We start from the raw sequence: 56728 nt of genomic DNA, 5'->3' as shown, positions 1-56728 counted from the left end.
TTATTTTTTTATTAGGGAGAGTTCCGAGCAGCACCCGGAGCCGAGATGACCGATCTTCTTTTCACGATTTACCCGTGGGTGAAGTCCCTTCACATCATGGCGGTAATTTCGTGGATGGCAGGACTGTTCTACCTTCCCCGTCTGTTCGTCTATCACGTAGAAAAAGCGCAAGCGGTTAACGGGGCTGAGACCATCTTCTTCGAAATGGAAGAGAAGCTGCTGCGTGTGATCATGCGCCCTGCGATGATCGTGGCATGGGTTTGTGGTCTGATCATGGTGTTCACACCGGGCATCGTCGGCTGGGATTTTGCATGGCCCTGGCTCAAGGGTGCGGCCGTGATTGGTATGACCTGGTTTCATCATTGGCTGTTGGCCCGCCGCAAGGATTTCGCTGAGGGGCGAAATAAGCTCACTGGGCGGCAGTATCGCATGATGAACGAGGTTCCGACCGTTCTGATGGTTGTCATCGTTCTAGCGGTCATTCTGAAGTTCTGAGGGCCGTTCCAGCAAGGGCCTGTTTGACTCCGCAGATTGACACAACTATGTAGGGGTCAACACGCCCGTCCGGGCGGCGTCTTTTCCGTACTGAAATTCAACTTCGAACCGCAGTCCGCGGTGAAGGTATGCATCATGTCCAATGAATCCCTGAATCTGGCCGACCTGAAAGCCAAAAGCCCCAAAGACCTTCTGGCAATGGCCGAAGAGCTGGAGATCGAAAACGCCTCGACCATGCGTAAAGGCGAGATGATGTTCCAGATTCTGCGCGAACGCGCGGATGAGGGCTGGACTGTTGGCGGTGACGGTGTGCTTGAGGTCCTGCAAGACGGCTTCGGCTTCCTGCGCTCGCCTGAGGCGAACTATCTGCCGGGTCCGGACGACATCTATGTCTCGCCTGACATGATCCGTCAGCACTCGCTGCGCACTGGTGACACCGTTGAAGGCGAAATCAAAGCGCCCGACGATAGCGAGCGGTATTTTGCGCTGACCAAGGTCACCAAGATCAACTTTGAAGATCCTGAGAAGGCCAAGCACAAAATCCTCTTCGACAACCTGACGCCGCTCTACCCGGATGAGCGTCTGAAAATGGAGATAGAGGACCCGACCATCAAGGACAAGTCGGCCCGTGTGATCGACCTGGTCTCACCCATCGGTAAAGGCCAGCGGTCGCTGATCGTGGCACCTCCGCGGACCGGTAAGACGGTGATCCTGCAGAATATCGCGCACTCGATCGAACAGAACCACCCGGAGTGTTACCTGATCGTTCTGCTGATCGATGAACGGCCCGAAGAGGTGACCGACATGCAGCGCTCGGTGAAGGGTGAGGTTGTGTCCTCGACCTTTGATGAACCTGCAACGCGCCACGTCGCCGTGTCCGAGATGGTGATCGAAAAAGCCAAGCGTTTGGTCGAACATAAACGAGATGTTGTTATTCTTCTCGATTCGATCACAAGACTTGGTAGGGCGTTTAACACCGTGGTCCCATCCTCGGGTAAGGTTCTGACCGGTGGTGTGGATGCGAATGCTCTGCAACGGCCCAAGCGGTTCTTTGGTGCTGCGCGGAACATTGAAGAGGGTGGCTCGCTGACCATTATCGCCACCGCGCTTATCGATACCGGTAGCCGGATGGATGAGGTCATCTTCGAAGAATTCAAGGGCACGGGTAACTCGGAAATCGTTCTGGATCGTAAGATCGCAGACAAGCGTGTATTCCCGGCCATCGACATCCTCAAATCTGGTACCCGGAAAGAGGACCTGCTGGTCGACAAGGGCGATCTGGCCAAAACCTTCGTTCTGCGCCGTATCCTCAACCCGATGGGGACCACGGACGCTATCGAGTTCCTGCTGTCCAAGCTGAAACAGACGAAGACAAACGGCGAGTTCTTCGATTCGATGAACACCTGACACAGGTCTTAACTGACGCGAGGCCTTCGAATGGATACTATATTCGCCTTGGCCAGCGCTCAAGGCAAAGCAGGGGTGGCGGTCATCCGCCTCTCTGGTCCTGACGCGCATCGTGCTGCGGCCGGGATGACTGGCGGCGCGCTTCCGGCGCGTGGGATGTCTCTGCGAGCTCTTAGGGATGCTGACGGGGCTCGTCTGGATGATGGGCTGGTTTTGACGTTCAAGGCTCCAGCCAGCTTCACCGGTGAAGATGTGGCTGAGCTGCAGATTCACGGAAGTACGGCCTCGGTCAATGCTGTCATGCGCTGTTTGTCAGAAACGGACGGTCTGCGCCTTGCCGAACCCGGAGAGTTCACCCGCCGCGCATTGGAAAACGGCAAGATGGATTTGGCCCAGGTCGAAGGCCTTGCCGATTTGATCGACGCCGAAACGGAAGCCCAACGGAAACAGGCGCAAACGATCCTCGCTGGCGAGTTGGGAAACCTGGCCGAGCGATGGAGGAGGGACCTGATCCGTGCTGCCTCTCTGTTGGAGGCCGTGATCGACTTTGCCGATGAGGAGGTTCCGACAGATGTCACCCCCGAGGTGCGCGAGCTGATCTCGGGCGTCATGGCCGACTTGAAGCGCGAAGCAGATGGCGTTCAGATCGCGGAACGCATCCGAACCGGCTTTGAAGTTGCAATCGTCGGCCTTCCCAACGCGGGCAAGTCTACCTTGCTGAATGCTTTGGCGGGGCGAGACGCTGCAATTACATCAGAATATGCGGGGACAACGCGGGACGTCATCGAAGTCCGAATGGATCTGGCAGGACTCCCAGTGACACTACTGGACACCGCCGGGCTGCGTGATACGGAGGACCACGTAGAAAGTCTTGGTATCGCATTGGCTAAGAAACGCGCTGAAGCTGCCGATCTGCGTGTGTTCCTGTCTGACGAACCGTTGCATCTTGGTGTTGATATTCAGCCAGATGATATTCAGGTGGCACCGAAAGCGGACCTTCGAAACCCAGAAGACGGTGGGGTTTCCGGGAAAACGGGTCAGGGGATTGATCAGCTGATATCCAACATATCGCGTGTACTGAGTGATCGTACCACTAGCCATGGTATTGCAACACGAGAACGCCATCGTACTGCTTTGATTAAAGCTTTGGACGCTCTGACTGCGGCAATGTCGGTTCTGGAATCGGGTCCAGACTTGTATGATATAGCAGCAGAAGAGATGCGCACTGCGATCCGTGCACTTGAATCTTTGGTGGGCAGAATAGGCGTTGAGGATCTGTTAGATGAAATATTCTCGAGCTTCTGTCTGGGAAAATAGGGAGTGTTTCACGTGAAACATTCAGACTTCGATGTAGTCGTCATTGGCGCGGGGCACGCGGGCACCGAGGCTGCGCATGCTGCAGCCCGAATGGGTGTTTCGACAGCATTGGTCACGCTATCTGCCGCAGATATCGGTGTGATGTCCTGCAATCCTGCAATCGGAGGATTGGGTAAAGGCCACTTGGTTCGCGAGATAGATGCCCTGGACGGCGTCATGGGACGTGTTGCAGACCAAGCAGGGATACAGTTCCGGCTGCTAAACCGCCGAAAAGGGCCAGCAGTTCAGGGTCCAAGGACGCAAGCGGATAGGGCGCTTTACCGAGCAGCGATGCAAAAGGAAACGGATAGGCAAGAAAACCTGTCTGTTATTGTTGGCGAAGTCGTAGACTTTCTGATGACACAGGATCGTGTTGCCGGCGTTAGGTTGGACGACGGGTCAGAAATCTCAGCAAAGTCAGTCATTCTTACGTCCGGCACGTTCCTTCGAGGGGTCATTCACATCGGAGATGTCTCGCGACCCGGAGGTCGCATGGGAGATCGCCCTTCCGTCAGATTGACGGAACGTTTGGATGCATATGACCTTCCAACTGGACGGTTGAAGACGGGAACCCCACCGAGGCTGGATGGACGCACAATTGATTGGTCAGGGTTGGAGCGTCAGGACGGCGACGACGAGCCAACCTTGTTCTCGTTCCTATCGACTTCGGTTGTCGCGCCTCAGATTTCGTGTGGAATCACCCATACGAACGCTCAGACACATGAAATAATTGAAAAGAATCTAAGCAAGTCAGCGATGTATGGCGGGCATATCGATGGTGTTGGTCCAAGATATTGCCCGTCGATCGAAGACAAGATTGTTCGGTTTGCAGAGAAAGACTCGCATCAGATCTTCCTTGAGCCCGAAGGGGTGAATGACCATACGATATACCCCAATGGTATTTCAACGTCTCTGCCGCAGGATGTGCAGCTACAATATGTTCGTTCGATCAAAGGGCTAGAGAATGCTGATATCCTGCAACCCGGTTATGCCATCGAGTACGACTATATAGACCCCCGTGTCTTATCAGCTTCTTTGGCCTTGCCCGAGATTCCAGGCCTATATCTAGCGGGTCAGATCAACGGAACCACAGGATATGAGGAGGCTGCCGCTCAGGGTATGGTTGCTGGCCTCAATGCTGCTTTGGCTGTTCAGGGTCGGGAACCGATCCATTTCACTCGCGCCGATAGCTATATCGGTGTCATGATAGATGATCTTACCACCCGAGGCGTTGCAGAACCGTATCGGATGTTCACCTCTCGTGCAGAGTTCAGATTGTCACTTCGAGCAGATAATGCAGATCAGCGTTTGACGCCTATTGGATTGCAGTTGGGTTGCGTTGGAAGCGGACGTCGACAAGCTTTCACAAAAAAGATGGACAAGTTGAACGACGCGAAATCGCTTCTGAGCGATAGAACCTATACGCCGAAAGAGGTTTTGGCTGCTGGTATCAATGTTAATCAGGACGGGAATAGGCGTGATGGAATGGCGATTTTGGCTTTTCCGGATGTGGCTTTTGAGGACCTGCTGCCCTTGATACCTGAACTGGACACGGTGACGCCAGAAATCCGGCTTCAGGTCGCTAGGGATGCGCTATACGCAAACTACATCGCACGGCAGCAGCGGGATGTCGAAGCGATGAAGAGGGATGAATCCTATCAGATTCCCAGGGATTTCGACTATTTTGCTTTAGATGGCCTTTCATCTGAAATGAAGCAAAAGCTGTCTCAGGCAAAACCCGGAAATATTGCCCAGGCCAGTAGGGTAGAAGGCGTTACTCCCGCGGCCTTGACCTTGGTTTTGGCAAAACTTCGGCGCGATCAAAAAGTTAAGCAAGCATGAAGCCTGAATTTTCCAAGTTTGATGTTTCACGTGAAACATTCGACAGAATGGATGTGTATGTGGAGCTGGTGAAACGCTGGAATCCCAAAATTAACCTGGTCTCAAAGAACAGTCTGGAGGATATCTGGGATCGACATATTCTGGATTCCGTCCAGGTATTCCGGTGTGCAACGGCTGCAGATACCTGGGTTGATATCGGAACCGGAGGCGGATTTCCGGGGATGGTGTGTGCGATTATGGCATTGGAAGAGTCACCCAATACCCGTTTCCAATTTGTTGAAAGCGATCAGAGGAAATCGGCTTTTCTAAGGAACGTTGCCCGCGAATGTGGTGTGACGTGCCAGGTCATTTCAAAACGAATCGAATCTGTTGATCCACTAGCAGCTGATATTCTATCGGCTCGCGCTTTGGCAGATCTGCGTACATTATTGTCCTTTTGTGACAGGCATTTAAGCGAAAAAGGCACTGCTTTGTTGCCGAAAGGCGCGAACTGGAAAAAAGAACTGTCAGAGGCTCAGGAAGAATGGAATTTCGATGTTGAGCCGATTACAAGTTTAACAGAGCCCCAAGCCGTAATCCTTAAAATCAAAGGAGTATCTCGTGGTTGATCTTTCTCGTCCTTCAGGGCCCCGGATAATTGCGGTTGCCAATCAGAAGGGCGGAGTTGGGAAAACCACGACAGCGATAAATCTGGCTGCTGGTCTGGCCGAAGCTGGCTGCCGGGTTCTGGTTGTTGATCTCGATCCGCAGGGCAACGCGTCGACTGGATTAGGTGTCGAAGATCGAGATTGGACCACTTATGATCTTATTTTGGACGACGCACCGCTAGAGGCGGTCATACAAGAGACTGAGATAGGTGGCCTTTTCGTCATTCCCGCCACTGTCGATCTGAGCTCGGCGGATATCGAACTCATCTCAAATGAAAAACGCAGCTACTTGTTGCATGACGCATTGCGACAAACCTCAATAGATGGATTCGAGCTGGATTTTGTTTTGATTGATTGCCCACCGTCCTTGAACCTGCTGACGGTGAACGCGATGGTAGCCTCGCATTCGGTTCTCGTTCCATTGCAGAGTGAATTCTTTGCTCTGGAGGGTTTGTCTCAGCTGATGCTGACGATTCGAGAGGTTCGTCAAACGGCGAATCCAGATCTGAGAATCGAAGGTATTGTGTTGACCATGTATGACAACCGCAACAACTTGTCCCGTCAGGTCGAGAAAGACGCACGTGACAATTTGGGTGAGATGGTTTTTAAGACCAAGATACCCAGAAATGTGCGGGTCAGTGAGGCACCGTCTTACGCGTTGCCAGTTTTGCAATATGACTCGGGCTCGCTTGGGGCGATGGCATATCGTCATCTGGCCCGCGAAGTCATGCACAAGAACAACAAAGTCGCCGCTTAAGCGACAATGAGGAGGGCGACATGAGCGCCAAAAAAGCGAAACCCAGGGGTCTTGGCCGCGGTCTTTCGGCCCTTATGGCGGACGTAACGCAGGAAACCGATGGACGCTCACCGGCTGAGCCGCGCCGGCCGGATATGACGGTTCCTATCGAAAAGCTGAAGGCAAACCCGAACCAGCCGCGCCGAACTTTCCAGCCAGAGCAATTGGATGAGTTGGCATCCTCGGTCAAGGAAAAGGGAATCATCCAGCCGTTGATCGTGCGCTCGATCGGTGCTGGAGAGTATGAAATCGTTGCGGGGGAACGCCGTTGGCGCGCAGCGCAGATGGCGCAACTACATGATATTCCAGTCATTATTCGCGACTTTGATGATACTGAAGTTTTGGAAGTCGCGATTATTGAGAATATCCAGCGGGCGGACCTGAATTCCGTCGAAGAAGCAGCTGGTTACAAGCAGCTCATGGATCGTTTCGGCCACACGCAGGAAAAACTGGCGGAGGCTTTGGGCAAAAGTCGCAGCCATATCGCTAACCTCTTGCGGCTTTTGTCTCTACCGATGGATGTGCAAGCCCTTGTGGTCGAAGGGAAATTATCCGCTGGCCATGCAAGGGCTTTGATCACGGCCGAGAATCCTTCGGAACTGGCCAAACAGGTTGTGAAAGAGGGGCTTTCGGTACGGGCGACGGAAGCCTTGGTGAAGAAGCAACAGCAAGGCACAGAAGACCGTCCCGCACCAAGGTCTCGGGATCTGAATGCAGGCAAAGATGCAGATACCCGTGCGTTGGAGAAAGACCTTTCGGCCATCTTGGCGATGAAGGTTTCGATCAATCACAAGGCGGGGACAGAATCGGGCCAAGTTGTACTGACCTATGAGAACCTGGACCAATTGGACGATCTTTGCGCCAAGCTCAGCCGTTAGGGCGGGTCCAGATAAAGATCATGACCCCGCTCAGAACGACGGCCTGAATGATCAGGACGTAGGACGGTAAAGACAGCAGAACCGAGATGCCAAAAACGGCGGCGACCGAGACGGTGGCCGCCTTTTTTGCGCTCGGACGGATTGCCCCGGAGCTTTGCCAATCAATAATCATCGGGCCAAAGACCTGATGGGTCAAAAGCCAATTGTGTAATCGGGAGGATGAGCGGGCAAAGAAAAACGCGGCCAACAGCAGAAAGGGAACGGTTGGGAGAAGCGGCAAGACCACTCCGACCATGGCGAGCGCGACGCAGAGCAAACCAAGACCGGCCCAAAGGTACTGCATCGCTTACTCCAACAACTCGCGGATCACCGCGTTCAGAACGGCACGCCCGTCTTTGGTTGCCCTTAGGCGCGTGTTTGACAGCTCGATCATGCCAAGGTCAGACAGAGAGGCGAGTTTGTCATTGGGAAGAGGGTGCCCGGAGAGAGCGCTAAACCTCTCCATATCTAGGCCTTCAGTCAATCGCAGACACATCATAAGGTATTCAGCTGCCTGTTCCACCTTAAGAACCTCAGCTCGATCACTTTCTCCGGATCCGGTGGAAACCGCATTTAGCCAGGTATTTGGCGACAAATGGGTCTCCGTCGCGAATTTACGTCCGTTCAAAGTGACACGACCATGCGCGCCGGGTCCGATGCCAACATAGTCGCCGTAGCGCCAATAGATCTGGTTGTGCTGAGACTCGGACCCGGGGCGGGCATGGTTGGAGATTTCATAGGCTGGCAGGCCGTGCGCCTCGCAGATCTCTTGCGTGGCCAGATACATATCGGCGGCGCGGTCATCCTCGGGCAAACCGCGCAATTTACCGACCGCATAGCGATCCCCAAAGGCGGTGCCCTCCTCGATCGTCAGCTGATAGAGCGACAGGTGATCGACGGCCATAGAGAGGGCCTCGGTCAACTCGGCCTGCCAAGAAGCAAGCGTCTGGTGCTGGCGCGCATAGATGAGGTCAAAACTGACGCGGTCAAAACAGGTGCGAGCGATGTCGAAGGCGGCGCGTGCTTCGGCGACCGTATGGATGCGACCCAAGCGGCGGAGGTCTTCGTCGTTCAGCGCCTGCACACCCATCGAAATCCGATTGACGCCAGCGTCACGATAGGCGGCAAAGCGCCCGGCCTCGACCGAACCAGGGTTAGCCTCGAGCGATATTTCCATGTCGTTGGCAGGTCGCCAGAGGCTGCGGGCTTCGTCAATGACGGCTGAAACGGTGTCGGGGTTCATCAGTGACGGGGTGCCACCGCCAAAGAAGATCGTATTGAGAACCCTGTCGGGCGTTTCACTGGCTGATCGGTGCAGTTCGGCTAGATAAGAATCAAGCCATTGTTTTTGATCAATATTTTTCGAAACATGGCTGTTGAAATCGCAATAGGGGCACTTGGCCTCGCAAAAGGGCCAATGCACATACAGGCCAAAGCCCCCATTACGCCAATCATCCGCCAAAGCAGCCCTTCACGAACATCTCCACCGCGCGGCCGCGATGGCTGATCTTGTTCTTTTCCCAACGATCCATCTCGGCAAAGGTAATGTCGTGACCTTCGGGGACAAACATAGGGTCATACCCGAAGCCGTCCTTACCTCGGATTGGCCAGACGAGATGACCGGGTGCGATGCCTTCGAACACTTCGTCATGACCGTCGGGCCAGGCCAGAACCAGCGTGCAGCGAAATTGCGCGGTGCGCGGATGCGCTGCGTTCTTGGCCTCTAGTTCGTCATGTGCACGGGTCATGGCCATCATGAAATCGCGGCCATTGTCGTTTTCGGCCCAGTCGGCCGTATAGACACCCGGCGCACCGTCCAGCGCGTCGATGGTGATCCCGGAATCGTCCGACAGGGCAGGCAGGCCGGTGGCCTTGGCGGCAGCATGCGCTTTGATCCGGGCATTGCCGACAAAGGTATCTTCAGTCTCGTCCGGTTCGGGCAGGTTCATTTCTGCCGCGCCAACCACGGTCACGCCAAAGGGGTTGAGGAGATGTGCCATCTCCTCAAGCTTGCCTTTGTTATGTGTGGCGACCAACAGCCTGTCGCCGTCGAACTTGCGGGTCATGCGGTGGCTGCCTTTTGGGCGGCAGCCAGCTCACCCGCGCCTTTTTCGGCCAGATCCATCAGTTGATCCATCTGCGCGCGGCTGAAGACCGAGCCTTCGGCGCTCATCTGGACTTCGATCAGTTTGCCCGAGCCGGTCATGATGAAGTTGCCGTCCACGCCCGCCTCGCTGTCTTCGGGGTAGTCGAGGTCCAGCACTGGCTGACCGGCGTAAATTCCGCAAGAAACCGCCGCAACAGGGTCTACCAAGGGATCCGAGATCACATCGCCCGCTTTCATCAGCTTGTTCACGGCCAGACGCAGCGCCACCCAGCCGCCGGTGATCGAGGCGCAGCGGGTGCCGCCATCCGCTTGGATGACATCACAATCGACGGTGATCTGACGCTCACCCAAAGCAACCCGGTCGACACCGGCACGCAGGGCGCGGCCGATCAGGCGCTGGATTTCAACGGTACGACCACCTTGCTTGCCCGAAGCCGCCTCACGCCGCATCCGGGTGTTGGTTGCGCGGGGCAGCATGCCGTATTCGGCAGTCACCCAACCCAGACCCGAACCTTTAATGAAGGGCGGCACGCGATCCTCGATCGTGGCAGTACACAGCACGTGGGTGTCGCCCATCTTGATCAGGCAAGATCCTTCGGCATGTTTGGTGAAGCCCGTCTCGATTGAAACGGCGCGCATTTCGTTTAGATCACGTCCTGAGGGTCGCATGGGAATTCCTTTGTTTGCTGGGTTGGGGATAACGTCCTGCGGCATTACGATGCAACCCCGATTGACCTTTCATTTACCTGCGATTTAATGGCAGTCCAGCAGGGGACCGAGAATGAGCGAAGCCAGCAGAATTCTGTCAGAGATGAACGACCGGTCGCGTGAGGTGTTTCGGCTGATCGTCGAAAGCTATCTGGAAAGCGGTGAGCCAGTGGGAAGCCGCACCCTGACGCGGACATTGTCAGAAAAAGTCAGCGCAGCGACCGTGCGCAATGTGATGCAGGATCTTGAGTTTCTGGGTCTGCTGGACAGCCCTCACGTGTCTGCAGGGCGGATTCCGACGCAGCAGGGGCTGCGGATGTTTGTGGACGGTTTGCTTGAGGTCGGCGATCTTGGCGCCGACGATCGGCAGAAGCTGGATGAGACTTTAGGCTCTAACGCAGGTGATGTTGGCGGAATGCTGGATCGCGTGGGCTCGGCCTTGTCACACGTGACACATGGCGCGTCGCTGGTTCTGACGCCAAAACACGAGGCCGAGATCAAGCATATCGAGTTTGTCTCATTGGCGCATGACCGGGCGCTGGTGGTTCTGGTTTTCTCGGATGGACATGTTGAAAACCGGCTGTTCACGCCGCCACCGGGTCAGACGCCCAGTTCGATGCGAGAGGCCGCAAATTTCCTGAATGCGCTGATAGAGGGGCGAACGCTCAGCGAAGTGCGCCGTCAAATGCTGTCGCAGATTGATGCGCGTCGGCAAGAGATCGACGTTTTGGCCCGCGAGATGGTGGAAAGCGGGATTGCGGCCTGGGACGGGGATGGAAGCGACTCAGCCCGCCTAATCGTGCGCGGTCGGGCGAATCTTTTGGCGGATTCGGGTGAGGTCGAGGAGTTGGACCGCATTCGCACCCTGTTCGATGATCTTGAACGCAAGCGCGACATTGCCGAATTCCTTGAATTGACCGAGGAAGGCGAGGGTGTGCGCATTTTTATTGGCTCCGAGAACAAACTTTTCTCACTTTCGGGTTCCTCTTTGGTGGTGTCTCCTTATATGAACGCTGATCGTAAGATAATTGGTGCGGTTGGGGTCATCGGGCCCACACGTTTGAATTATGGACGGATCGTACCGATCGTGGATTATACGGCGCAACTGGTCGGCAAGCTGATATCCGACCGGAGCTAGAGGGTAAGAGATGGCAGAGCCCAAGAACGAAGAATTTCTGGACGACATCATGGCGGCCGAAGCGGAAGAACTGGCCGAAGAGTTCGCTGAGATCAGCGATGAGGCGCTGGAACTGGATGAGTTGCGCGCCGAGCGGGATGACTACAAAGACAAGTTCATGCGCGCTTTGGCTGACGCGGAAAACGCGCGCAAGCGTGGCGACAAGGCCCGCCGGGACGCGGAGCAATATGGTGGGTCGAAACTGGCCCGCGACATGTTGCCGGTTTATGACAACATGAAGCGCGCGCTTGAAGCAGCGACCGATGAGCAGAAAGAAGTGGCTGCTGGGTTGCTGGAAGGTGTTGAGCTGACCATGCGCGCGCTTAAGGACGTATTTCAGAAGCACGGGATCGAAGTGATCACGCCCGAGGTTGGGGATCGGTTCGACCCGAATGTGCATGAGGCGATGTTTGAAGCGCCAGTGCCTGGAACCCGCGCAGGGGACATCATTCAGGTCTCTGCAGAAGGGTTTATGTTGCACGACCGTTTGCTGCGCCCGGCGCAGGTCGGTGTGTCGTCGACACCTGCGAGCTGATTGGCCTCTGCAAGGCCAAGCCTCCGGCGGAGGTATTTTTGAACAGAAGAAGGGGCGGTCAGGATTTGGCCGCCTCTTTCAGTTTGTAGATCAAGTCGAGTGCTTCGCGGGGGGTCAGCTCGTCTGGCAGGATGTCGTTCAGCATGTCTGCGACTGGTGAGGCTTTCGGCGCAGGCGGCGGCGGTGGTGGAGCGGCGGAGAAGAGCGGAAGGTCGTCGATCAGGGATTTTTGTTTACCGCCCTCACGCTCGGTTTTTTCCAGTTGATCCAACACGATGCGGGCACGTTCAACGACTGAGGCGGGCAGACCCGCCAGTTGGGCGACCTGCACGCCATAGGATCGGTCGGCGGCGCCTTTGTGAACTTCATGAAGAAAGATGACCTCACCTTCCCATTCCTTCACGGCGACGGTGGCGTTTTCGACGCCTTTAAGCTTTCCGGCCAGCGCGGTGAGTTCGTGGTAGTGCGTGGCAAACAAGGCACGACATTGGTTGGCGGCGTGCAGATGCTCCAGCGTGGCCCAGGCGATGGAGAGGCCGTCATAGGTGGCGGTCCCGCGGCCGATTTCGTCCAGAATGACGAGTGCGCGGTCATCGGCCTGGTTCAGAATGGCGGCAGTTTCGACCATTTCGACCATGAAGGTCGAGCGGCCTCGGGCGAGATCGTCTGATGCTCCGACACGGCTGAAAAGCTGGCTGACAAGGCCGATATGGGCCTGTTCCGCAGGGACGTAGCTGCCCATTTGGGCCAGTAGGGCGATCAGAGCGTTCTGGCGGAGGAAGGTTGATTTACCGGCCATGTTGGGACCGGTCAACAACCAAATGGCGGCTCCGTCTTCGGCACTGAGATCGCAGTCATTTGCGACGAAGGCATCGCCGCTTTGCTGGCGCAGCGCGTGTTCGACCACCGGGTGGCGTCCTCCCTGAACCTCAAAGGCGCGCGAAGTGTCGACTTGTGGGCGGCACCAGTTCTCACCACGCGCAAGGTCGGCAAGGGCTGTGGTCAGATCCAGCTCGGCCAGCCCTCGGGCGGCTTGGTTCAGTCGGGCGGCAAGGGTCAGAGTTTCGTCAGAAAGCCTTTTATAGAGCCGCTTTTCGACCTCCAAAGCCAGATTTCCAGCATTCAGGATACGGGTTTCGATTTCCGAGAGTTCGACGGTGGTAAACCGCACCTGATTGGCGGTGGTTTGGCGATGGATATAGGTCTCGGAGAATGGCGGGTTCAACATCTTCTCGGCATGGGTGGCCGTTGTTTCGATGAAATAGCCCAGGACATTGTTGTGCTTGATCTTCAGCGAGGTGATGCCGGTGTGTTCCGCATATTTCTGCTGAAACCCGGCAATGACAGATCGGCCTTCGTCGCGCAGGGTGCGCGCTTCGTCCAGTTCGGGGTCAAAACTGGGAGCGATGAAACCTCCGTCGCGGGCCAGCAGGGGCGGTTCGGCCACCAAAGCCTCATCTAGCAGGTTCAGGAGGTCGTCGAAGCCAACAAGGTTTTGCAAGGCAGTTCCCAGCAGGACCGGAAGATTCTGCCCTTCGCAAATGCCCGCAATTGCAGCGGCTTGGGTCAGGCCGTTGCGGATGGCGGCCAGATCGCGAGGCCCGCCACGTTCAAGCGACAGGCGAGACAGGGCGCGGTCCAGATCGGGGGTTTTGCGCAGGGCCTCGCGCAGGTCCGAGACGATCAGGCTGTCTTCGGCGGCAAAGCTGACGGCGTCGAGACGGGAGTGGATCACATCCAGATTGCGAGACGGGCTTGAGAGGCGCTGTTCCAGCAATCGTGCCCCGCCGGGTGTGACGGTGCGGTCGACCACCGACAACAACGATCCGACACGACCGCCCGACAGAGACCGGGTCAGCTCCAGATTGCGGCGCGTGGCGGCGTCGATCTGTACCACGCGGTCTTCGGATTCCTTCAAGGGCGTTTGCAGGAGGGGCAGTTTGCCCTTCTGCGTGATCTCAAGATAGTCGATCAGGGCGCCCATGGCGGAAATCTCTGCCCGGCCAAAAGACCCGAACGCCTCCAGCGCGCCCACGTGAAACAGCCCGCAGATGCGTTTTTCCGCCGCGGTACTGTCGAAACTGGCTCGCCCGACAGGCGTCAGAGAAATCCCAAGGTCGCGGACGGTTTCGTTCAGCGACTGCTCCATCCCGTCGGCGACGATCAGCTCGGATGGGGCGAGCCGAGCTAGCTCGGGGCTGAGGCGAACGGAGGTCAAAGGCATCACGTGAAACGCCCCAGTCGAGATATCGGCCCAGGCGAGTGCGGCCTCATCCCGGACCTCGGCATAAGTGGCCAGAAAGTTGTGGCGGCGGGCTTCCAGCAGGACGTCTTCGGTCAGCGTGCCGGGCGTCACCAGTCGCACGACATCGCGCTTTACCACCGATTTAGAGCCTCTTTTCTTCGCTTCCGCCGGGCTTTCCATCTGTTCGCAAACGGCCACGCGGAACCCTTTGCGGATGAGGGTCAGCAAATAGCCCTCGGCCGCATGCACCGGGACACCACACATCGGGATATCGTTACCATTGTGTTTGCCGCGCTTGGTCAGGGCGATGTCCAGCGCTTCGGCGGCGTTGACGGCGTCCTCGAAGAACATCTCGTAGAAATCGCCCATACGGTAGAACAGCAGGGCGTCGGCATGGGCCTCTTTGATCTCGAGATACTGCGCCATCATCGGCGTGACTGTGGACAAAAGCGGCCCCCTTCTGGCGTGTTCCAGACGTGACCTTACAAATCCCCCATCTTCTGTAAAAGCCGAAAACTCATTCTCGTTGAGGCCTGCGCGTGGCTGCGCTATGACGCATCAGCCCCGAAGTCATGGAAACGACATTTAAGATGCCCAAAGCGAAGATCACCAAAGAAGAGGCACTGGCCTTTCATCTCGACCCGACCCCCGGCAAGTGGGAGGTGCAGGCCACCGTTCCCATGACCACGCAGCGCGATCTTTCGCTGGCCTATAGCCCCGGCGTCGCTGTTCCATGTGAAGCCATCGCCGAAGCGCCCGAGACGGCGTATGACTATACCAACAAGGGCAATCTGGTCGCTGTGATCTCGAACGGGACCGCCGTGCTGGGTCTTGGCAATCTTGGCGCGCTGGGGTCGAAACCGGTGATGGAGGGGAAGTCCGTCCTGTTTAAACGGTTCGCCGACGTGAACTCGATCGATATCGAGTTGGACACCGAAGACCCGGATGAGTTCTGCCGCGCGGTGCGTCTGATGGGGCCGACCTTTGGTGGCATCAACCTCGAAGACATCAAGGCGCCGGAATGTTTCATCATCGAACAGCGCCTCAAGGAAGAGATGGACATCCCCGTCTTCCATGACGATCAGCACGGCACGGCGGTGATCTGTGCAGCGGGTCTGCTGAACGCGCTGCATATTTCGGGCAAGAAAATTGAGGACGTTAAGATCGTTCTGAACGGAGCGGGTGCTGCGGGCATCGCCTGTATCGAATTGCTCAAGTCGATGGGCGCGCGGCATGAGAACTGCATCGTCTGTGACACAAAGGGCGTGATCTATCAGGGCCGGACCGAGGGTATGAACCAGTGGAAGTCGGCTCATGCGATCTCAACCGATTTGCGGTCGCTTGAAGACGCCATGAAAGGCGCAGACGTTTTCCTGGGCGTTTCGGTCAAGGGTGCCGTGACGCAGGATATGGTTGCCAGCATGGCCGATAATCCGGTGATCTTCGCGATGGCGAACCCGGATCCTGAGATCACGCCGGAAGAGGCGCATGAGGTCCGCGTTGACGCGATCGTTGCCACCGGGCGCAGCGACTATCCCAACCAGGTGAACAACGTTTTGGGCTTCCCATACCTGTTCCGCGGTGCGCTTGATATCCACGCGCGCGCCATCAATGACGAGATGAAGATCGCTTGTGCCCATGCTCTGGCCCGTCTGGCGCGTGAGGATGTGCCGGACGAGGTCGCCATGGCCTATGGCAAGTCGCTGACCTTTGGTCGCGATTATATCATCCCGACGCCGTTTGACCCGCGCCTGATCCACCGCATTCCACCGGCGGTAGCAAAGGCCGGGATGGATACCGGAGCGGCCCGCCGTCCGATCATCGACATGGAGGCTTATGAGCTGAGCCTCAAGTCCCGCATGGACCCGACCGCCAGCATCCTGCGCGGCCTGAACGCCCGTGCCCGCCAGGCACAAAGCCGCATGATCTTTGCAGAGGGCGACGATCCGCGCGTGTTGCGCGCGGCGGTGACCTATCAGCGCTCGGGCTTTGGCAAGGCGCTGGTTGTGGGGCGTCCTGATGATGTGAAAACCAAGCTGGAAGAAGCCGGTCTTGGCGATGCGGTGCGTGAGCTTGAGGTGGTGAACGCCGCCAACACCGCGCATCTCGAGACCTATTCGAATTTCCTGTATAACCGTTTGCAACGCAAAGGTTTTGACCCCAAAGATATCCACCGTCTGGCGGCCCGGGATCGTCATGTGTTCTCATCCCTGATGCTGGCGCATGGTCATGGCGATGGTCTGGTGACGGGGGCGACACGCAAATCGGCCCACGTGCTGGATCGGATCAACCATGTCTTCGACGCCGATGCCGCCCATGGCGCGGCGGGCGTGACGGCGTTGCTGCACAAGGGGCGCATTGTTCTGATTGGTGATACTCTGGTGCATGAATGGCCGGATGAAAACGACTTGGCCAATATCGCTGAACGCTCGGCCGACGTGGCCCGCCATATGGGACTTGAACCTCGCGTGGCTTTTGTCAGCTTCTCGACCTTTGGCTACCCGGTTTCAGAGCGGGCCGAAAAGATGCACCGTGCGCCAGCGGTTCTGGACCAGCGTGGCGTAGATTTCGAATACGAAGGCGAGATGACCGTCGATGTTGCCCTGAACGTGGATCAGCAGGCCGGATACCCGTTCCAGCGCCTGACCGGCCCGGCCAATATCCTGATCGTGCCCGCACGGCACTCGGCCTCGATCTCGACCAAACTGATGCAAGAAATGGGCGGAGCAACCGTGATCGGCCCGATCCTGTCTGGTGTCGACAAGCCGATTCAGATCTGCTCGACCGTGTCGACGGCCAATGATATCCTGAACATGGCCATTCTGGCCTCCTGCGATATTGGCAAATCATGACGATCTGGAACCTGGGCTCGATCAATGCCGACATGGTTTACGGCCTGCCGCATCTGCCTGCGGCGGGCGAGACTTTGGCGGCAGAGGGACTTGAGCGTTTTCTGGGCGGCAAAGGGGCCAATATGTCCGTTGCCGGATCGCGCGCGGGATCCCGGGTCAGCCATATCGGTGCTGTCGGTCCGGACGGGCGCTGGGCCAAGGATCGACTGACGGAATATGGCGTCGACACGCGGTTCATCGCTGAGGTGGATGTGCCGACCGGTCACGCGATCATTGCTGTGGACGCGCAGGGCGAGAACCTTATCATCCTCTACCCCGGCGCCAACCACGCGTTGGACAGCGCGCAGATCGGGCAGGCGCTGGCCTCGGCCAATACCGGGGATATTCTGGTTTTACAGAACGAAACCAACGCTCAGGTCGAAGCGGCCCGTCTAGGGCATGAGCTTGGGCTGACCGTCTGCTACGCCGCCGCGCCGTTTCAGGCGCAATCGGTGCAAGAGGTTCTGCCTTATCTGGATTTCCTGATCCTCAACGAAGTCGAGGCCGAGCAATTGCGGCAGGAAACTGGGCTGGATGCAGCGGAACTGCCGGTGCGCCATGTGATCGTTACGCTTGGGTCGAAAGGCGCGCGGTATCTGCAGCAAGGTTGTGACCCCGTGGATTTCGCGGCTCACAAGGTGCAGGCGGTGGATACGACAGGCGCAGGGGATACGTTCACCGGCTATGTTTTGGCTGGGATGGACCGTGGCATGCCGATGGAGCAGGCCATTCTACAAGCGAACCGCGCCGCGGCCCTGATGGTCACGCGGCACGGCACTGCGGATGTCATTCCGGATCTGAGGGAAGTCCGGGACGCGCAGCTGGATTAAGATCCGGCAAAGGGCGCGTCACTTCCCCAAAGCTGCTTCACCCGAGCATCCCGACCGCAAGCATTGCGGTAGGCTTTATAGGCGTTCTTCTGGCGTTTGGGGCCAAAGCGGGTAAAGACCAGCTTGTCGCCTTTGTAGTAGTCCTGATGGTATGCCTCGGCCGGATAAAACGCGCCCTCCTGCAGGATCGGGGTGACGACCGTTTGGCCAAGGGCTCGTTGCGCGTTGGTCTTTGCCTGTTGCGCAAGCGCTTTTTCCCCTGCGTTAGAGACGAAAATCGCCGTGCGGTAGCTCTCTCCCCGGTCGCAGAACTGACCGCCCGCATCTGTGGGATCGACCGAGCGGAAGAACATGTTCAGCAGCGTTTCACGTGAGACGCGCGCGGGATCAAACGTGATCTGAACGGCCTCGTAGTGGCCCGTGCCGCCTTTGGTCACCTGATCATAAGTCGGGTTCGAGACAGAGCCACCAGTGAATCCGGACACAGCGCCTATGACGCCGGGTACAGATTCGAAATCGGATTCAACACACCAGAAACATCCACCGGCAACCGTCAGAGTCTCAGTCCCTGCAGCCGGGGCCGGAACGGCGCGCAAGGTTGCGGCCAGTGCAATCAAGGTGAACAACAGGGCGGGTTTTAGGTAGTCGAGATATGCAGTCCGGGTCATAGTATGTCTCCTTCCGAGACTCAAGGTGACCGGTGTTCTAACAAGTTGCAATTGCCTGACATGAAATGTCACGCGCTGGTGACCTGAGTTTATTGACCGACCTGTTTACCCAAGGGGAGGGCAAGAAAACGCCCGGCTGTTAGACCGGGCGTTGGCGGGATCACAGACCCCATTTCTTCTGGTTTTCCTCAAAGAAACCCTGGGCTTTCTTCACCTCAATCCAGTTGTTCACATAGTTGATCCAGACCTGATCATCCTGCGGCAGGATCATCGCGATTGGTGAAGGCGAGCGTGGACCGGCGTTTTTCACACGCTCGATCGGGAACTTCTCTTCCAGGGTGGAGCCTTCGATGTTCGATGTGATGAACACATCTGCCCGTCCGGCGATCACCTCTTGAAATCCACGTGCGGGGGCTTCGACCACTTTGATTTCGGCATTCGGGAACCACTCGCGGACACGCTTCTCAAAGGTGGTGCCCAGTGTTGTCGCGACTGTCACACCCGACTGGTTGATAGATTCATAGCCGTCGAATTTATCGGCCTTGTCCTTGGTCGTGTAGGGAAACAGCTCAACCGAGATATAGCTGTCCGAGAATCCGGCAACCTTCATGCGCGGCGGCGAGATCGAGGCCGAGCCGGTCAGGTGATATTTCTTGGCCACGACACCATTCACCAGTGTTTTCCAATCGGTCGGGACGTATTCGACCTCAACCCCCAGATCGGCGGCGAGTTCGTTCATGATGTCGATGTCATAGCCTTTGTAGCTGTTCGTGGCCGGATCCCGCAGGGACATTGGGTTCCAGTCACCAGTCGTGCCGACTTTCAACACACCGGAATCCAGGATTTCGTTCAGTGCCGATTGCGCGTGGGCTGCGCCTGACAAGACCAGACCAAACGCAGCGGCTGCGGCTGCTCTCCAGATTGTGTTCATTTAATTCTCCTGTTGGTGGCAGCTGGGACTTGCTGCCATATATAGTTCGTTGTTTTAAGCGGGATAGGGGGCGCAGGCCCAATAAATCAATCCACCCGCGCAAACTAGGGACAGATCGACCAATGCCAGACCCCACCATCGAGCTTGTCGATGTGAACAAGTGGTTCGATACGTTCCATGTCCTCAAGAATATCAATCTCACCGTAAATAGTGGTGAAAAGGTTGTGATCTGCGGGCCGTCCGGTTCGGGCAAGTCCACGGTCGTGCGCTGTATCAACCAATTGGAGAAACACCAGAAAGGCACCATCCGCATTGACGGCGTCGAGCTGAAGGATGACGCCAGATCCGCAGCCACGATCCGGTCCGAGGTCGGCATGGTGTTTCAGCAGTTCAACCTGTTCCCGCATCTGAGCGTTCTGGACAACCTGACCCTTGGCCCGGTTAAGGCGCGGGGCCTGAGCCGCGCGCAGGCCGAAGAGCGCGCGCGCCACTATCTTGAGCGTGTTCACATCCCCGATCAGGCCGATAAACGCCCCATCCAACTGTCCGGCGGTCAGCAACAACGCGTCGCCATTGCCCGATCCCTTTGCATGGAGCCGAAAGTTCTGTTGTTTGACGAGCCGACCTCGGCCCTCGATCCCGAAATGATCGCCGAGGTGCTGGACGTGATGGTCGAGCTGGCGCATGAAGGCATGACCATGGTCGTTGTCACCCATGAGATGGGGTTTGCCCGCAAAGTCGCCGACAAGATGATCTTCATGGATGAGGGCGAGATCGTGGAGCAGGGCAAGCCCGAGCATTTCTTCACCAATCCGACCTCGGAGCGGTGCCGCAAGTTCCTCAGCCAGATATTGCAGCACTGAGTGGGTATGATGAAAAAAGCACTTCTCCTCATACCGCTTCTGCTGCTGGCGGGCTGTTCCTCATCCCAGACATGGGGCTGGTATGTCATCGACCCGCGGACTGACTCGGGCTGGACCAATGTGAAATTCCTGATCTCGGGCATGGGCGCGACGATCCTGATCTCTCTGATCGCGGCGGCCCTGTCGATTGTGATCGGCCTGTTGGTCGCCTTGCCCGGACTGTCCGAGAAACGCGGTTGGCGGCTGTTGAATAGGGTCTATGTCGAGTTTATTCGCGCGATTCCACTGCTGCCCATGCTGTTCTGGGTGTTCTATGGATTGCCGATCGTGTTCCAGTCGATGGGCCTGAACATCCCGATTGACCCCTTCTGGGGCGCGATCATCACCCTGGCGATCTCTGACAGTGCCTTCACGGCCGAAATCTACCGCGCCGGCATCCAATCCATCGCACGCGGCCAGCGCGAGGCGGCCCAGACCATCGGGCTGAACTATGTGCAAACGATGCGCTACGTGATCCTGCCACAAGCGATCCGGCGCATCCTGCCGCCTTTGGCCAACCAGTTCATCTACATCGTCAAAATGAGTGCTTTTGCCAGCGTCATCGGCATGCAGGAACTGACCCGCCGCGCGAATGAGCTGGTGGTGACGGAATACCGCCCGCTGGAAATCTACACCTTGCTGATATTTGAATACCTGATCCTGGTTCTGATCATCAGCGCCGGGGTACGCTGGCTGGAACGCCGCATGGGCGCGGACGAACGCGGATAAGGAGGCACAGTATGGACTGGAAAGACTTCATGGCCGAGACCGAGGCCAATATCGGCACCCTCTCGAAAGAGGTTCCCGAAACGGTGCGCGGATTCGGGATGATGGGCAAGGCGGCCAAAACCGATGGCGCCCTGAGCGAAAAAACCAAAGAGTTCATCGCGCTGGGCATTGCCATCGCCACACGTTGCGACAGCTGCATCGGGTTTCACGTGAAATCGCTGGTGCGTCTTGGCGCCACTCGCGAGGAGTTGTGCGAGGCGCTCTCGATGGCGACCTATATGGGCGGAGGCCCGTCTTTTACCTACAGCGCAAAGGCGTTGAAGGCGTTCGATGTGTTCTCGGAAGGCGATTAACCCAGCAGCTGCCCCAGCTTCATCGCCACACCCATGTTGCCCGAGATTTTGAGCTTTCCCAAAGCAACGCCTGTCATCGGGTTCAGCTTGCCGGTCAACAGCTTGGTCAGGTTGTCCTGCGAGATACGGATGGTGCAGTCGGTATCCTGATCCTGTGTTGTGGCCTGATTGTCGGCCAGCACGATCACGCCCGCATCGCCGCAATCGAACTTGAGCGAGCCGTCAAAGCTTTTGCCATTCAGCCCTTTTTGAATTCCGTCGGCGATCTCTTGCAGCATGGTCTGTCCTTTCAAACTTGACGTATGCGTAAAGACATGGCCCCACATCCGGCAAGCATGACGCTGGGTCCGGTGGGCAAAAGAAAACCCCGGCAACCGTGTGATTGCCGGGGTTTTGAATTCTTCTAAGCTATTGGCCAGGTTACTTGGACAGACGCTTGTCGCGCGCCGCCAGCAGTTTCAAACGCAGCGCGTTCAGCTGGATAAAGCCAGCCGCATCGGTTTGATCATAGGCACCGGCGTCTTCCTCGAAGGTCACATGCGCCTCGGAATACAACGAGTGATCGGACCAGCGGCCGACGGTCGAGGCCAGACCTTTGTAGAGTTTCACGCGCACGGTGCCGGTGACATGCTCTTGGCTCTTGTCGATGGCGGCCTGCAGCATCTCGCGTTCGGGCGAGTACCAGAAGCCATTGTAGATCAGTTCGGCATATTGCGGCATCAACTGGTCTTTCAGGTGCATCGCGCCACGGTCCATGGTGATCGACTCGATACCACGGTGTGCTTCCAGCAGGATGGTGCCGCCCGGAGTTTCGTAGATACCGCGCGACTTCATGCCAACAAAACGGCCTTCGACCAAGTCCAGACGACCGATGCCGTGCTTGCCGCCATACTCGTTCAGCTTGGTCAGGATGGTGGCCGGGCTCATCGCCTCGCCATTGATGCTGACTGCGTCGCCTTTCTCAAAGCCGATCTCGATGAATTCGGGCTGATCGGGCGCGTCCTCGGGGTGGACGGTGCGCTGGTAGACATAGTCGGGCGCCATATCGGCGGGGTCTTCCAGAACCTTGCCCTCGGAGGAGGTGTGCAGCAAGTTAGCATCGACCGAGAAGGGCGCCTCGCCACGTTTGTCCTTGGCGATCGGAATCTGATGCGCTTCGGCCCATTCGATCAGTCGAGTACGGCTGGTCAAATCCCATTCACGCCACGGGGCGATGACCTTGATTTCGGGGTTCAGCGCGTAGGCGGCCAATTCAAAGCGAACCTGATCGTTACCCTTGCCGGTTGCGCCATGTGCTACGGCATCAGCACCGGTTTCCTGAGCGATCTCGACCAGACGTTTCGAGATCAGAGGCCGCGCGATCGAGGTGCCCAACAGGTACAGGCCTTCATATTGCGCGTTGGCGCGGAACATGGGGAAGACGAAGTCGCGGACGAACTCCTCGCGAATGTCCTCGATATAGATGTTTTCCGGTTTGATCCCCAGCATCTCAGCCTTTTGGCGGGCGGGTTCCAGTTCCTCACCCTGACCCAGATCGGCGGTGAAGGTGACGACCTCACATCCATACTCGGTCTGCAACCATTTCAGAATGATCGAGGTATCAAGGCCACCGGAATAGGCCAGAACAACTTTCTTTGGCGCGGACATCTGACTTCCCCTTATTCGCAAGACGATTGGCCCCTAACGGGTTTTGTGGGCGGGGGCAAGCTGTGTGGATTGACGCAGGCCGGGAATTGGGGTGAAACGGCTGGACAAAGAACAAGAGATAGTTGAGCAGGGGCATTTCCAGATGTTGGCGTTCGAGATTTTCATGCATTCGATCAAGATGGTTTTGCGGAATCTGAAACAGGCGATTCAGATCACGTTGATCCCCGCATTGATCGGCGGTTTGGCCATCATCGCATTCAGTCTTCTGTTTGGTATTTCCTTCGAAGATATCTCGACTGAACCAAACGGCCTGCCGGATGCAGCGTCGCCGGGTGCGGTCACCGCTTTCCTGTTCTGCGTGGTGGCATCCCTTTTTGCGATCATGGTTTGGATTGTCGTGTCCTGGCATCGTTTTGTGCTGCTCGAAGAATACCCGGCCGGTTTTCTGCCCGAGTTCAGATCGGATCGAATGCTCGCTTACATGGGGCGGATGGTGATGCTGGCCTTGCTGGGTGTGGTCGTCCTGATCCCGGCAATGCTTGTCATCGGATTTTTGACCCAAGCCTCGGTCGCGATGGGCATATTGGCGTGGCTTCTGGTTGTTGTGGGCCTTTCCGTCGCCTTTTACCGCGTGTCTCCGATCATGCCCGCCGCCGCAATAGGCGAACCGTTGAATCTGTCGGACGCCTGGCGTGCCACTGACGGAGCCAACGGCACTATAGTGGCGCTGGTTGTGTTGCTGGTGTTGTTCCAGATGGGGCTTCAGCTTCTGTTCGCAGCGCTTCTGATCGTCCCATTAATTGGCGCATTGGTGGTGGTTTTCGCCAGTATGCTGATCGTGCCCTTAATCAATGTCAGCATCCTGACAACGTTCTATGGCGTCTTCATCGAAAAACGCGCGCTGTCGTAATTCGTACACACATGTATTCCTTGCCCTTTTGCTTAGGATAAGCCACTGAAACCGGCATGAGCGATTTCATGACCCGTGCCCGCGCTGCCGAACAGGCGATGCGCTCTGTGTTTCCGGCAACGCCTTTGCAGCGGAATGCCCATCTGTCTGACCGCTACGGTGCTGATATCTGGCTCAAGCGAGAGGACCTCAGCCCGGTTCGTTCCTACAAGATTCGAGGCGCCTTCAATGCCATGCGCAAGCAGCAGGGGCAGGATCTATTCGTCTGTGCCAGCGCCGGCAACCACGCGCAGGGCGTGGCCTTCATGTGCAAGCATCTGGATGTGAAGGGGGTGATCTTCATGCCGGTCACCACGCCTCAACAGAAGATCCAGAAGACCCGTATCTTCGGCGGCGACAATATCGAGGTTCACCTCAGCGGAGACTATTTCGACGATACGCTTGCCGCAGCACAAGCGTGGTGCGCAAAAGAAGGCGGGCATTTCCTGTCGCCGTTCGATGATGAGGATGTGATCGAAGGTCAGGCTTCGCTTGCGGTCGAGATCGAGGAACAGCTGGGCCGCGTGCCTGATCATGTCATCTTGCCGGTCGGCGGCGGCGGTATGTCGTCGGGCGTGGCAACTTGGTTCGGGGATAGGACCCACTGTTTGTTTGTCGAACCCAAAGGTGGGGCCTGTCTGCACGCGGCAATGGCTGCAGGGCATCCGGTTGCCTTGGATCACGTAGATAATTTCGTCGATGGCGCGGCGGTCGGCAAGATCGGTGCCAAGCCGTTTGAGCTGTTGAAAGACCGTCACTTATCGGATGTGCTGGTCCTGTCCGAGGATCGCATCTGCACCACAATGATCGAGATGCTTAATGTGGAAGGCATCGTGCTGGAGCCCGCTGGCGCATTGGCGATTGAGGCGGTTGCTGATGTGCAAAGCTTTATCCGTGGCAAAACGGTTGTTTGTGTCACCTCTGGCGGCAATTTCGATTTTGAGCGTCTGCCCGAGGTCAAGGAGCGCGCGCAGCGCTATTCCGGGGTCAAGAAATACTTCATCTTGCGCCTGCCGCAGCGCCCCGGCGCGTTGAAAGAGTTCTTGAACATCCTCGGACCCGAAGACGATATCGCCCGGTTCGAATACATGAAGAAATCGGCGCGCAATTTCGGCTCGGTCCTGATCGGAATCGAGACCCGTAAGCCCGAGAACTTCGCCCGCCTCTTTGCGCATCTGGACGAGGCCGGGTTTACGTATACCGACATCACTGAAGACGAGACGCTGGCGCAGTTTGTAATCTAGTGCAGATTTCCGTTCAGTTCAGCCTGAAACATCAACTTCGACGCATCAAACGCTGCGAGGATTTCGGGTAGATCGACTTTTGTCGCCTCGCCAGATGCGGCAAGCCTTTCGCCATCCTGACAGAGCTTCGAGAACACCTCGAACCCAAGGCTAAGGGCGCTGCCTTTCAGGAAATGCAGGTTCTGTTCAAGATCCTGCCGCGCGGTGTCTGAATGCACACGGGCGATGACCTCTTGCACCTCGTCCAGAAAGATCTCGACAACCTCGTCGAACTCATCAGCGCCAACCTCGTCACGGAGCTGTCGAACTCGGGGCCAGTGGATCATGGGTCGTGTCCTGCATCGGAATGGAATGGACCCTTGGTAGCGCGGCTTGAGTAAATACGGGGTTAAGCGTCGGCCTCTATCGACTTTCACCCGATGTTAAGCCCCTGACGCGTAGGGTCGCACCATCCCGAGAAAAGGAAGCGTGTGGGGTTGCAGAGTGCCAGCGGCAAGTCTTGAGGAAACCAGATCTGATCTGGACTTCGGTGCAATCCGGAGGGTGCTGGTTGTGGATGACAGCCGCCTGCAACGGCGCATTCTGGTGGCCTCGCTCAAGAAATGGGGTTTCGAAGTTCTAGAGGCCGACAATGGCGAAGCGGCGATAGAAATCTGTACCGAAGCGGCGCCAGACCTTGTTCTCAGCGATTGGGTCATGCCGGGGATGAGCGGGCTTGAGTTCTGCCGCGCCTTCCGCGCGCTTGAGGCTGAACATTATAGCTATTTCATCCTGCTCACCTCCAAAAGTGAAAAGCAGGAGGTGGCGCGGGGTCTGGACGCGGGCGCGGATGATTTCCTGATCAAACCGCTTGAAGCGGACGAGCTGCGCGCGCGAATCTCGGCCGGGGCGCGGATTTTGGATATGCAGCGTGAGTTGTCACAGAAGAACCGCCTGATCGAATCCGCCCTGCAAGAGCTGAAACTGGCGCATGAGGCCATCGACAAGGACCTGATCCAAGCCCGCAAGATACAGGAATCGTTGGTGCCCGACCTCACGCAAGAGTTCGGTAAATCGCGTGTTAGCCTGTTGTTGAAGCCTTGCGGGCATATCGGAGGCGATCTGGTAGGGATGTTCTCACCCGGTCCGAACCGCCTTGGGTTTTACAGTATTGATGTGTCCGGTCATGGCATCACCTCGGCGATGTTGACAGCACGATTGGGCGGCTATCTGTCCAGCAAGCATTTCGATCAGAACGTCGCCATGGCGAAGCGATTTGATAAATTCTACGCCCTACTTCCCCCGGAAGAGGTCGCAGGGATGCTGAATTCCCGGTTGCTGGCGGATACCGGGATCGAAGAGTATTTTACGATGGTCTATGCCATTGTCGATCTGCGCAACGGGCATATCAGGATGGTTCAGGCGGGGCATCCGCATCCGTTGATGCTCCGACGCGATGGCAGGACCGAGTTTCTGGGCGAAGGTGGGCTGCCGATCGGTTTGATCCCAGATGTGAAGTTTCAGCAGATTGAGGCGAAGATGGAGCCGGGGGACCGTTTGATGTTGCATTCAGACGGGTTCACAGAATGTGCTTTGGCCGAAGGCGGATTGCTGGATGAGGATGGCTTGCGGGATATGGCGCTCGACTGTGCGGCGGGTCGCGGCGGGCCTGAGTTTCTGGACGATCTGTTCTGGCGCTTGACGCAGGTGATGTCACCTGACAGCGGTATGGGGGACGATGTCTCGGCCGTGTTCTTTGAATATAATGGCTCCTAAAGCGTTTCGGGTTTTTCCTGAATCAATTGACACGATTGTCCTAAGAAGGCTGAAAGCGCCGCAGGAAATTGGGTTCACAGGTTTAACCCGTAACGATCTAAAGCCCGCGAAGATGCAGCGTCGCGAAATGGCGATCGCCATCGTTGCCCAGTGTTTCAACCGCGTCCGCAGCGTGCATCCAGAGCGCTTCGTGGAACGGCTCGGTTGGAGGACCCAAACGGCGCACGGGACGCGCTTGATAGATCAGGCAGATCTTCTCGGCCCAGAGGTCATATTCCGGCATATAGGTGAACCGACGGAATGCGCCGACCCGACGGGGTGCTGCGATCAGCCAGCCCGTTTCCTCGAACACTTCTCGATGTAGGGCGGTTGTCGGCGATTCGCCCGGATCAATACCACCGCCGGGTAATTGCAGATCCGGCCCCGGTTCGGTCTGGCAGGTCAAAAGAAGGTGCCCGGCGCGGGAAAGCAACGCGTAGACTCCGACCCGCCGAGTGTACTTGCGCCCGGGTTCAGGGCTTTCGCCGAACCGTCTGATCATGTATGGCCCCTTACAACCCAATCTCTGCGACCTATATGGTGCCGGTATGCCAACCCTTGGCGTGTAAGGAAACCCCATGTCTCTTGGAACAAAAATCGCGTGGGACGATACCGTCCTGCCCTTTCAACTCGATGTATCGGACATGCGCGGGCGTGTGGCCCGTCTGGATGGCGTGTTGGACGGCATCCTGAAACAGCATGACTATCCGGAAAAAGTTGAGGCCTTGGTGGCCGAGATGGCCCTGCTGACCGCGTTGATCGGCCAGACTGTCTCGCTTCGCTGGAAGCTGTCGCTGCAGGTGCAGTCCAAGGGTCCGGTGCGCATGATTGCCACCGACTACTACGCGCCACAGAAAGAGGGTGAGCCGGCCCGCATTCGCGCTTACGCTAGTTTCGACCGCGATCGTTTGACTGATGGCGTGCCCTTCGATCAGGTGGGCGAGGGCTATTTCGCGATCATGATCGACCAGGGCGAAGGCACGCAGCCCTATCAGGGCATCACTCCGCTGGCCGGAGGCTCGATCAGCGCCTGCGCCGAAGCCTACTTTGCGCAGTCCGAGCAGTTGCCGACCCGGTTCTCGCTGAGCTTCGGCAAATCGACCGAGCCGGGTGTGGGTGAGCATTGGCGCGCAGGCGGCATCATGTTGCAGCACATGCCCAAAGCGTCGCCTTTTGCGGCGTCCAGCGAAGGCACCGGAGAGATCCTGACCGCCACTGATCTGGTCGATGGCGAAGAAGGCGAGAACTGGGGCCGCGTCAATATCCTGCTGGACACGGTCGAGGATCTTGAACTGATCGGCCCCTCGATTGCTCCAACCGATCTGCTGGTGCGTCTGTTCCACGAGGAAAACCCACGGGTCTATGACGCGCAGCAGGTACAGTTCGGTTGTACCTGCTCGGAAGAGCGTGTGCGCCAAAGCCTGTCGATCTATTCGGCCAAGGACATCGAAAAGATGACCACGTCTGAGGGCCAGGTCACGGCCGATTGTCAGTTCTGCGGTGCACACTACGTGCTGGATCCTGCCACCGTGGGGTTTGACGCGGAAGACAGCAAAAGTGTCTGAGTTAGAGACACAACTTCGGACGGCCTTGGGTCGTCCGGGCCATGGGTCCAGTGATTTTGACCTGAACCCAGACACCGTGCTGCCGCCGGGGCGCAAATTGCGACCGGCGGGGGTGCTGGTGCCGATCACGGTCGCGGACGGGATGCCACGGCTGATCCTGACCAAACGCTCCTCGGCGTTGAAGCACCACCCCGGCCAGATCGCCTTTCCCGGCGGCAAACAGGATGAAGGTGACGCGGATGTCACCGCCGCTGCCCTTCGCGAGGCGCGGGAAGAGGTCGGTCTGTCCATCAATCTTCCCGAGGTTCTGGGCTTTTTGCCCACGCATGAAACCGTCACTTCCTTCTCGGTCACCCCGGTGGTGGCGATCATCCGGCAGGGCTTCGACCCGGTGCCCGAACCCGGCGAAGTCGACGAAATCTTCTCGGTCCCTCTTGCACATGTGCTGAACCCTGCGAATTATGTGATCGAGTCGCGCCGTTGGCAGGGGACAAGACGGAAGTATTTTGCCGTGCCCTATGGCCCTTATTACATATGGGGCGCGACCGCCCGCATATTGCGCGGGCTTGCAGCACGGGTGAGTGAATGAAGCAAATCAGCGCGGCTTGGGTTTCGGACCCTGCGACACAAAAGGTATGCGCGGCCCTCACGGATGGCGGTGCGCAAGCGCTGTTTGTGGGGGGATGTGTGCGCAACGCGCTTTTGGGCGCGCCGGTGTCGGACATTGATATCGCAACGGATGCGCATCCCAAAAGGGTGCTGGAGCTGGCGCAGAGCGCGGGGCTCAAGGCGATTCCTACTGGGATTGATCACGGAACGATAACTGTGGTCTGCAATCACATCCCGCATGAGATCACCACCTTTCGCCGCGATGTGGAGACCGATGGCCGCCGCGCGGTCGTGGCCTTCTCGGACAAGGTGGAAGAGGATGCAGCCCGGCGCGATTTTACAATGAACGCGATCTACGCAAAGCCAGATGGTGCCGTGTTAGACCCGCTTTTGGGCCTGCCGGACCTTCAGGCGCGCCGCGTTCGGTTCATCGGAACTGCAGAAAACCGCATCCGCGAAGACTACCTGCGATCCCTGCGCTATTTCCGGTTTCATGCCTGGTACGGAGATGTCGAGGCCGGGTTCGACCCGGATGCTCTGGCCGCGATTGCAGCGAACCTGGACGGTTTGTCCACCTTGTCGCGGGAACGTGTCGGGGCCGAGTTGCTGAAACTGTTGGGTGCGCCCGATCCGGCCCCTTCCGTTGCCGCAATGCGCAGCACGGGAGTACTGGCGCAGCTTCTGCCGGGCGCGGATGATCGCGCCTTGGCGCCTTTGGTCGCCATTGAGCAGGCCGCAGGTGCCGGACCGGACGCGGTGCGCAGACTGGCGGCCATCGCCGCGCCTGAGGACGCGGAGACGCTGCGCCTGAGCCGCAACCAGCTGCAACGCCTGACCCGGATGAGGGATGAGGCGCAGGCCTCGACCAGTGTGGCCGAACTGGGCTACCGTTACGGCGACGAAGGCGGCTTGCACGAAACACTACTGCGATGCGCGTTTCTGGAGCGCCCCTGGTCAGAGGATCTGCGCACAGCGCTGCATTCCGGGGCCACCGCGCAGTTCCCGATCAAGGCGACGGACCTCATCCCCAACTTTTCTGGCCCTGCGCTGGGCAAGAAACTGGCCGATCTGGAAGCAAGCTGGATCGCATCTGGCTTTACCCTGACGCGCGAGGATTTGCTGGCCGGGTAGCACGAAGTCTCAAAAGGGGATGACAAATCAGAATGTTTGTGCTTACGTGCGCCTGTCACATGGATGGAGGACTGCGAATGTATTACGGGATCTGGTTCGGCTAAAGCCGGGACGCTTACCCCGTATAGGGTGGTGTTCAGGCGCCATTCTTCTTCGCATGTCTAATTTTCTGCTCACTCGGAGCACTCCCCTATGTTTCGCTATTTCGAAAACCTCGTTGACCCTTTTGGCCCCTATAAAGAAGCCGACGCGCCACCAACCAAGCTGTGGCCGTTCATGCTGGACTATTCGCGCCCGTTCTATCGGGTGTTTGCCTGGGCGGCGCTAATCTCGATCATCGTGGCCGGGGTCGAGATCGGGTTGATCGCCTATATGGGTCGCGTGGTCGATCTGCTGGGTGGAACTCCGGCCGAAGTCTGGCAGAACCACGGGACTGAGCTGTTGCTTATGGCTGCGTTTGTCCTGCTGCTGCGTCCGTTGCTGCATTTGATCGACGTACTGCTGCTCAACAACACGATCCTGCCGAACTTTGGCACACTGATCCGCTGGCGGGCGCATAAACATGTTCTACGTCAGTCGGTTGGCTGGTTCGAGAATGACTTTGCTGGGCGGATTGCCAACCGGATCATGCAGACCCCTCCTGCTGCGGGCGAGGTGGTGTTCCAGGTCTTTGACGCGATTTCGTTCTCGCTCGCGTATCTGATTGGCGCGGCGATTCTGCTCTATGCGGCGGACCCGCGATTGTTGATCCCGCTGCTGATCTGGTTTGCTCTATACGCGCTGTTGGTGCGCTGGACGATTCAGCGCGTTGGCCCGGCGTCCAAGGCGGCGTCCGATGCGCGCTCGACCGTGACGGGGCGTGTGGTGGACAGCTACACCAATATCCACTCGGTCAAGATGTTCGCCCATGGCCGGCAAGAGATGGACTATGCCCGCGAAGCCATCGAAGAGACGCGCCGCACCTTCCAGATCGAAATGCGAATCTTTACCATCATGGACGCGGTTCTGGTTACACTGAACGGCCTGCTGATCGTGGGCGTCGTGGGATGGGCGATTTCCCTGTGGATGCAGGGCACGGCCTCGGTTGGTGTTGTTGCTGCGGCGACTGCCTTGACCCTGCGCCTAAACGCGATGACCGGGTGGATCATGTGGGCGCTGACCAGTTTCTTCCGCCAACTTGGCATTGTCGCTGAGGGGATGGAGACCATTGCTCAGCCAATCGACCTGCTGGATGCACCTACGGCGAAGCCATTGCAACTGAGCAAAGGCAAGATCGAAATCAACGATCTGTCCCACCACTATGGGCGTGAGGCCGGAGGTTTGAACCACATCAACCTGACCATTCAACCGGGTGAGAAGATTGGCCTGATCGGGCGCTCCGGGGCCGGAAAATCGACCCTAGTAAAGCTTCTTTTGCGATTCTATGAAGTTGAGCGAGGGGCAATTCTGATCGACGATCAGAACATTGCGCAGGTCACGCAGGACAGTTTGCGCAGCCGTATCGGCATGGTCCAGCAGGACAGCGCTTTGCTGCACCGGTCGGTGCGCGACAATATCCTCTATGGCCGTCCGGACGCGACCGAGGATCAGATGATCGCCGCCGCCAAACAGGCCGAAGCGCATGAGTTCATTCTCGACCTGCAGGACCCTCAGGGCAGAACCGGGTATGACGCGCATGTGGGTGAGCGTGGCGTGAAGCTATCAGGAGGTCAGCGGCAGCGGGTCACGCTGGCGCGGGTCATTCTGAAGGACGCGCCGATTTTGCTGTTGGATGAGGCGACATCCGCCCTAGATTCCGAGGTCGAAGCGTCCATTCAGGAAACCCTTTACGGTATGATGCAAGGAAAAACCGTTATTGCCATTGCCCACAGGCTCAGCACTATCGCTCAGATGGACCGTATTCTGGTGATGGATACGGGCCGGATCGTGGAAGAGGGCGCGCATGCCGATCTTTTGGCGCAGGGTGGCCTTTACGCGCAGTTCTGGGCGCGGCAATCTGGCGGCTTCATGAATCCGGAGGCCGCTGAATGAGGGCTGCCGACCTCATCAACCCGTTCAAGAACATCGAGACGCCCCCACCACAAACGCTGGGGGCGTTCATTCGCTGGAGTCTGTCAGGCGCTTGGCCCATGCTGTTTGTCGCGGCGGCGTTCTCGGCGATCGCTGGCGCGATGGAGGCCGCCACCGCCTGGATTCTGGGCCGGGTCATCGATGTCGCCACCTCGGGCGGGCCCGAGCATTTTCTGACCGCTGAGAATATCTGGATGATTGTCGGCGCGGCGGTGTTCTTCATGGTGATCCGCCCGATCCTGTTTGGCCTGTCCTCGGTGTCGAACAACTATATCGTCATGCCGAACATCCCTCCCTTGGTTCTGGCCAAGCTGAACCGTTGGACCTTGGGCCAGTCGGTCACCTATTTCGACGACGATTTTGCCGGTCGGATTGCCCAGAAACAGATGCAAACCTCGAACGCGATGGCCTCGGTCGTGTCGGAAACGATCAGTGCGATTGTGTTTGCTCTGGCGTCTCTTGTAGGATCTTTGCTTTTGTTAGGGTCTATTCATCCGCTGGTGATGCTGCCGTTTGCCGGTTGGCTGGTGGTCTATTTCATGCTGGTCCGCTGGTATCTTCCCCGCATTCGCAAACGCTCGGCCGCTCGGGCTGGCGCACGGGCCATGGTGTCGGGGCAGGTGGTGGATACGATCACCAATATCAAAACCGTCAAGCTGTTTGCCCACTCCGCATTTGAAGACCAGACAGCGCGAAACGCGATGGTTGACCTGCGCGAAAGGTCTCTGGATTTCGGCAAACTCTCTGCCGCGTTCCGGTTCATCCTCATGGTTCTGGCAGGGGTCCTGCCAGTGATGCTACTGGGTGCAACGCTTTGGCTTTGGCAACTAGGGATGGCTACGGCCGGAGATATTGTGGCGGCGGGAGCAGTTGCGATCCGTATTTCCCAAATGACGGGCTGGGTCAGCTTTACGCTGATGGGTCTCTACGCCAATGTTGGCGAGATCGAAAACGGCATGAAAACGCTGGCCAAGCGGGATCGGGTTGAGGATGCCGCAGCAGCCAAGGACTTGGTTGTGTCTCTGGGCAGCATCGCTTTTGAGGCGGTCAGCTTTGCCTATGGTCGGGATATTGGCGGGGTTTCTGATCTGAACCTGACGATCGCACCGGGCGAAAAGCTGGGCATCGTTGGGGCGTCAGGTGCGGGCAAATCCACCCTCGTTTCGCTGTTGTTGCGGCTCTATGACGGGGAAAAAGGCGCGATTTCGATTGACGGGCAGGATGTGTCGCAAGTAACCCAAGACAGCCTGCGCCGTCAGATCGGGATGGTCACGCAGGAAACCGCCATGTTCAACCGTTCAGCGCGTGAGAATATTCTGTATGGCCGCCCCGATGCGTCCGAGGCCGAGATGATCGAGGCCGCCGAGAAAGCTGAAGCGCATGAGTTCATCCTGAGCCTCGAAGACGCGCAGGGCCGGAAAGGCTACGACGCGCACTTGGGTGAGCGAGGCGTGAAACTCAGCGGTGGACAACGGCAGCGGATCGCCCTGGCCCGCGCCATTCTTAAGGACGCGCCTATCCTTGTGCTGGACGAGGCGACCTCGGCGCTAGATTCCGAGGTCGAGGCCTCGATCCAGACTGCGCTGCATCGGGTGATGGAGGGTAAAACCGTGCTTGCCATCGCGCATCGCCTGTCGACCCTCAGCGAGATGGACCGGATCGTCGTGCTGGATCAGGGGCGGATCGTTGAAGCCGGCACGCATGAGGCGCTTTTGGACCAGGGCGGGCTGTATGCGCGGTTCTGGCATCGCCAGTCGGGTGGTTTCATTCAGGCCGAGGCTGCAGAATAAGGGTTTTGTTGCAGGCGAAGCCCGGCTATCAGGCCCCCATGACGCAGCAATTCACCATCAACCGCCTTGGTCATCAAGGCGACGGTATCGCAGACGGCCCTGTCTATATTCCCCGGACTTTGCCGGGCGAAGTGGTCAGCGGAACTTTGGTCGGCCAGCTACTGGAAGACATGCGGGTGGAAACCCCTTCAGATCAACGGGTTAAAGCCCCGTGCCGCCACTACAAAGCCTGCGGAGGCTGCCAGTTGCAGCACGCCTCGGACGCGTTTGTGGCGGATTGGAAGGTGGAAATCGTGCGCACAGCACTGTCTGCACAGGGCCTTGAGGCCCCGATGCGGCCGATCCACACTTCGCCCGAGCGGTCTCGTCGGCGGGCAACGATTGCCGTGCGGCGGACGAAGAAAGGCACGCTGGCCGGATTTCACGGTCGCGCGTCCGATACGATCACCGAAATCCCAGATTGCCATCTCCTGGACCCGGCCCTGATCGCCGCGATCCCGGTCGCCGAGGCGCTGGCGCTGCTGGGTGGCAGCCGCAAAGGTGTACTGGCGGTTGCGCTGACCCTGTCCGAGGGCGGTCTGGATATCGCGGTGTCAGGCGGCAAGCCCTTGGACGGCCCGCTGGAGCTTGCCTTGGCACAAGCGACCGAGAAACACGGGCTGGCGCGCCTCAGCTGGGATGGTGAGGTGATCGCGATGCGGCAACCGCCAGTCCAGCGCTTTGGAATCGCCGAGGTCATCCCGCCACCGGGGGCCTTTCTGCAGGCCACAAAGGACGGAGAACAGGCTCTAACACTGGCTGTTCTGGAAGCCACGCAAGGTGCAAAGCGGGTTGTGGATTTGTTTGCCGGGAGTGGAACCTTCTCTCTTCCGCTCGCGCAAGAAGCTGAGGTTCACGCAATGGAAGGCGAAGCCGCGATGACGCAGGCGCTGGATCAGGGATGGCGCAAGGCCACGGGGCTGAAACGCGTCACCTGTGAGGCCCGTGATCTGTTCCGGCGCCCGCTGATGCCGGATGAGTTCAAGGGCTTTGATGCCGTGATCCTTGACCCCCCGCGAGCAGGGGCCGAAGCGCAGGTGGCGGAACTGGCGCAGGCGCAGCCGCCGGTGATCGCTTATGTCTCGTGCAACCCCGTGACTTTTGCGCGGGACGCAAAAACGCTGGTTGATGCAGGCTACACCCTTGAATGGGTGCAGGTCGTTGACCAATTTCGGTGGTCGTCCCATACGGAACTGGCCGCGCGGTTTGTGCTGAACCCCGCACGTTAAGGAGACAGCAACCCATGGCGTTCAAACAGCGCTTGCAGAACATCATCGAAGCCCCCCTTTTTGGGCAGTTCATCACGGCAGTGATCATCTTCAACGCGATCTTGCTGGGGATGGAGACCTCACCCACGCTGATGGATGCAGCGGGACCACTGATCGTCATTCTCGATAAACTATGCCTTGCGGTTTTCGTGGTTGAGATCGCGATGAAGCTGATCGTCTCGGGCCGCAACTTCTTCAAGAACGGCTGGAATCTGTTCGATTTCACGATCGTCGGCATCGCTCTGGTCCCAAGCGCGGGCGGTCTCTCGGTGCTGCGGGCCCTACGAATCCTGCGGGTTTTGCGCGTGATCTCGGTCGCGCCGCGCCTGCGCCGGGTGGTCGAAGGCTTTATCTCGGCCCTTCCGGGCATGGCCAGTGTGTTCCTGCTGATGGCGATCCTGTTCTATATCGGCGCGGTGATCTCGACCAAGCTGTTCTCTTATTCCTTCCCGGCTTGGTTTGGGGATCTGGGCCTTTCAGCCTATACGCTGTTCCAGATCATGACGCTGGAAAGCTGGTCCATGGGCATCGTGCGTCCTGTGATGGAGGTCTACCCCTACGCCTGGCTGTTCTTTGTGCCCTTTATTATGGTCACCACCTTCGCGGTTGTGAACTTGCTGGTCGGTCTGATCGTGAATTCGATGCAGGATGCGCACCACGCCGAGGACGAAGTGAAGACCGATGCCTACCGAGATGAGGTGCTAGAGCGGCTGGAAGCCATAGAACGCCGACTAATTGAGCAATCAAACATCAAAAAGTGATTTCAGTTTTTTCAGTTTTTGGCATAATACCCAAAAAAAAGCAGCAGGCAGTGAATCATGGATCGTCGAGCATTTGGATTGGGTGCAATGGCAACGCTGAGCCTTTCGGCTTGTGCCTCAGCCGGACCCAGATTTCTGACATATGATGGACCCGAGGTGACCTCGCTGGTCGTCAACAAGAGCGCGCGCAAGATGTACCTTTTGCATCATGAGCATGTCTTGCGGGAATATGATGTTGATCTGGGCTTTGCGCCCAATGGCACCAAAACCAAGCGTGGTGATGGTCGGACCCCAGAGGGGAGCTACCTGATCGATCGGCGCAACCCGAGAAGCCGCTATCATCTGTCTTTGGGTATTTCCTATCCCAACTCACAGGATGTAGCTCAGGCCAAGGCGGCGGGCGTTGATCCGGGTGGTGATATCTTTATCCACGGTCAGCCCAGTCTGCGGTCGGAGCTTAAGCGCGCCAAGAAGACCCCGGACTGGACCGCCGGATGCATCGCCGTCAAGAATAACGAGATCGAAGAGATCTATGCGATGGTCAACAAAGGTACGCTGATCACTCTGCGTCCCTAGCGCCAGGGCCCAAACCCGAATTTCGCATAGTCGCGCTGGTAGGCCTTTGCTGCCAGCGCCTCGAGTTGTGCGTCGTAAATCTCTTCCAATCCGTAGGGCGTATCCGCAGCGCGGATTTCAGGCGTGGGTGGGTTTGCGTTCCCCAAGCTTGCGGCGAGATCGGGTAGAGCGGTCTGCAGGTCATCTTCTCGCAGGATCAGGTCGGGCAGGGCGATAGGCGTCATGGCCTCAATCACCTTTGACTGGCTGCACCACATCGCATCGACCCGGATCGGGGTTTGGCCGTTCAGATTGTGGTGTAGGAACGTCAGGAAAGCCGTAAATGCCGCATGGTGCTGATCCTTCGAGTAGTTCTTTTTACGCAACTGTCCGGGGATCGGCAGTTTGAACCGATTGCGCAGCATGTGGCGGATATCGGCATAGTCCTCATGGTCCTTGGCCAGAACATAGTCGCAAAAGGCATTATGCGCGCGAGCGATCGGATGTTGCAGGATAGTGAATTTGCGGTGCCCGGGATGGGTTCGCATCCAGCTTTCGACTGCGTCCGGGGTGTCGTGCAAAGCATCCTCGTCGCATCCATCCATCCGCGCCAACCATTGGGCAATAGCAGGCTCTAACCCGCCGGGAATCGGTAGAAACAGCAGTGGTGTTGTCGGTGCCGCGATACATTTTTGCAGCGTTGGCGCGCGTCGTGGTTCCAGATCTGGCGTGCGGTGCAAGGCGAAACGGTCCATTCCTGACACTGAACGCGCCATCTCGTCCGGGTTGGTCACCTTGGTCACAGCGGCTGACGGGTTCTGTGGCTTGAGCGTATCGTCCAGCGCATCCAACCGCCCGACCGCTCCGAGCCACTTGGCGAGACCGTTCAAAACCTCAAGATCGTCCAGGTCATCATAGTTGATGTAAAAGGGGGTCTGGCCCGATCTTTGCAGGTGGTTAAGCAGAGACGTCTGATAAGAGGCGAGGGTGTCGACGTAGTCCGAGAACTCAGCCGCGTCGAATTCGACCGTTTCTTCCAACCGGCGCTTGATATTCTTCAACTGCCATTGCTTGGTTTTCCGAACGATCTTCAGCGAAAGATAGCTGTCCAGCGGATTGCGGCTGAGGATGATTTTGGCGCAGAGCGGGTCGTTTAGGACCTCAGGCAGGATGCGCGGGTCGTGTTCCTGAAAATACCGAAACCCGTGCAACCCGTCCGGGGCTGCGCGGATCGCTGTCAGGAGTTTCCCGGGATCTTGGTCCCTTTCGTCCAGTGTTAGACCCAGAATCTGATCTGATTTCACCCGCCCGATGAAATGCGGGTTGAAGGCCTCACCATGGCAAGTGAGGCCGTCGATCCGGTTCAAGTTGGCCTCTAACAGGTTTGATCCGGTGCGCATCGCACCCAGGATTACGAACGATTCAAAGGGACCGGCCATCGGGGATCACTGCACCAGATAAGGTTTGCGGAAAGGCTTGGTGCGGGTTCCAAACACATCATCGACGGGGAAGTCGCCCATCAGTTGCGGGTGCATGCCCTGGTTCTTGAGGTTCTGGAGGAATTGCCCAAAGCCGGCCAGATCGACCATAAGCGGGGCCTCGGTCAGGTGGCGGGACGTCTGTGGTGCAATCTCGTCCAGAATGGTTTGCAGAGGCTCCATCGGGGCCTCAATGAAATCTGCCAGCGTCCAGCTCCGCACACGCGCTTTTGTCCAAACCGAGCTTAGCACCTCAAGCTGTTTGCTTTCGATCTGTTGCAAGCGGGCAGCTTCGCAGCGAATATCGGCGAAGTTCATGTTTGACCGGAACAGCGGAATCGCCCACGCCCCGGTAATCACCGAGATCTGCGCGTTCTTGTCCCGCGCCAGAAACCAGTTGATGTCCTGCGTGTCTCGCGGGCCGAACTGGAAACACTGGCGCTGACCGCGTGTGTTCCAGATCAGGTTCGACAGGAACGCCTTGGGGTTATAGTCGCGCAACGTGGCACTGTCGCTGAGCGCGCCATTGGTGATCGTCTCATCCTGCGCGAATTCGGCGCGGTTTGCGGCAAAGAGGTGCCCGTGAACCCGTGTGTTGGTCGCAGTTTCCAGCCAGGTTTCGAACTCTTCAAACAGGTCCGAGAACCCCTGAAACACCGAATAACCCGCAGCCGTCAGACCGTTCTCGCTGCCGTGGCGGGGAAAGCGGCTTTGCATATAGAGGCCATCCCGCCCATGAGTGCGCCGCTCGACCGCCTTGGAAAAAACGCGGTCGATCTTGCCCGGGTTAGGCTCGGCCGGTCGCATCGCGCTGGACTGGTCGGTCAGGAAAGAGTGATACAGCCTCTCGGCCCTGGGCCAGATTTTACGGGCAACAAAGCAGTCCGACCGGCGTAGCAATTGTAGGTGATCATCGTAAAAGATGTGAGGCCGCCCCTGGTAGTCGAATTTCGACAGGGTTAGGGACCGGCTTTCGATATGCGTGGAATAGATCCGCGCGAGGGTCTGAAAATAGCTTTCATCCGGTATCCAGACATGGCGGAAATAGCGGTCATAGACCTTACGCTTGGGGTCCTGCAAAATGGCCGAGAGGGTCTGCCGGGTCAGGCACCACCATTGGCTGCCCATATGCGGAGTCAAACCGTCTGGGATGCTGCGGCGCATGCCGGTCGCCCGTTGCAGTTTTACATAGGCGTCAAACAGTTTGCGCTGATTGCGCCAGGAAAACGGGAACCGCAGGGTAAAGCGTTCATGGTCCAGCCCACCGATCGTCCAGCTGACATCGGCGGTAGTAGCACTTTCGATGAAATCGACGCGGGGACGGTCGGACAGGTAGTCGATCAGCTCTTGCACCGGGCGCAGAGGCAGACACGCGCCGGACGATAGGAAGACATGCCGCACGTCCGGGAAGCTCTCCAGCATCTGCTCGGATGCGGATTGTGAGGCCGCGACGATACCCCAACGGCCCCAATCGCACGTATGACGCTCCGAGAAACCGATTAGGGGGTTGTCCGCGCAGGAGGCGACAAAGTTTGAATACGTCTTTTCGGCGACCTTGCCGTCCGCGTGAATCACAACAGGGCAGCCCGCGGCGGTCCAATGGCGGGCAACCTGCTCCGCCCGGTCCAGGGCGGTATGCACCAGCATAACGATGCCAAGCGAACTCATGCCCAGTTTCCTTTCGACATGAGGCCCAGAATCTCAAGCTGCCGCCAGTTGATATATTGCTGCGACCAATCGCAGCGAAAAATGGGCTGCTCCTCTAGCTGTTTGGCGTAAGCCTTGTACTCACCGGACCCGCGATAGTGCTGCCTGCGCTGCATCTCTTCGCGTGCCTTGTCGCCTAGGGTGTTGATCAGCTTGGCATGCAACAGCGCGCCACTGGTCTTTTCCCCACCCCATTCGTCATAAACTTGGTTCAAACCCCTCGGCAGCAGCGAATGGGTTGAGCTGATATAGACATAGCGCCGATCCCACTTCACTAAGGGTATCTTGTTCAGTGCCGGGGCCTTCGAGGGGTTGTCCTGAAAGAAAACACGGGCCCTTGGGCCACCCTGAATCCACAGGTTCTTATATTCGGGGTTCTTGGAAATCATGTAATTCCCGGCATCGAACCAACGCGCTATTTCAAACGGGTCCTGACCCTCGTGATAGGGTTCATCGTCTACCGGACCTTCGGGATACATGTCGATCAGCATGGTGCCGAAACTGCGCACCGCACAGCTGTCCAGCCAGTCGGTCAGCGCGCTGATCGGGCGGGTGTCGCAGAACGGATAGATAAAGAACTCATCAGGATCGACGGTCAGAACCCAATGTCCATGCGCATATTTGCGCAGCAGATAGTTGGACCAGTCCAGCCCGAAACCCGCTTTTTTGTAGCTGGTTTTCGTCTGCCAGACCGAGACATCGGGCTGCGTGCGCAGAAACTCGAGGCTGCCGTCATCGCTGTAATTGTCGACAAACAGAAAATGGTTCACGCCCAGCTTGCGGTAGTAGTCCAGAAAGAAGGGCAGGCGGATCTTCTCATTACGGACAACGCTCATCAGCAACACATCGTACGGGCGGATGGCGGCGGTATTCGTGCTGATGGGCTTCAGCTCACGCCGTCTTTTGACGCAGCGCACGAGACGGCGCTTGCGCCGCAACCTCATGCGATAAGATTCCAAAAGGCCCACGCGACTGCCCAACCCTTGTTATTGACGCGAGCTTCCCCGGATTGATTGCTGAGTGTCCAACACCCGGATTCCGCCGACTATGCCATTTTTTCATCTTGAGGGGCAATGCATTTACAACAGGTTAGTGACCCTAACCCTACTGATCCGGCCAATACCCCGCATTCATCAGCCCCAGTTGCTGTAGTTTTAACCAACCGGTATATGCCTCGGACTGGTCGGTCCACATATCCGGCTGCGCGATGATCCCATCATAGTATGTCTGGAATTGGTCGGGATCATGAAAATGCTGGCGGCGATTTTTCTCGATCTGCGACTTTGCGGTGATCTCGGGCAGGAACTTCGTGTGCAAAAGTAGGCCCGATGGCGCGGCTCCGTTCGGCCCATCATAGAGCGCGTTAAGATGTCGGGGCAGCGCGGAATGGGTTGAGTTTACATAGGCATAGCGCCGGGACCATTTGATCAGAGGAATCTTGTTCAAAGTCGGTGAGCGCTGGCGTGTATTGGCGAAAAACACCCGCTCGCGCGCGCCGCCCTGGACCCATAGATTACCCATAGGGGTTTGCCGTTGCGCGCGGTAAGGGCCGGCGTCGAACCAGTTTAGGACCTCGGTCGGATCACTTTCCGGGTCGTGCGTTTGCGACCCCAGCGGGCCTTTCGGGTAGAGATCCAGCATCAAAGCGCCGAACCCGGCGCGGCCTTGCCCCTCCAGCCAACGAGTAAGGTCTTGCAAGGGTCGGGTGTCCTGATGCGCGTAGATCAGCAACTCATCCGCGTCGACTGTCAGGCACCAATGGCCGTGGCCATACCGGATTTGCAGCGAGGTCAGCCAATCCAGCCCAAAGCGCGCGGCGCGGTAGCTTGCTTGAGTGTGCCAAAGCGAAACGTCAGGTTGCTGCGCGAGATACTCGGTGGATCCGTCGTCGCTGCCATTATCCACGATCAGAAAATGGTCGACGCCCAAGGCGCGGTAGTGCCGGAAAAACCACGGTAGACGTTCCAACTCGTTGCGCAGGGTGACGAAGGTCAGAATATTTCCGCGCTGGATGTCCAAGGTTCTGTTCTGCAAACAGGCCAACTGGTGCCGGCTGCGCCAGGATTGCCACAGCAGCCTACGCCGTTTCCAATGCAGCCGGTATTTCTGGGCCGGGCTGATGCGGGGAAGCTGGGTGCTGACGGGGGTCAACGGCGGCTCATTTCTCGTAGGTGCCGGTTTGATGCCAGCGCCACGCGTCGGGAATCATAGTCTCTATCGTTGAGCGTTTTGGCCTCCAGCCCAGCTCTCCTTCGGCGCGCTCCGAGCCTGACACCAGCTTGGTGCAATCACCTGCGCGGCGCGGTCCGACGTTGTAGGGAACAGTGCGGTTGGTGACGGTTTTGGACTGCTCGATAACTTCAAGAACCGAGAATCCCGAGCCGGTACCCAGATTGAACACACGGCTGTCCTTGCCCTGCTGCAGCCAGTTCAAGCCCAGGACACGTGCATCGACCAGATCGCAAACATGCACGTAGTCGCGGATGCAGGTGCCGTCTGGCGTGTCGTAGTCTGTGCCGAACACAGTCAAGCCATTCCGTTTGCCATCAATTGCATCCAGTATCAGCGGGATCAGATGGGTCTCAGGCCGGTGGAGCTCTCCAATCTCGCCTTCGGGATCGGCACCGGCCACATTGAAATAGCGGAAGATCACATGGCGCAGGCCATGAGCAGCCTCAAAATCCCGCAGTATTTCCTCGATTGTGCGCTTTGAGGCTCCATAAGCGTTAATCGGGTGCTGGGGCGTATCCTCATCCAGCACCACATCGTTGTGGTCGCCATAGGTTGCGCAGGTCGAGGAAAATACGAAATCTAGACAGCCTGAGGCCACCGCGGCCTCGATCAGAGTTAGCGAGCCAGTCACATTGTTTGACCAATAGCGCGCGGGTTGTTTCATGGCTTCTCCCACCTGGCTGAGCGCTGCGAAATGTATCACGGCCTGAGGTTGATATTTGGCAAAAACCTCATCCAACCGTGCACGGTCCAGCAGGTCTCCCCGCTCAAACGGGCCAAACTTGACCGCATCCTGCCAGCCGGTGACAAGATTGTCGTAGGTCACCGGCACAAAGCCTGCTCGCGCCAGCGCCTTGCAAGCGTGAGAGCCGATATACCCCGCACCACCTGTGACAAGGATCGTTTTTGTATCAGGTCCAGTGGTCATAGTTGGGTGCTTCTAAGCCAACTTGGCAGGCTCGGTCAGGGGGAAAAGGGATCACTCCAGCCCCATAACTGCCATCATCGCTTCGATCTTGGGCACGTCCTGAGGGTTGTTCAGCTCCCAAAACTGGCGGCCTTTGGCTTCGACCTCGACGCATAGAACTTTGCGGCCGTTTTCCATGAAGCGCAGCTGTTCCAGACCTTCCAACTGCTCCAGCGGGCCAGTGGGCCAACTGGGATAGGCGGCCAACGCATCCGGTCGGTAGGCATAGACGCCGACATGGTGAAACACAGGGGTTGGATCTGTGCCCGCATAGCTGTCGGACGTGAAGGGCACCACCTCTTTCGAGAAATACATCGCGCTGTTATCGCTGGCAAAAACGGCAGTCGTTCCGCCAACGCGCCCGTGCTTGCGATCATTGAGTAGGCTGTTCAGAGCATCCCCGTCGCAGCGCAGAACGGGCGTGGCGACACCCGCCTCTGGTGCCGCTCGAAGCCCCGAGATCAGGTCCTCGACAAACCAATGCGGTGTCAGCGGCGCGTCGCCTTGCAGGTTCACGATGATCTCATAGCCACCGCCCAAAACCTCATGTGCCTCGGCACAGCGTTCGGTACCGTTCTGGCAGGTTTCCGAGGTCATCACGACCTCGGCCCCGAACCCCTCGGCGGCCTCCCGGATGCGGTCGTCATCTGTGGCGACAACCACCTGGTCCACGCCTGATACTGACTTGGCCGCTCGGCAGGAGCGTTCGATCAGAGTCAAGGCTTTGCCCGTTGCGCCGGTCAGCGGCACCAAAGGTTTGCCCGGATAGCGGGATGAGGCATAGCGGGCGGGAATGGCGATCAGAACGGACATCAGGCTTCCTTCAACTCAACACCCGGAGCGTAGGCGATGAAGAACGGGTTTGCATAGGCGTCCTTGCCATAAGTCAGCGGTGTGTGGTCGTCGAACCGGACCACCTGACCACCTGCCCCCGCCAGCACAGCGTGCCCGGCGGCGGTGTCCCACTCCATCGTGCGCCCGACCCGCGGGTAGAGATCCGCCTCACCCGTTGCGACCAGACAGAACTTGAGGGACGAGCCCGCGCTCTTGCTGTCCTGCACCTGGTACTTGTTGATGTAATCCTCGGTTGCCTGATCCCGGTGCGACTTAGACGCAACGATCAAAAGGGCGGAATTGTCCGGGTTAGAGACTGAAATCGGCGTGATCTCCCCCGCGTGGGCTTTGTCCAATGCGCCGGTTTCCTCGACCGATTGCCCATCGGCTTGGGTGTAGAACATGCGACCGCGCGCAGGGGCATAGACGACACCGCGCGTGGGGGTACCGTTTTCGACCAGTGCGATATTGACGGTGAAATCTCCGCGCCGATTGATGAATTCCTTGGTGCCATCCAACGGATCAACGATCAGGAATGTTTCGCCCTTTTCGGAATGCGAGGCGGCCTGTTCTTCGGTCACCAGCAGGATGTCGGGGAAGGCGGCGCGCAGCCCTTCTGAGATCAACGCATCGGCGGCCTCATCAGCCTCGGTCACGGGGCTTTCGTCGGATTTGACCTTCACATCGAACGTATCCGAGTTGTAGATATCCATGATCTTGTCACCGGCTTCCAGTGCCAGACGTCGGATGACGGGGATAAGGGCGTCGTAGGTCACAAAAAAGCTCCGATTTGGTGGTTTGTTGATCGAATGTGGTGACGGACTTATGATGTGCTGGTTACCGAACGGCAAGGTATTCGTGAAAGACTGAGGTCAACAGAGCAGGAAAGACCCGACACGTGTTCTATTTCAGGAATAACAAGACCCTGCTGGGTGGTGCCTTCACCACGGCCGAGCTGATCTTTCATGCGGTTGTGCGCGATATCCGGACCCAACACGCAAACGCGGTGGTCGCGATTTTGCGCAGTATTATCCAGGTCCTTGTGATGGTGCTGGTGTTTTACTTGATTATGTCCTTTATGGGCACGCGGGTGGCCAAGGTGCGTGGTGACCTTGTTTTGTATCTCTTGTCGGGCGTGTTCCTGTTCTTGCTGCATATCCGGGCTGTGAAACAGGTCGCGGGTGTGGGAGCGGGCAACAACCCGATGATGCTGCACTCACCTATGAACATGGTGATCACGATCGTGGCCACGGCGCTCGGGACGCTCTACACCATGATGGTGACTATGTTTGTCATCCTGTTCATCTACCATGCCGCAGTAAAACCATTGGTGATCGAACAGCCGGGGCCTGCCTTTGCGATGGTGCTTTTGTCGTGGTTCACAGGATGCGCTGTTGGGCTGGTTCTGATGGCGCTGCGACCTTGGTTTCCAATGACGGCAGGCATACTGACCACGGTGTACCGACGGTTACAAATGATCTTCTCTGGCAAGATGTTTCTAGCCAATGCGCTGGGCGGATACATGTTGATGTTATTCGCTTGGAACCCCCTGTTTCATTTGATCGACCAGTGTCGAGGCTATGTGTTTCGAAATTATTACCCGCGCAACACAAGCTGGGAATACGCAGTCTGGGTTGGCGTCGCGCTGCTAATGATCGGCCTGCTGGGCGTTTTCTTCACCAAGAAACACGTCTCACAAAGTTGGAGCGCGCGCCGCTAACGCGCAACGCGCAGGGTTAGGTTGATCCGCCCGCCTTTGGGCAGCAGTTTGGATGACTTGAACCGGATGCGGTCTACGCCATGATAGGTCAATCGCGCTGGGCCGCCCATGATCACCACATCGCCCGAGTTCAGCCAGATGGATTCCGTCCTGCCTCCGCGTGTTGTGTTGCCGATGCGGAACAGCGCGTCATCGCCGAGCGAGACCGACAGCACAGGCCACGAAAAATCGGCCTCATCCTTGTCCTGGTGCAGGCCCATCTTCGCGTCTTCGCCGTAGTAGTTGATCAGGCAGCAATCCGGTGCGCGCTCTGGGCCCACCAGATCCTGCCAGATCGCAAGGACAGGTTCGGGGATTTTGGGCCAGTTCATGCCCCCGGGATGCTGGTCCTGATAGCGGTAGCCCGCCTTGTCCGTCACCCAGCCCAAATCTCCGGCAGACGTCATGCGCACCGACATCTCTTTGCCCGATGGTGTCACGGGGCGGAACAGGGGTGCAGATTTCAGAATCGGGCGCAGCGCATCGATCAGCCGGCGCTGGGCGGCATTGTCCAGATAGCCTTTCCTGATCTCAAATCCCCGTAAAAGCAGCCGAGCCATGCCGGATTCCCCATTCCTTACCAAATCCTTGCCAAAAAAGGCCGCAGATTCCCGAAAACCTGCAATTCAGAATGCTTGCAGGCCTCTGGTCCGGCCCTTATATACGCCGGGACGCGCGATGGTGTAGTGCTGTCGCGCACATCAGATCGGGGACGGGATGCCATAACGGGTCCGGCCCTCGGGACATCGCCTTGAAGAGAAAGGGATTGAAAATATGGGAAAAGTAATCGGGATTGACCTCGGCACCACCAACTCGTGTGTTGCGATCATGGATGGCTCGCAGCCGAAGGTCATCGAAAACGCCGAAGGGGCGCGGACCACGCCCTCGATCGTCGCCTTCACTGAAGATGAGCGACTGGTCGGTCAGCCTGCAAAACGTCAGGCGGTCACCAACCCCGACAACACGATTTTTGGCGTCAAGCGTCTGATCGGTCGTCGTGTAGATGATGCCGAAGTCGAAAAAGACAAGAAAATGGTGCCCTATGCCATCGTAAATGGCGGCAACGGGGACGCATGGGTTGAAGCCCGCGGTGAAAAGTACTCCCCAAGCCAAATCTCGGCCTTCACTCTGGGCAAGATGAAGGAAACCGCAGAAAGCTACCTGGGTGAGGAAGTCACGCAGGCGGTTATCACCGTTCCAGCATACTTCAACGACGCACAGCGTCAGGCCACCAAAGACGCCGGTAAAATTGCCGGTCTGGAAGTTCTGCGCATCATCAACGAACCGACAGCGGCTGCTCTGGCCTATGGCCTGGATAAAGAAGAAACCCAAACCATCGCGGTCTATGACCTTGGTGGCGGTACCTTCGACGTGACCATTCTGGAAATCGACGACGGCCTGTTCGAAGTTAAGTCGACCAACGGTGACACCTTCCTGGGTGGTGAAGACTTTGACATGCGCATCGTCAACTACCTGGCGGACGAGTTCAAAAAGGAACACGGTGTCGACCTGAGCCAGGACAAAATGGCCCTGCAGCGTCTGAAAGAAGCCGCTGAAAAAGCCAAGATCGAGCTGTCCTCGACCTCGCAGACCGAAATCAACCAGCCGTTCATCTCGATGGGGTCGAACGGTCAGCCGCTGCACATGGTCATGAAACTGACCCGTGCCAAGCTGGAATCACTGGTTTCGGACCTGATCAAAAAGTCGATGAAGCCTTGCGCCGCTGCTCTGAAAGATGCAGGTCTGTCGGCTGCTGACGTGGACGAAGTTGTTCTGGTCGGTGGTATGACCCGGATGCCGAAAGTGATCGAAGAGGTCACCAAATTCTTCGGTAAAGAGCCCCACAAAGGTGTGAACCCGGACGAAGTGGTTGCCATGGGCGCCGCCATTCAGGCCGGTGTTCTGCAGGGTGACGTCAAAGACGTGGTTCTGCTGGACGTGACCCCGCTGTCGCTGGGCATCGAGACGCTGGGTGGCGTGTTCACCCGTCTGATCGACCGCAACACGACGATCCCGACCAAGAAGTCTCAGGTCTTCTCGACCGCCGAGGACAACCAGAACGCCGTGACCATCCGCGTGTTCCAGGGTGAGCGTGAAATGGCTGCGGACAACAAGATCCTGGGTCAGTTCAACCTCGAAGATATCCCGCCGGCACCGCGCGGCATGCCTCAGATCGAGGTGACTTTTGACATCGACGCCAACGGTATTGTCTCGGTTTCGGCAAAAGACAAAGGTACCGGCAAAGAGCAAAAGATCACCATCCAGGCCTCAGGCGGTCTGTCCGATGAGGACATCGAAAAGATGGTCAAGGACGCCGAAGAGAACGCGGAAGCCGACAAGGAACGCCGCGAGCTGGTCGACGCCAAGAACCAGGCGGAAAGCCTCATCCATTCGACCGAGAAGTCGATGGAAGAGCACTCCGACAAGGTCGATCCGACCACGATCGAAGCGATTGAGCTTGCAATTGCCGCGCTGAAAGACGAGCTGGAAACCGAGAACGCCGACAAGATCAAGTCTGGCATCCAGAACGTCACCGAAGCTGCTATGAAGCTGGGCGAAGCCATCTACAAGGCGCAAGCCGAAGAGGGCGAGGAAGAGCCTGCAGCAGCAGACGCAGGTCCTGCGGATGATGACATTGTCGACGCCGAGTTCGAAGATCTGGACGACGACAAGCGTAAGTAACCGGTAACCGGGCCAATCTGGGCCGGTCCGCTTGCCGGGCCGGCCCGATTACGTTGAGGCAGAAGGGAAAACTGATGTCAAAACGCGACTACTATGATGTGCTTGGTGTCACCAAGGGCGCATCTGCGGATGAGATCAAGAAAGGTTTTCGCAAGAAAGCCAAAGAATTGCATCCCGACCGCAACAAAGACAACCCGGATGCCGAGGCGCAGTTCAAAGAAGCGAACGAAGCCTATGACGTGCTGCGCGATGCTGACAAAAAAGCAGCCTACGACCGTTTTGGTCATGCCGCTTTTGAAAATGGCATGGGCGGTGGTGGCCGTCCGGGCGGCGGATTTGGTCAGGGTGACTTCTCCAGCGCGTTCTCGGATGTGTTCGATGATCTCTTCGGCGACTTCATGGGCGGACAACGTGGTGGCGGCGGCGGACGTCGCGCGGCACGCGGGTCCGACCTGCGCTATAATCTGCGCGTAACGCTCGAAGAGGCTTTCTCGGGCCTGCAGAAAACCATCAACGTCCCCGCAGCCGTGGCTTGTTCGGCCTGTGATGGCTCGGGTGCAGAGGGTGGCGTCGAACCTACGACATGCCCAACTTGCTCTGGCATGGGTAAGGTCCGGGCTCAGCAGGGCTTTTTCACAGTTGAACGCACCTGTCCGACCTGTTCGGGCCTTGGGCAGATCATCAAAAACCCTTGTAAATCCTGCAATGGCGCGGGTCGTGTGGAAAAAGAACGCGCGCTGTCGGTCAATATCCCCGCCGGTGTTGAGACCGGTACACGCATCCGCCTGGCGGGTGAGGGTGAAGCCGGCATGCGCGGCGGCCCTCCGGGTGACCTCTATATCTTTGTTGAGGTCTCGGACCACAAACTGTTCGAACGCGACAGCGTGAACCTCTATTGCCGCGTGCCTGTCAGCATGGCCAAAGCCGCGCTGGGCGGGTCCATCGAGGTGCCGACCATTGATGGCGGGCGCGGACGGGTGCAGATCCCGGCGGGCAGCCAGTCGGGTCGCCAAATGCGCCTGCGCGGAAAGGGCATGCCTGCTTTGCGGGGTGGTGGCATCGGTGACATGTTCATCGAACTGGCTGTGGAAACTCCGGTCAACCTTACCTCTCGCCAGAAAGAACTTTTGCGTGAGTTTGATGATTTGGGTGAGGATAACCATCCAGAATCAAAAAGCTTTTTCTCATCCGTGAAGTCCTTCTGGGACGGGATGAAAAGCTAAGTTCAGGCCGCTCCAACTGGGGCGGCCTTTTTCGATCGAGGTTCTGATCCCGCCGCCCCACACGTCTCTGTCGCCGGGTGGCTCGGCCTTCCAAAGGATGTGTTCCTCCATTCTGCTGTCGCAAATAGCTTCGAAGCTTGCGCCAGATTCCCGCAAACTCCACCGTTCCTCTGGCCTTATTTTATTGAAGATATTGGCCATACGATACGTGGATTGAGGCTTGATTTTCCAGAACGGTCCTGAGATTGTCCGCATCAACCGTTGGGGTGCCCTTATCGAAGGGCTGAGAGGCGCAAGCGCTAACCCATCGAACCTGATCCGGGCAATTCCGGCGTAGGGAACGGTCTAAAGCAAACAGACGTTTTCCATGCCCGAGTTGCTCACAATAGATGGAGCAACGACGTGGCACCTATTGCCTTGACCATAGCAGGATCCGACAGCGGCGGCGGCGCGGGCATTCAGGCCGATCTCAAGGCGATGTCGGCTTTGGGTGTTTTCGGGTCCAGCGTGATCACCGCCGTTACTGCTCAGAACACGCAGGCAGTTACGGCCGTGCATGGTATTCCGTCGGAGGTCATCTCGGCCCAGATCCAAGCGGTGCTCAGCGATCTGGATGTGCGCGCTATCAAGATCGGAATGCTGGCGACGCCGGAGATTATTGAGACCGTGGCGCAGGGGATTTCCGAGTTTCAAGGACCGGTCGTTCTGGACCCTGTGATGATTGCGAAATCCGGTGATGCCCTTCTGGCCGATGAGGCAGTTCAAACGCTACGCGACGTTCTGCTGCCCCGTGCAACCGTTCTGACGCCAAACCTACCCGAGGCGGCATGTTTGCTGGATCGAGGTGATGCCGACACGCCTGAGGCGATGGTTGAACAGGGCAAAGCGCTGTGCGCTTTGGGTGCACAAGCGGTTTTGATGAAGGGCGGTCATGGCAAGGGGGATGTCTGCCATGATCTGCTGATCGACGAAAACGGGGTGATTGCCGAATTTCAGGCCCCAAGGAAGGCCACCCGAAACACCCATGGAACGGGTTGCACGCTGTCCTCATCTATCGCTGCCGGTTTGGCCCAAGGCCTGACGCTTGTCGATGCCGTGGCGCAGGCGCACGAGTATCTGCAGGGCGCAATCGCGCGGGCTGATGAGCTGAAGATCGGTGCCGGCCACGGACCTGTTCATCACTTCCACCGGGTTTGGCCTGCGTGACCCTCTGGTCCGTCATAGGCGCCGGTGTAGCTGGTTTGGCCGTTGCGTCCGAGCTGGTCTCGCGCGGGGCAAAGGTACAGGTTTTCGATCCCGGTGGCCCCCCAGGCCCGCATGGTTGTTCCTGGTGGGCGGGCGGTATGCTGGCCCCGTGGTGCGAGTATGAAAACGCGGAGGAACCTGTCCTTAGGCTCGGTCAATCTGCCATCGAGTGGTGGGCCTCCCGAACAACTGTGCAACGATGCGGTACTCTGGTCGTGGCAAATGCGCGGGACATCCCAGATTTACGCAGATTTGCCCGCCGGACGAATTCTTATTCCGAAGTAGACCGGGCGAAAATCGCGAATTTAGAGCCTGATCTGCATGGATTCGGAAAAGGATTGTACTTCGACCAAGAAGCACATCTTGACCCCCGTCAGGCATTGCTAGACCTGCACCGAGGTCTCAAAGACAAGGGCGTCGAATTCCACCGCAAACTGGCACCTGCACAGCTGGAAAACGCAATCGATTGTCGAGGGCTGCATGCGCGCGAATACCTGCATGACCTGCGTGGCGTAAAGGGTGAGATGCTGGTGGTGCGTTGCCCCGATGTGACGCTGAACCGTCCAGTGCGCCTGCTGCATCCGCGGATGCCGCTCTACATCGTTCCGCGTGGCGAGGGCGTCTACATGCTGGGCGCGACCATGATCGAAAGCGAAGACAGCAGCCGTATCACCGCGCGCTCAATGCTGGAACTGCTCAGCGCGGCCTACGCTTTGAACCCGGCCTTTGGTGAGGCTGAGGTGCTGGAAATCGGCGTCGATCTGCGCCCTGCCTTTCCTGACAACCTGCCGCGTATCCGACGCTTGGGTCGGACGATCTATGCCAATGGCCTCTACCGCCATGGCTACCTGTTGGCCCCTGCCTTGGCACAAGGCGTGGCCGATCTGGCGCTTGAGAACAAACATTCGGAGATGGTCGATGAAGATCGTGCTTAATGGCGACCCCAAGGAGGTAAAGGCCTCCAGCTTGGCAGAACTGCTAGAGGAATGCGGCTTCTCGGGCCGTGTCGCAACGGCGGTGAACGAGGAATTCGTGCCCTCCAGCCTGCGCATTGCCCATGCCCTGTCCGAAGGTGACCGGGTCGAAATCCTGTCGCCGATGCAAGGAGGGTGAGGATGAAAAGCTTTTACGGCGTCGATCTACCCAACCCGCTGATGCTGGGCACCGCGCAATATCCCAGCCCTGCTATCCTAGAACAGGCGTTCCGCGACGGCGGCGCGGGTGTGGCGACTGTCTCTCTGCGGCGGGAATCGGGGGCCGGGCAGACTTTTTGGCAGATGATCCGTGATCTGGGCGTGCTGGTGCTGCCCAACACCGCCGGGTGTCACACGGTGAAAGAGGCGGTGACCACCGCGCATATGGCCCGCGAAGTGTTTGAGACCAAATGGATCAAACTGGAGCTGATCGGCCATACCGACAGCCTACAGCCGGACGTCTTCCAGCTGGTCGAGGCCGCGCGCTTCCTGACCGAGGATGGGTTCGAGGTCTTCCCTTACACCACCGACGATTTGATCGTGGGCGAGCGGTTGCTTGAGGCCGGGTGTGAGGTTCTGATGCCCTGGGGTGCGCCAATCGGCTCGGGCCGGGGGCTGAACAATGAATATGCCCTGCGCGCGATGCGGGCCGAGTTCCCGGATGTGCCGCTGGTGATTGATGCCGGGATCGGCCTGCCCAGCCATGCGGCCCACGCGATGGAGCTGGGATATGACGCCGTATTGCTGAACACAGCCGTCGCGCGCGCCGGTGATCCGGTCTTGATGGCAAAGGCGATGATGCGCGCGGTTGAGGCCGGGCAGCTGGCCCATCAGGCCGACCCGATCGAGGCGCGGGACATGGCCGAACCCTCAACCCCTGTCGTTGGAAAGGCGTTCCTGTCATGAGCTTGGACCGCTTTTACCCGATCTTTGACCACTCCGACTGGCTGCGGCGGATGCTGCCCTTGGGTGTAAAGCTGGTGCAGCTGCGCATGAAGGATCAGCCGGACGATATCGTCCGGGCCGAGATCGCGGCTTCTCGCGATCTGTGCAATCTGTATGGCGCGGTTCTGGTGGTGAATGACTATTGGCAGGCCGCCATTGATGCGGGCTGCGACTGGATTCATCTAGGGCAGGAAGATTTGGATGATGCCGACCTCAAAGCGATCCGAAAAGCGGGCCTAAAGCTGGGCGTTTCCACCCATGATGATAATGAGCTAGAGCGCGTTCTGGCCATGGACCCCGACTATGTCGCGCTGGGGCCGGTCTATCCGACGATCCTGAAAAAGATGAAGTGGGAGCAGCAGGGCCTGCCGCGAGTCACCGAGTGGAAGGCCCGTGTGGGCGATATCCCTCTGGTCGGGATCGGTGGTATGAGCGTCGAACGCGCGCCCGGCGTGCTTGAGGCGGGTGCCGACATTGTCTCGGTCGTCACGGACATCACCCTGAACGCCGACCCCGAGGCGCGGGTCCGCCAATGGATCGAGGCCACCAGATGAGCCGCTACGCCCGCCAGATGATCCTGCCTGAGGTCGGGGCCGAAGGGCAGGCGCGCCTGTCCTCGGCGCGGGTTCTGGTTGTCGGGGCGGGCGGATTGGCGGCTCCGGTTCTGCCTTTGCTGGCCGGGGCAGGCGTTGGGCATTTCACGATCCTCGATGCGGATGACGTGGCCCTGTCGAACTTGCATCGGCAGACGCTGTTTACTGAGGCAGACTACGGACGCCCAAAGGCCGAAGTTGCAGCCGATCGCTGCCGTGCTTTGAATTCTGATATCGACGTCGCCGCGCAAAAACAGGCTCTAACAAAAGAGAATGCGGCCGGTTTTGTTTCACAGGCCGATGTGATTCTCGACTGTGCGGACAGCTATGCCGCCAGCTACACGCTTTCGGATATCTGCCTGACCTTGGGAAAACCTTTGGTCAGTGCCTCGGTGTTGGGCCTGTCTGGCTATGTTGGTGCGTTTTGCGGCGGTGCGCCTTCACTGCGGGCCGTGTTCCCCGACGCACCAACCAGCGGGGCGAGCTGTGCCACGGCAGGTGTGCTGGGACCGGTCGTGGGGATGATCGGCGCGATGCAGGCGCAGATGGCTTTGGCTTTGCTCCTCGGCCTCGACCCGTCGCCCCTTGGCCTGATGGTGCAGGTGGATGCCCAGACCTTCCGAAGCTCTAGCTTCCGTTTTGATGCCGCGCCTGAGCCTGAGCAATCCTTCGCCTTCGTTGCCGCCTCGCAACTGTCCTCAAATGATGTGATTGTTGAGCTGCGGAGTGAAGACGAAGCTCCTCAACCCATCCATCCTCTCGCACGTCGCCTAAGCGTGGAGCACCTGAAATCAGAGCCTAACAAAGCTAAAAGACTGGCTTTGTGCTGTGCAACCGGCCTGCGCGCCTGGCGTGCGGCTGAACAGATTGAACCGGATTGGCCGGGCGAGATTGTCCTCGTCGCGGCCTCAACCTCGTGAGTGAAAAGGAAACGCGAGACATGAAAAAGCTGATGACAGCCATCGCCCTTCTGGCCGCTGCGCCGGCCTGGGCAGAAGACACGATGACCGTTCTGTTGGATTGGTTCATCAACCCCGATCATGGGCCCATCATCGTGGCGCAGGAAAACGGCTATTTTGCCGAGCAGGGCCTCGAGGTTGAGATCGTTCCCCCCGCCGACCCGTCCGCTCCGCCGCGTCTGGTGGCTGCTGGTCAGGCCGAACTTGCCGTATCCTATCAGCCGCAACTGCACCTTCAGATCCACGAAGGCCTGCCGCTGAAACGCGTCGGTACGCTGGTCGCAACCCCTCTGAACTGCTTACTGGTTTTGGAAGACGGCCCGATCAAGTCGCCTGCGGACCTGAAGGGCAAGAAAATCGGTTTCTCGGTCGCGGGCGTGGAAGAGGCTGTTCTGACCACCGTTCTGGGTAAATATGGCGTGACTCTGGACGATGTTGAATTGATCAACGTGAACTTCTCGCTCTCACCGTCGCTGATGACCGGCCAAGTGGATGCGGTGATCGGTGCCTATCGCAACTTCGAGCTGAACCAGATGGATATCGAAGGCCGCCCCGGCACCTGCTTCTATATCGAGGAAGAGGGCGTGCCGTCTTATGACGAACTGATCTACGTCGCCAACCCCGAGACGATGGATAAGGACAAGATCGCGCGTTTCCTGGCGGCGACCGAAAAAGCGACCCAGTACATTGTCAACAATCCCGAAGAAAGCTGGGAGATTTTCGCCGCGACTTCGCCCGAGTTGCAGGATGAACTGAATGCTCGCGCGTGGGTCGACACTCTGCCGCGCTTTGCTCTGCGCCCGGCGGGTTTTGATGCGGGCCGTTATGCCCGATTTGAGACCTTCCTGAACGAAAGCGGCATGATTGATAGCGTTCTGCCGGTCAGCGACATCACCATCGACGTGACCGCGCAATGAGCGACTATGGCAAGGCCTTCACACTGATGCGTGATGCGGCGCAGGGACCGTGGCGGGACTACACCCGCCACGCCTTTGTTGAAGGGATGAAGGACGGCACTCTGCCCCGAGAGGCGTTCCTGCATTACCTGCGTCAGGATTATGTGTTCCTGATCCATTTCAGCCGCGCCTGGGCGCTGGCGGTGGTGAAGTCAGAAACGCATTCCGAAATGCTGACGGCTGTGGGCACCGTGAACGCTTTGGTCGCAGAAGAGATGCAGCTGCATATCGGGACCTGCGAAGCGGCCGGTATCTCTCAGGAGGAGCTGTTTGCAACCCCGGAACGTGCCGAAAATCTTGCCTATACGCGGTTCGTGCTGGAGGCCGGGTATAGTGGCGATCTGTTGGACTTGCTGGCAGCGCTGGCACCCTGTGTGATCGGATACGGAGAAATCGGGTCTCGACTGGCCTCCGAGGCCACATCCGAGACCTATAGCGACTGGATCAATACCTATGCTGGTGAGGACTACCAGGGTGCGTGCAAGGCGGCCGGCGAACTGCTGGATTCGGCTCTAACACGACGTCTTGGGGCGGATATCGAGGCCTCTCCGCGCTGGGATCGTCTGTGCCAGACCTTCCGAACCGCCACAGAGCTAGAGGTCAATTTCTGGCAAATGGGTCTGACCCCATGACCCCGGCGCCCGATCTAACTATCAGCGGACACGCGAGTATTGGCGATACGCCCTTGTTCGCACCGCTGTCCCTTACCCTTGGGGCGGGACAGTGGACTTGTCTGTTAGGTGGATCGGGCGTTGGCAAAACCACGGTTCTACGCCTGATCGCAGGGTTGGAGACAGGCGCGGATTTCACCGGTCAGATCATGGCCAGCGATGGCCAAACGGTCCCAACACGTGTCGCCTATATGGCGCAGGACGACCTGCTGCTGCCTTGGGCGACGGTGGCGCAAAACGTCTCGCTCGGCGCGCGGTTGCGGGGTGAGAAACCCGATCTGGATCGCCGGGACCGTCTGATTGAACGGATGCGCCTGCAAGATCACATGGCCAAGAAACCGTCGGAGCTGTCCGGAGGCCAACGACAGCGCGTCGCCTTGGCGCGGACCCTGATGGAAGATCGCCCCATCGTGCTGTTGGATGAGCCATTCTCGGCCCTCGACGCGCGCACCCGCGCGGACATGCAGGATCTGGCCGCAGAGGCGCTGCAGGGCCGGACGGTCCTTCTGGTCACCCACGACCCGGCCGAGGCCGCACGTTTGGGC

General features: G+C 58.1%; 56 protein-coding genes and 1 riboswitch (1 of these 57 cut by a window edge). Of the genes, 37 read left to right on the top strand and 19 right to left on the bottom strand.

Going from position 1 to position 56728, the window contains the following annotated elements; translation table 11 throughout:
- Positions 1-45: 45 nt before the first annotated feature.
- The 7 genes from ACR0IP_RS05355 to ACR0IP_RS05325 all read left to right on the top strand — a co-directional run bounded on the left by ACR0IP_RS05355 (position 46) and on the right by ACR0IP_RS05325 (position 7421).
- Complete coding sequence (locus ACR0IP_RS05355; RefSeq protein ID WP_170720518.1) at positions 46-495, top strand: CopD family protein; 450 nt, start codon at positions 46-48, stop codon at positions 493-495.
- Positions 496-630: 135 nt separating this feature from the next.
- On the top strand, positions 631-1902 hold the full coding sequence (rho, locus tag ACR0IP_RS05350) for a transcription termination factor Rho (protein WP_170462843.1): 1272 nt from the start codon (positions 631-633) through the stop codon (positions 1900-1902).
- A gap of 30 nt (positions 1903-1932) precedes the next feature.
- Entirely contained in the window at positions 1933-3219 is a 1287-nt protein-coding gene (gene mnmE / locus ACR0IP_RS05345; RefSeq protein WP_480524237.1) for a tRNA uridine-5-carboxymethylaminomethyl(34) synthesis GTPase MnmE, read from the top strand.
- Positions 3220-3231: 12 nt separating this feature from the next.
- Complete coding sequence (gene mnmG / locus ACR0IP_RS05340) at positions 3232-5100, top strand: tRNA uridine-5-carboxymethylaminomethyl(34) synthesis enzyme MnmG (RefSeq protein ID WP_480524235.1); 1869 nt, start codon at positions 3232-3234, stop codon at positions 5098-5100.
- The gene (gene rsmG / locus ACR0IP_RS05335) at positions 5097-5708 is read left to right on the top strand and encodes a 16S rRNA (guanine(527)-N(7))-methyltransferase RsmG (protein WP_480524233.1); all 612 of its coding nucleotides are present in this window, start codon (positions 5097-5099) and stop codon (positions 5706-5708) included. Before mnmG ends, rsmG begins: the two co-directional genes overlap by 4 nt.
- Positions 5701-6504 carry a ParA family protein gene (locus ACR0IP_RS05330; protein ID WP_170380205.1) on the top strand — a complete coding sequence of 268 codons (804 nt, stop codon included), beginning with the start codon at positions 5701-5703 and terminating at the stop codon, positions 6502-6504. The genes rsmG and ACR0IP_RS05330 overlap by 8 nt, the downstream gene beginning before the upstream one ends.
- Positions 6505-6524: 20 nt before the next feature.
- Positions 6525-7421: a ParB/RepB/Spo0J family partition protein gene (locus ACR0IP_RS05325; protein ID WP_170660974.1), complete on the top strand. Its 897-nt coding sequence runs from the start codon at positions 6525-6527 to the stop codon at positions 7419-7421.
- On the opposite strand, the gene ACR0IP_RS05320 is transcribed toward ACR0IP_RS05325, so the two are convergent.
- Genes ACR0IP_RS05320 through rph form a run of 4 tightly spaced genes read right to left on the bottom strand, consistent with a single transcriptional unit; the run spans position 7411 to position 10236 of the window.
- Positions 7411-7764 carry a YbaN family protein gene (locus ACR0IP_RS05320; protein ID WP_170660972.1) on the bottom strand — a complete coding sequence of 118 codons (354 nt, stop codon included), beginning with the start codon at positions 7762-7764 and terminating at the stop codon, positions 7411-7413. The two genes, ACR0IP_RS05325 and ACR0IP_RS05320, sit on opposite strands and share 11 nt — an antisense overlap.
- 3 nt (positions 7765-7767) lie before the next feature.
- Complete coding sequence (gene hemW / locus ACR0IP_RS05315; protein ID WP_480524230.1) at positions 7768-8922, bottom strand: radical SAM family heme chaperone HemW; 1155 nt, start codon at positions 8920-8922, stop codon at positions 7768-7770.
- On the bottom strand, positions 8912-9526 hold the full coding sequence (gene rdgB / locus ACR0IP_RS05310) for an RdgB/HAM1 family non-canonical purine NTP pyrophosphatase (RefSeq protein ID WP_480524228.1): 615 nt from the start codon (positions 9524-9526) through the stop codon (positions 8912-8914). Before rdgB ends, hemW begins: the two co-directional genes overlap by 11 nt.
- On the bottom strand, positions 9523-10236 hold the full coding sequence (gene rph, locus ACR0IP_RS05305) for a ribonuclease PH (RefSeq protein WP_480524226.1): 714 nt from the start codon (positions 10234-10236) through the stop codon (positions 9523-9525). The genes rdgB and rph overlap by 4 nt, the downstream gene beginning before the upstream one ends.
- 112 nt (positions 10237-10348) lie before the next feature.
- Here rph and hrcA point away from each other — a divergent pair, with 112 nt between their 5' ends.
- Together hrcA and ACR0IP_RS05295 are read left to right on the top strand one after the other, a co-directional pair.
- A complete protein-coding gene (gene hrcA, locus ACR0IP_RS05300; protein ID WP_170550810.1) occupies positions 10349-11413 on the top strand; it encodes a heat-inducible transcriptional repressor HrcA in 1065 nt (354 codons plus the stop codon).
- 10 nt (positions 11414-11423) lie between these two features.
- Entirely contained in the window at positions 11424-11987 is a 564-nt protein-coding gene (locus ACR0IP_RS05295; RefSeq protein WP_170470713.1) for a nucleotide exchange factor GrpE, read from the top strand.
- Between the two features lie 58 nt (positions 11988-12045).
- On the opposite strand, the gene mutS is transcribed toward ACR0IP_RS05295, so the two are convergent.
- Positions 12046-14661 (bottom strand): DNA mismatch repair protein MutS, encoded by a 2616-nt coding sequence (gene mutS / locus ACR0IP_RS05290; RefSeq protein WP_480524324.1) that lies wholly within the window; start codon positions 14659-14661, stop codon positions 12046-12048.
- A 161-nt stretch (positions 14662-14822) separates the two neighbouring features.
- Between mutS and ACR0IP_RS05285 the strand changes: the two genes are divergently transcribed.
- Together ACR0IP_RS05285 and ACR0IP_RS05280 are read left to right on the top strand one after the other, a co-directional pair.
- Positions 14823-17084 carry an NADP-dependent malic enzyme gene (locus tag ACR0IP_RS05285; protein WP_170660967.1) on the top strand — a complete coding sequence of 754 codons (2262 nt, stop codon included), beginning with the start codon at positions 14823-14825 and terminating at the stop codon, positions 17082-17084.
- On the top strand, positions 17081-17953 hold the full coding sequence (locus ACR0IP_RS05280) for a ribokinase (protein ID WP_480524223.1): 873 nt from the start codon (positions 17081-17083) through the stop codon (positions 17951-17953). Before ACR0IP_RS05285 ends, ACR0IP_RS05280 begins: the two co-directional genes overlap by 4 nt.
- On the opposite strand, the gene msrA is transcribed toward ACR0IP_RS05280, so the two are convergent.
- Positions 17950-18621, bottom strand: coding sequence for a peptide-methionine (S)-S-oxide reductase MsrA (gene msrA / locus ACR0IP_RS05275; RefSeq protein WP_170643425.1), 672 nt, complete (start codon positions 18619-18621; stop codon positions 17950-17952). The genes ACR0IP_RS05280 and msrA overlap by 4 nt on opposite strands.
- Before the next feature lie 160 nt (positions 18622-18781).
- Positions 18782-19552, bottom strand: a complete 771-nt coding sequence (locus ACR0IP_RS05270) for a transporter substrate-binding domain-containing protein (protein ID WP_170640885.1) — start codon at positions 19550-19552, stop codon at positions 18782-18784.
- A gap of 122 nt (positions 19553-19674) precedes the next feature.
- On the opposite strand from ACR0IP_RS05270, the gene ACR0IP_RS05265 reads away from it, so the two are divergent.
- The 3 genes from ACR0IP_RS05265 to ACR0IP_RS05255 are packed head-to-tail and all read left to right on the top strand — an operon-like array spanning position 19675 to position 21536.
- Positions 19675-20415: an amino acid ABC transporter ATP-binding protein gene (locus ACR0IP_RS05265; protein ID WP_480524221.1), complete on the top strand. Its 741-nt coding sequence runs from the start codon at positions 19675-19677 to the stop codon at positions 20413-20415.
- Between the two features lie 9 nt (positions 20416-20424).
- On the top strand, positions 20425-21183 hold the full coding sequence (locus tag ACR0IP_RS05260; protein WP_170380218.1) for an amino acid ABC transporter permease: 759 nt from the start codon (positions 20425-20427) through the stop codon (positions 21181-21183).
- Positions 21184-21194: 11 nt separating this feature from the next.
- Positions 21195-21536, top strand: a complete 342-nt coding sequence (locus ACR0IP_RS05255; RefSeq protein ID WP_170702441.1) for a carboxymuconolactone decarboxylase family protein — start codon at positions 21195-21197, stop codon at positions 21534-21536.
- On the opposite strand, the gene ACR0IP_RS05250 is transcribed toward ACR0IP_RS05255, so the two are convergent.
- Together ACR0IP_RS05250 and ACR0IP_RS05245 are read right to left on the bottom strand one after the other, a co-directional pair.
- Positions 21533-21814: an SCP2 sterol-binding domain-containing protein gene (locus ACR0IP_RS05250; RefSeq protein WP_170380220.1), complete on the bottom strand. Its 282-nt coding sequence runs from the start codon at positions 21812-21814 to the stop codon at positions 21533-21535. The two genes, ACR0IP_RS05255 and ACR0IP_RS05250, sit on opposite strands and share 4 nt — an antisense overlap.
- A gap of 142 nt (positions 21815-21956) precedes the next feature.
- Complete coding sequence (locus tag ACR0IP_RS05245; RefSeq protein ID WP_170380221.1) at positions 21957-23183, bottom strand: argininosuccinate synthase; 1227 nt, start codon at positions 23181-23183, stop codon at positions 21957-21959.
- Between the two features lie 91 nt (positions 23184-23274).
- Between ACR0IP_RS05245 and ACR0IP_RS05240 the strand changes: the two genes are divergently transcribed.
- Together ACR0IP_RS05240 and ilvA are read left to right on the top strand one after the other, a co-directional pair.
- Entirely contained in the window at positions 23275-24093 is an 819-nt protein-coding gene (locus ACR0IP_RS05240; protein WP_480524217.1) for a hypothetical protein, read from the top strand.
- Between the two features lie 56 nt (positions 24094-24149).
- Positions 24150-25376, top strand: a complete 1227-nt coding sequence (gene ilvA / locus ACR0IP_RS05235) for a threonine ammonia-lyase IlvA (protein ID WP_170380222.1) — start codon at positions 24150-24152, stop codon at positions 25374-25376.
- Here the strand turns inward: ilvA and ACR0IP_RS05230 are convergent.
- Entirely contained in the window at positions 25373-25702 is a 330-nt protein-coding gene (locus ACR0IP_RS05230; RefSeq protein ID WP_170380223.1) for an Hpt domain-containing protein, read from the bottom strand. The two genes, ilvA and ACR0IP_RS05230, sit on opposite strands and share 4 nt — an antisense overlap.
- A 157-nt stretch (positions 25703-25859) precedes the next feature.
- Here ACR0IP_RS05230 and ACR0IP_RS05225 point away from each other — a divergent pair, with 157 nt between their 5' ends.
- A complete protein-coding gene (locus tag ACR0IP_RS05225; protein ID WP_480524215.1) occupies positions 25860-27131 on the top strand; it encodes a PP2C family protein-serine/threonine phosphatase in 1272 nt (423 codons plus the stop codon).
- 97 nt (positions 27132-27228) lie between these two features.
- Here ACR0IP_RS05225 and ACR0IP_RS05220 read toward each other — a convergent pair whose 3' ends face one another.
- Positions 27229-27672, bottom strand: coding sequence for an NUDIX hydrolase (locus ACR0IP_RS05220; RefSeq protein ID WP_170380225.1), 444 nt, complete (start codon positions 27670-27672; stop codon positions 27229-27231).
- Positions 27673-27748: 76 nt separating this feature from the next.
- Between ACR0IP_RS05220 and hslO the strand changes: the two genes are divergently transcribed.
- The 8 genes from hslO to ACR0IP_RS05180 all read left to right on the top strand — a co-directional run bounded on the left by hslO (position 27749) and on the right by ACR0IP_RS05180 (position 36979).
- Entirely contained in the window at positions 27749-28735 is a 987-nt protein-coding gene (hslO, locus tag ACR0IP_RS05215) for an Hsp33 family molecular chaperone HslO (protein WP_480524213.1), read from the top strand.
- Complete coding sequence (locus ACR0IP_RS05210) at positions 28728-29324, top strand: CoA pyrophosphatase (protein ID WP_480524211.1); 597 nt, start codon at positions 28728-28730, stop codon at positions 29322-29324. The genes hslO and ACR0IP_RS05210 overlap by 8 nt, the downstream gene beginning before the upstream one ends.
- The gene (locus tag ACR0IP_RS05205) at positions 29321-30475 is read left to right on the top strand and encodes a CCA tRNA nucleotidyltransferase (RefSeq protein ID WP_480524209.1); all 1155 of its coding nucleotides are present in this window, start codon (positions 29321-29323) and stop codon (positions 30473-30475) included. Before ACR0IP_RS05210 ends, ACR0IP_RS05205 begins: the two co-directional genes overlap by 4 nt.
- A gap of 192 nt (positions 30476-30667) precedes the next feature.
- On the top strand, positions 30668-32506 hold the full coding sequence (locus ACR0IP_RS05200) for an ABC transporter ATP-binding protein (RefSeq protein WP_480524207.1): 1839 nt from the start codon (positions 30668-30670) through the stop codon (positions 32504-32506).
- Positions 32503-34335 carry an ABC transporter ATP-binding protein gene (locus ACR0IP_RS05195; RefSeq protein WP_480524205.1) on the top strand — a complete coding sequence of 611 codons (1833 nt, stop codon included), beginning with the start codon at positions 32503-32505 and terminating at the stop codon, positions 34333-34335. Before ACR0IP_RS05200 ends, ACR0IP_RS05195 begins: the two co-directional genes overlap by 4 nt.
- Before the next feature lie 38 nt (positions 34336-34373).
- Positions 34374-35603: a class I SAM-dependent RNA methyltransferase gene (locus ACR0IP_RS05190; RefSeq protein ID WP_480524203.1), complete on the top strand. Its 1230-nt coding sequence runs from the start codon at positions 34374-34376 to the stop codon at positions 35601-35603.
- A gap of 14 nt (positions 35604-35617) precedes the next feature.
- Positions 35618-36403 carry an ion transporter gene (locus ACR0IP_RS05185; RefSeq protein ID WP_480524201.1) on the top strand — a complete coding sequence of 262 codons (786 nt, stop codon included), beginning with the start codon at positions 35618-35620 and terminating at the stop codon, positions 36401-36403.
- A gap of 57 nt (positions 36404-36460) precedes the next feature.
- Positions 36461-36979: a L,D-transpeptidase family protein gene (locus ACR0IP_RS05180; RefSeq protein ID WP_170380233.1), complete on the top strand. Its 519-nt coding sequence runs from the start codon at positions 36461-36463 to the stop codon at positions 36977-36979.
- Here ACR0IP_RS05180 and ACR0IP_RS05175 read toward each other — a convergent pair.
- The 7 genes from ACR0IP_RS05175 to cysQ all read right to left on the bottom strand — a co-directional run bounded on the left by ACR0IP_RS05175 (position 36976) and on the right by cysQ (position 44952).
- Entirely contained in the window at positions 36976-38397 is a 1422-nt protein-coding gene (locus ACR0IP_RS05175; protein WP_480524199.1) for a nodulation protein NodH, read from the bottom strand. The two genes, ACR0IP_RS05180 and ACR0IP_RS05175, sit on opposite strands and share 4 nt — an antisense overlap.
- 6 nt (positions 38398-38403) lie before the next feature.
- On the bottom strand, positions 38404-40104 hold the full coding sequence (locus ACR0IP_RS05170; RefSeq protein WP_480524197.1) for a DUF5927 domain-containing protein: 1701 nt from the start codon (positions 40102-40104) through the stop codon (positions 38404-38406).
- On the bottom strand, positions 40101-41087 hold the full coding sequence (locus tag ACR0IP_RS05165) for a glycosyltransferase family 2 protein (RefSeq protein WP_170689527.1): 987 nt from the start codon (positions 41085-41087) through the stop codon (positions 40101-40103). The genes ACR0IP_RS05170 and ACR0IP_RS05165 overlap by 4 nt, the downstream gene beginning before the upstream one ends.
- Positions 41088-41247: 160 nt before the next feature.
- Positions 41248-42294 (bottom strand): glycosyltransferase family 2 protein, encoded by a 1047-nt coding sequence (locus ACR0IP_RS05160; RefSeq protein WP_170689526.1) that lies wholly within the window; start codon positions 42292-42294, stop codon positions 41248-41250.
- Between the two features lie 7 nt (positions 42295-42301).
- Entirely contained in the window at positions 42302-43303 is a 1002-nt protein-coding gene (gene galE, locus ACR0IP_RS05155) for a UDP-glucose 4-epimerase GalE (protein ID WP_480524195.1), read from the bottom strand.
- A 51-nt stretch (positions 43304-43354) separates the two neighbouring features.
- Positions 43355-44155 (bottom strand): 3-deoxy-manno-octulosonate cytidylyltransferase family protein, encoded by an 801-nt coding sequence (locus ACR0IP_RS05150; protein WP_480524193.1) that lies wholly within the window; start codon positions 44153-44155, stop codon positions 43355-43357.
- Positions 44155-44952, bottom strand: a complete 798-nt coding sequence (cysQ, locus tag ACR0IP_RS05145) for a 3'(2'),5'-bisphosphate nucleotidase CysQ (RefSeq protein ID WP_480524191.1) — start codon at positions 44950-44952, stop codon at positions 44155-44157. The genes ACR0IP_RS05150 and cysQ overlap by 1 nt, the downstream gene beginning before the upstream one ends.
- Before the next feature lie 122 nt (positions 44953-45074).
- Between cysQ and ACR0IP_RS05140 the strand changes: the two genes are divergently transcribed.
- Positions 45075-45896 (top strand): ABC-2 transporter permease, encoded by an 822-nt coding sequence (locus ACR0IP_RS05140; protein WP_170380241.1) that lies wholly within the window; start codon positions 45075-45077, stop codon positions 45894-45896.
- Here the strand turns inward: ACR0IP_RS05140 and ACR0IP_RS05135 are convergent.
- A complete protein-coding gene (locus ACR0IP_RS05135; RefSeq protein WP_480524190.1) occupies positions 45893-46495 on the bottom strand; it encodes an alpha-ketoglutarate-dependent dioxygenase AlkB family protein in 603 nt (200 codons plus the stop codon). The two genes, ACR0IP_RS05140 and ACR0IP_RS05135, sit on opposite strands and share 4 nt — an antisense overlap.
- Before the next feature lie 214 nt (positions 46496-46709).
- On the opposite strand from ACR0IP_RS05135, the gene dnaK reads away from it, so the two are divergent.
- The 11 genes from dnaK to ACR0IP_RS05080 form a co-directional block, all read left to right on the top strand.
- On the top strand, positions 46710-48617 hold the full coding sequence (dnaK, locus tag ACR0IP_RS05130) for a molecular chaperone DnaK (protein WP_170380243.1): 1908 nt from the start codon (positions 46710-46712) through the stop codon (positions 48615-48617).
- Between the two features lie 74 nt (positions 48618-48691).
- The gene (dnaJ, locus tag ACR0IP_RS05125; protein ID WP_170380244.1) at positions 48692-49840 is read left to right on the top strand and encodes a molecular chaperone DnaJ; all 1149 of its coding nucleotides are present in this window, start codon (positions 48692-48694) and stop codon (positions 49838-49840) included.
- 252 nt (positions 49841-50092) lie between these two features.
- A riboswitch (TPP riboswitch) is annotated at positions 50093-50197 on the top strand.
- Positions 50198-50242: 45 nt separating this feature from the next.
- Complete coding sequence (gene thiD / locus ACR0IP_RS05120; RefSeq protein WP_480524187.1) at positions 50243-51046, top strand: bifunctional hydroxymethylpyrimidine kinase/phosphomethylpyrimidine kinase; 804 nt, start codon at positions 50243-50245, stop codon at positions 51044-51046.
- A complete protein-coding gene (locus ACR0IP_RS05115; protein WP_480524185.1) occupies positions 51043-52020 on the top strand; it encodes an FAD-dependent oxidoreductase in 978 nt (325 codons plus the stop codon). The genes thiD and ACR0IP_RS05115 overlap by 4 nt, the downstream gene beginning before the upstream one ends.
- Positions 52004-52198, top strand: a complete 195-nt coding sequence (gene thiS, locus ACR0IP_RS05110) for a sulfur carrier protein ThiS (RefSeq protein WP_170380247.1) — start codon at positions 52004-52006, stop codon at positions 52196-52198. Before ACR0IP_RS05115 ends, thiS begins: the two co-directional genes overlap by 17 nt.
- A 2-nt stretch (positions 52199-52200) precedes the next feature.
- On the top strand, positions 52201-52965 hold the full coding sequence (locus ACR0IP_RS05105) for a thiazole synthase (RefSeq protein WP_170380248.1): 765 nt from the start codon (positions 52201-52203) through the stop codon (positions 52963-52965).
- Complete coding sequence (locus ACR0IP_RS05100; protein WP_480524183.1) at positions 52962-53558, top strand: thiamine phosphate synthase; 597 nt, start codon at positions 52962-52964, stop codon at positions 53556-53558. The genes ACR0IP_RS05105 and ACR0IP_RS05100 overlap by 4 nt, the downstream gene beginning before the upstream one ends.
- Positions 53555-54517: a HesA/MoeB/ThiF family protein gene (locus ACR0IP_RS05095; protein ID WP_480524181.1), complete on the top strand. Its 963-nt coding sequence runs from the start codon at positions 53555-53557 to the stop codon at positions 54515-54517. The genes ACR0IP_RS05100 and ACR0IP_RS05095 overlap by 4 nt, the downstream gene beginning before the upstream one ends.
- Before the next feature lie 20 nt (positions 54518-54537).
- Complete coding sequence (locus ACR0IP_RS05090; RefSeq protein ID WP_480524179.1) at positions 54538-55473, top strand: ABC transporter substrate-binding protein; 936 nt, start codon at positions 54538-54540, stop codon at positions 55471-55473.
- A complete protein-coding gene (tenA, locus tag ACR0IP_RS05085; RefSeq protein ID WP_480524177.1) occupies positions 55470-56144 on the top strand; it encodes a thiaminase II in 675 nt (224 codons plus the stop codon). The genes ACR0IP_RS05090 and tenA overlap by 4 nt, the downstream gene beginning before the upstream one ends.
- Positions 56141-56728: the 5' portion of an ABC transporter ATP-binding protein gene (locus ACR0IP_RS05080; RefSeq protein WP_170689509.1), read on the top strand. Its footprint extends 138 nt past the window's final position; only the first 588 of its 726 coding nucleotides appear in the window; it begins with the start codon at positions 56141-56143; the stop codon falls past the right edge of the window. The genes tenA and ACR0IP_RS05080 overlap by 4 nt, the downstream gene beginning before the upstream one ends.

Source organism: Ruegeria sp. AL11 (assembly GCF_056540865.1).
The sequence above is the reverse complement of the archived record's forward strand: the minus strand, read 5'-3'. Positions and strand labels throughout refer to the sequence as shown.

Coding starts and splice junctions, on each gene's coding strand:
- ACR0IP_RS05355 (WP_170720518.1), top strand. CDS start 46: ATGACCGATCTTCTTTTCACGATTTACCCGTGGGTGAAGTCCCTTCAC.
- rho (WP_170462843.1), top strand. CDS start 631: ATGTCCAATGAATCCCTGAATCTGGCCGACCTGAAAGCCAAAAGCCCC.
- mnmE (WP_480524237.1), top strand. CDS start 1,933: ATGGATACTATATTCGCCTTGGCCAGCGCTCAAGGCAAAGCAGGGGTG.
- rsmG (WP_480524233.1), top strand. CDS start 5,097: ATGAAGCCTGAATTTTCCAAGTTTGATGTTTCACGTGAAACATTCGAC.
- ACR0IP_RS05325 (WP_170660974.1), top strand. CDS start 6,525: ATGAGCGCCAAAAAAGCGAAACCCAGGGGTCTTGGCCGCGGTCTTTCG.
- ACR0IP_RS05320 (WP_170660972.1), bottom strand. CDS start 7,764: ATGCAGTACCTTTGGGCCGGTCTTGGTTTGCTCTGCGTCGCGCTCGCC.
- rdgB (WP_480524228.1), bottom strand. CDS start 9,526: ATGACCCGCAAGTTCGACGGCGACAGGCTGTTGGTCGCCACACATAAC.
- rph (WP_480524226.1), bottom strand. CDS start 10,236: ATGCGACCCTCAGGACGTGATCTAAACGAAATGCGCGCCGTTTCAATC.
- hrcA (WP_170550810.1), top strand. CDS start 10,349: ATGAGCGAAGCCAGCAGAATTCTGTCAGAGATGAACGACCGGTCGCGT.
- ACR0IP_RS05295 (WP_170470713.1), top strand. CDS start 11,424: ATGGCAGAGCCCAAGAACGAAGAATTTCTGGACGACATCATGGCGGCC.
- mutS (WP_480524324.1), bottom strand. CDS start 14,661: ATGATGGCGCAGTATCTCGAGATCAAAGAGGCCCATGCCGACGCCCTG.
- ACR0IP_RS05285 (WP_170660967.1), top strand. CDS start 14,823: ATGCCCAAAGCGAAGATCACCAAAGAAGAGGCACTGGCCTTTCATCTC.
- ACR0IP_RS05280 (WP_480524223.1), top strand. CDS start 17,081: ATGACGATCTGGAACCTGGGCTCGATCAATGCCGACATGGTTTACGGC.
- msrA (WP_170643425.1), bottom strand. CDS start 18,621: ATGACCCGGACTGCATATCTCGACTACCTAAAACCCGCCCTGTTGTTC.
- ACR0IP_RS05270 (WP_170640885.1), bottom strand. CDS start 19,552: ATGAACACAATCTGGAGAGCAGCCGCAGCCGCTGCGTTTGGTCTGGTC.
- ACR0IP_RS05265 (WP_480524221.1), top strand. CDS start 19,675: ATGCCAGACCCCACCATCGAGCTTGTCGATGTGAACAAGTGGTTCGAT.
- ACR0IP_RS05260 (WP_170380218.1), top strand. CDS start 20,425: ATGAAAAAAGCACTTCTCCTCATACCGCTTCTGCTGCTGGCGGGCTGT.
- ACR0IP_RS05255 (WP_170702441.1), top strand. CDS start 21,195: ATGGACTGGAAAGACTTCATGGCCGAGACCGAGGCCAATATCGGCACC.
- ACR0IP_RS05250 (WP_170380220.1), bottom strand. CDS start 21,814: ATGCTGCAAGAGATCGCCGACGGAATTCAAAAAGGGCTGAATGGCAAA.
- ACR0IP_RS05245 (WP_170380221.1), bottom strand. CDS start 23,183: ATGTCCGCGCCAAAGAAAGTTGTTCTGGCCTATTCCGGTGGCCTTGAT.
- ilvA (WP_170380222.1), top strand. CDS start 24,150: ATGAGCGATTTCATGACCCGTGCCCGCGCTGCCGAACAGGCGATGCGC.
- ACR0IP_RS05230 (WP_170380223.1), bottom strand. CDS start 25,702: ATGATCCACTGGCCCCGAGTTCGACAGCTCCGTGACGAGGTTGGCGCT.
- ACR0IP_RS05220 (WP_170380225.1), bottom strand. CDS start 27,672: ATGATCAGACGGTTCGGCGAAAGCCCTGAACCCGGGCGCAAGTACACT.
- hslO (WP_480524213.1), top strand. CDS start 27,749: ATGTCTCTTGGAACAAAAATCGCGTGGGACGATACCGTCCTGCCCTTT.
- ACR0IP_RS05205 (WP_480524209.1), top strand. CDS start 29,321: ATGAAGCAAATCAGCGCGGCTTGGGTTTCGGACCCTGCGACACAAAAG.
- ACR0IP_RS05200 (WP_480524207.1), top strand. CDS start 30,668: ATGTTTCGCTATTTCGAAAACCTCGTTGACCCTTTTGGCCCCTATAAA.
- ACR0IP_RS05195 (WP_480524205.1), top strand. CDS start 32,503: ATGAGGGCTGCCGACCTCATCAACCCGTTCAAGAACATCGAGACGCCC.
- ACR0IP_RS05190 (WP_480524203.1), top strand. CDS start 34,374: ATGACGCAGCAATTCACCATCAACCGCCTTGGTCATCAAGGCGACGGT.
- ACR0IP_RS05185 (WP_480524201.1), top strand. CDS start 35,618: ATGGCGTTCAAACAGCGCTTGCAGAACATCATCGAAGCCCCCCTTTTT.
- ACR0IP_RS05180 (WP_170380233.1), top strand. CDS start 36,461: ATGGATCGTCGAGCATTTGGATTGGGTGCAATGGCAACGCTGAGCCTT.
- ACR0IP_RS05175 (WP_480524199.1), bottom strand. CDS start 38,397: ATGGCCGGTCCCTTTGAATCGTTCGTAATCCTGGGTGCGATGCGCACC.
- ACR0IP_RS05170 (WP_480524197.1), bottom strand. CDS start 40,104: ATGAGTTCGCTTGGCATCGTTATGCTGGTGCATACCGCCCTGGACCGG.
- ACR0IP_RS05165 (WP_170689527.1), bottom strand. CDS start 41,087: ATGAGGTTGCGGCGCAAGCGCCGTCTCGTGCGCTGCGTCAAAAGACGG.
- galE (WP_480524195.1), bottom strand. CDS start 43,303: ATGACCACTGGACCTGATACAAAAACGATCCTTGTCACAGGTGGTGCG.
- ACR0IP_RS05150 (WP_480524193.1), bottom strand. CDS start 44,155: ATGTCCGTTCTGATCGCCATTCCCGCCCGCTATGCCTCATCCCGCTAT.
- ACR0IP_RS05135 (WP_480524190.1), bottom strand. CDS start 46,495: ATGGCTCGGCTGCTTTTACGGGGATTTGAGATCAGGAAAGGCTATCTG.
- dnaK (WP_170380243.1), top strand. CDS start 46,710: ATGGGAAAAGTAATCGGGATTGACCTCGGCACCACCAACTCGTGTGTT.
- dnaJ (WP_170380244.1), top strand. CDS start 48,692: ATGTCAAAACGCGACTACTATGATGTGCTTGGTGTCACCAAGGGCGCA.
- thiS (WP_170380247.1), top strand. CDS start 52,004: ATGAAGATCGTGCTTAATGGCGACCCCAAGGAGGTAAAGGCCTCCAGC.
- ACR0IP_RS05105 (WP_170380248.1), top strand. CDS start 52,201: ATGAAAAGCTTTTACGGCGTCGATCTACCCAACCCGCTGATGCTGGGC.
- ACR0IP_RS05100 (WP_480524183.1), top strand. CDS start 52,962: ATGAGCTTGGACCGCTTTTACCCGATCTTTGACCACTCCGACTGGCTG.
- ACR0IP_RS05095 (WP_480524181.1), top strand. CDS start 53,555: ATGAGCCGCTACGCCCGCCAGATGATCCTGCCTGAGGTCGGGGCCGAA.
- ACR0IP_RS05090 (WP_480524179.1), top strand. CDS start 54,538: ATGAAAAAGCTGATGACAGCCATCGCCCTTCTGGCCGCTGCGCCGGCC.
- tenA (WP_480524177.1), top strand. CDS start 55,470: ATGAGCGACTATGGCAAGGCCTTCACACTGATGCGTGATGCGGCGCAG.